The 55,709-nt window shown below is 72.5% G+C and carries 53 protein-coding genes, 3 tRNA genes and 1 pseudogene (2 of these 57 cut by a window edge); 38 read left to right on the top strand and 19 right to left on the bottom strand.

The window, feature by feature from the left end:
* On the top strand, positions 1-744 hold the 3' portion of the coding sequence (locus tag ACUY4T_RS04590) for a 1,4-dihydroxy-2-naphthoate polyprenyltransferase (RefSeq protein ID WP_446017784.1). The gene continues 249 nt to the left of window position 1, outside the view; the window shows 744 of its 993 coding nt (coding positions 250-993); the start codon falls outside the window, past its left edge; the stop codon is at positions 742-744.
* A gap of 19 nt (positions 745-763) precedes the next feature.
* Here ACUY4T_RS04590 and ACUY4T_RS04585 read toward each other — a convergent pair whose 3' ends face one another.
* On the bottom strand, positions 764-1,135 hold the full coding sequence (locus ACUY4T_RS04585; protein ID WP_446017721.1) for a DUF4229 domain-containing protein: 372 nt from the start codon (positions 1,133-1,135) through the stop codon (positions 764-766).
* 74 nt (positions 1,136-1,209) lie between these two features.
* Here ACUY4T_RS04585 and ACUY4T_RS04580 point away from each other — a divergent pair, with 74 nt between their 5' ends.
* The 3 genes from ACUY4T_RS04580 to ACUY4T_RS04570 all read left to right on the top strand — a co-directional run bounded on the left by ACUY4T_RS04580 (position 1,210) and on the right by ACUY4T_RS04570 (position 4,516).
* Positions 1,210-1,659, top strand: coding sequence for a PLD nuclease N-terminal domain-containing protein (locus tag ACUY4T_RS04580; protein WP_446017720.1), 450 nt, complete (start codon positions 1,210-1,212; stop codon positions 1,657-1,659).
* Positions 1,652-3,418 (top strand): 2-succinyl-5-enolpyruvyl-6-hydroxy-3-cyclohexene-1-carboxylic-acid synthase, encoded by a 1,767-nt coding sequence (gene menD, locus ACUY4T_RS04575; protein WP_446017719.1) that lies wholly within the window; start codon positions 1,652-1,654, stop codon positions 3,416-3,418. The genes ACUY4T_RS04580 and menD overlap by 8 nt, the downstream gene beginning before the upstream one ends.
* 273 nt (positions 3,419-3,691) lie before the next feature.
* Entirely contained in the window at positions 3,692-4,516 is an 825-nt protein-coding gene (locus ACUY4T_RS04570) for a PPK2 family polyphosphate kinase (RefSeq protein ID WP_446017783.1), read from the top strand.
* Between the two features lie 19 nt (positions 4,517-4,535).
* On the opposite strand, the gene ACUY4T_RS04565 is transcribed toward ACUY4T_RS04570, so the two are convergent.
* Together ACUY4T_RS04565 and ACUY4T_RS04560 are read right to left on the bottom strand one after the other, a co-directional pair.
* Positions 4,536-5,843: an isochorismate synthase gene (locus ACUY4T_RS04565; protein ID WP_446017718.1), complete on the bottom strand. Its 1,308-nt coding sequence runs from the start codon at positions 5,841-5,843 to the stop codon at positions 4,536-4,538.
* A 31-nt stretch (positions 5,844-5,874) separates the two neighbouring features.
* A complete protein-coding gene (locus tag ACUY4T_RS04560) occupies positions 5,875-6,159 on the bottom strand; it encodes a DUF427 domain-containing protein (RefSeq protein ID WP_446017717.1) in 285 nt (94 codons plus the stop codon).
* A gap of 185 nt (positions 6,160-6,344) precedes the next feature.
* Here ACUY4T_RS04560 and ACUY4T_RS04555 point away from each other — a divergent pair, with 185 nt between their 5' ends.
* The 13 genes from ACUY4T_RS04555 to ACUY4T_RS04495 all read left to right on the top strand — a co-directional run bounded on the left by ACUY4T_RS04555 (position 6,345) and on the right by ACUY4T_RS04495 (position 18,938).
* Positions 6,345-7,064 (top strand): demethylmenaquinone methyltransferase, encoded by a 720-nt coding sequence (locus tag ACUY4T_RS04555; RefSeq protein WP_446017716.1) that lies wholly within the window; start codon positions 6,345-6,347, stop codon positions 7,062-7,064.
* A 61-nt stretch (positions 7,065-7,125) separates the two neighbouring features.
* Positions 7,126-8,250 carry a polyprenyl synthetase family protein gene (locus ACUY4T_RS04550; RefSeq protein ID WP_446017715.1) on the top strand — a complete coding sequence of 375 codons (1,125 nt, stop codon included), beginning with the start codon at positions 7,126-7,128 and terminating at the stop codon, positions 8,248-8,250.
* Between the two features lie 19 nt (positions 8,251-8,269).
* Positions 8,270-9,649, top strand: a complete 1,380-nt coding sequence (locus tag ACUY4T_RS04545) for an FAD-dependent oxidoreductase (protein ID WP_446017714.1) — start codon at positions 8,270-8,272, stop codon at positions 9,647-9,649.
* A gap of 24 nt (positions 9,650-9,673) precedes the next feature.
* Positions 9,674-10,339 carry a prepilin peptidase gene (locus tag ACUY4T_RS04540; RefSeq protein ID WP_446017713.1) on the top strand — a complete coding sequence of 222 codons (666 nt, stop codon included), beginning with the start codon at positions 9,674-9,676 and terminating at the stop codon, positions 10,337-10,339.
* Between the two features lie 233 nt (positions 10,340-10,572).
* A complete protein-coding gene (locus tag ACUY4T_RS04535; RefSeq protein ID WP_446017712.1) occupies positions 10,573-10,770 on the top strand; it encodes a Flp family type IVb pilin in 198 nt (65 codons plus the stop codon).
* A gap of 122 nt (positions 10,771-10,892) precedes the next feature.
* Positions 10,893-11,255, top strand: a complete 363-nt coding sequence (locus ACUY4T_RS04530) for a TadE/TadG family type IV pilus assembly protein (protein WP_446017711.1) — start codon at positions 10,893-10,895, stop codon at positions 11,253-11,255.
* Positions 11,252-12,259: a pilus assembly protein TadG-related protein gene (locus tag ACUY4T_RS04525; RefSeq protein WP_446017710.1), complete on the top strand. Its 1,008-nt coding sequence runs from the start codon at positions 11,252-11,254 to the stop codon at positions 12,257-12,259. Before ACUY4T_RS04530 ends, ACUY4T_RS04525 begins: the two co-directional genes overlap by 4 nt.
* Before the next feature lie 34 nt (positions 12,260-12,293).
* On the top strand, positions 12,294-13,043 hold the full coding sequence (cpaB, locus tag ACUY4T_RS04520) for a Flp pilus assembly protein CpaB (RefSeq protein ID WP_446017709.1): 750 nt from the start codon (positions 12,294-12,296) through the stop codon (positions 13,041-13,043).
* A 2-nt stretch (positions 13,044-13,045) separates the two neighbouring features.
* Positions 13,046-14,473, top strand: coding sequence for a CpaE/TadZ family protein (locus tag ACUY4T_RS04515; RefSeq protein WP_446017708.1), 1,428 nt, complete (start codon positions 13,046-13,048; stop codon positions 14,471-14,473).
* On the top strand, positions 14,460-15,977 hold the full coding sequence (locus ACUY4T_RS04510; RefSeq protein WP_446017707.1) for a TadA family conjugal transfer-associated ATPase: 1,518 nt from the start codon (positions 14,460-14,462) through the stop codon (positions 15,975-15,977). Before ACUY4T_RS04515 ends, ACUY4T_RS04510 begins: the two co-directional genes overlap by 14 nt.
* On the top strand, positions 15,974-16,930 hold the full coding sequence (locus ACUY4T_RS04505) for a type II secretion system F family protein (RefSeq protein ID WP_446017706.1): 957 nt from the start codon (positions 15,974-15,976) through the stop codon (positions 16,928-16,930). Before ACUY4T_RS04510 ends, ACUY4T_RS04505 begins: the two co-directional genes overlap by 4 nt.
* Positions 16,930-17,793 carry a type II secretion system F family protein gene (locus ACUY4T_RS04500; protein WP_446017705.1) on the top strand — a complete coding sequence of 288 codons (864 nt, stop codon included), beginning with the start codon at positions 16,930-16,932 and terminating at the stop codon, positions 17,791-17,793. The genes ACUY4T_RS04505 and ACUY4T_RS04500 overlap by 1 nt, the downstream gene beginning before the upstream one ends.
* A 47-nt stretch (positions 17,794-17,840) precedes the next feature.
* Complete coding sequence (locus tag ACUY4T_RS04495) at positions 17,841-18,938, top strand: alpha/beta hydrolase (RefSeq protein ID WP_446017704.1); 1,098 nt, start codon at positions 17,841-17,843, stop codon at positions 18,936-18,938.
* Positions 18,939-19,078: 140 nt separating this feature from the next.
* On the opposite strand, the gene ACUY4T_RS04490 is transcribed toward ACUY4T_RS04495, so the two are convergent.
* Positions 19,079-19,477 carry a nuclear transport factor 2 family protein gene (locus ACUY4T_RS04490; protein WP_446017703.1) on the bottom strand — a complete coding sequence of 133 codons (399 nt, stop codon included), beginning with the start codon at positions 19,475-19,477 and terminating at the stop codon, positions 19,079-19,081.
* 68 nt (positions 19,478-19,545) lie between these two features.
* Positions 19,546-20,034 (bottom strand): YajQ family cyclic di-GMP-binding protein, encoded by a 489-nt coding sequence (locus ACUY4T_RS04485; protein ID WP_446017702.1) that lies wholly within the window; start codon positions 20,032-20,034, stop codon positions 19,546-19,548.
* 287 nt (positions 20,035-20,321) lie between these two features.
* Here ACUY4T_RS04485 and ACUY4T_RS04480 point away from each other — a divergent pair, with 287 nt between their 5' ends.
* A complete protein-coding gene (locus tag ACUY4T_RS04480; RefSeq protein WP_446017701.1) occupies positions 20,322-21,311 on the top strand; it encodes a type IV toxin-antitoxin system AbiEi family antitoxin domain-containing protein in 990 nt (329 codons plus the stop codon).
* 165 nt (positions 21,312-21,476) lie between these two features.
* On the opposite strand, the pseudogene ACUY4T_RS04475 reads toward ACUY4T_RS04480, so the two are convergent.
* Positions 21,477-21,797 (bottom strand): annotated as a pseudogene (locus ACUY4T_RS04475) (carbohydrate ABC transporter permease); the annotation flags it as partial.
* Here ACUY4T_RS04475 and ACUY4T_RS04470 point away from each other — a divergent pair.
* Positions 21,798-21,992 carry a hypothetical protein gene (locus ACUY4T_RS04470; RefSeq protein ID WP_446017789.1) on the top strand — a complete coding sequence of 65 codons (195 nt, stop codon included), beginning with the start codon at positions 21,798-21,800 and terminating at the stop codon, positions 21,990-21,992. It begins immediately after the preceding pseudogene.
* A 183-nt stretch (positions 21,993-22,175) separates the two neighbouring features.
* On the opposite strand, the gene ACUY4T_RS04465 is transcribed toward ACUY4T_RS04470, so the two are convergent.
* Entirely contained in the window at positions 22,176-23,198 is a 1,023-nt protein-coding gene (locus tag ACUY4T_RS04465; protein WP_446017699.1) for a LacI family DNA-binding transcriptional regulator, read from the bottom strand.
* Between the two features lie 173 nt (positions 23,199-23,371).
* Between ACUY4T_RS04465 and ACUY4T_RS04460 the strand changes: the two genes are divergently transcribed.
* From ACUY4T_RS04460 to ACUY4T_RS04440, 5 genes are all read left to right on the top strand, one after another.
* Positions 23,372-23,539 carry a hypothetical protein gene (locus ACUY4T_RS04460; protein ID WP_446017698.1) on the top strand — a complete coding sequence of 56 codons (168 nt, stop codon included), beginning with the start codon at positions 23,372-23,374 and terminating at the stop codon, positions 23,537-23,539.
* A gap of 19 nt (positions 23,540-23,558) precedes the next feature.
* Positions 23,559-24,206, top strand: coding sequence for a PH domain-containing protein (locus tag ACUY4T_RS04455; RefSeq protein WP_446017696.1), 648 nt, complete (start codon positions 23,559-23,561; stop codon positions 24,204-24,206).
* A 150-nt stretch (positions 24,207-24,356) separates the two neighbouring features.
* Positions 24,357-24,438 (top strand) — tRNA-Tyr (locus ACUY4T_RS04450).
* A gap of 58 nt (positions 24,439-24,496) precedes the next feature.
* Positions 24,497-25,327: an inositol monophosphatase family protein gene (locus ACUY4T_RS04445; RefSeq protein ID WP_446017695.1), complete on the top strand. Its 831-nt coding sequence runs from the start codon at positions 24,497-24,499 to the stop codon at positions 25,325-25,327.
* Between the two features lie 696 nt (positions 25,328-26,023).
* Positions 26,024-27,634, top strand: a complete 1,611-nt coding sequence (locus ACUY4T_RS04440; protein WP_446017694.1) for a M23 family metallopeptidase — start codon at positions 26,024-26,026, stop codon at positions 27,632-27,634.
* A gap of 365 nt (positions 27,635-27,999) precedes the next feature.
* Here the strand turns inward: ACUY4T_RS04440 and ACUY4T_RS04435 are convergent, their stop codons facing one another.
* Positions 28,000-29,682 carry a glycoside hydrolase family 13 protein gene (locus tag ACUY4T_RS04435; RefSeq protein ID WP_446017693.1) on the bottom strand — a complete coding sequence of 561 codons (1,683 nt, stop codon included), beginning with the start codon at positions 29,680-29,682 and terminating at the stop codon, positions 28,000-28,002.
* A 248-nt stretch (positions 29,683-29,930) separates the two neighbouring features.
* Here ACUY4T_RS04435 and ACUY4T_RS04430 point away from each other — a divergent pair, with 248 nt between their 5' ends.
* From ACUY4T_RS04430 to ACUY4T_RS04395, 8 genes are all read left to right on the top strand, one after another.
* Positions 29,931-31,172: a sugar ABC transporter substrate-binding protein gene (locus ACUY4T_RS04430; RefSeq protein WP_446017692.1), complete on the top strand. Its 1,242-nt coding sequence runs from the start codon at positions 29,931-29,933 to the stop codon at positions 31,170-31,172.
* Positions 31,173-31,258: 86 nt separating this feature from the next.
* Positions 31,259-32,875 carry an ABC transporter permease subunit gene (locus ACUY4T_RS04425; protein WP_446017691.1) on the top strand — a complete coding sequence of 539 codons (1,617 nt, stop codon included), beginning with the start codon at positions 31,259-31,261 and terminating at the stop codon, positions 32,873-32,875.
* On the top strand, positions 32,875-33,858 hold the full coding sequence (locus ACUY4T_RS04420; RefSeq protein ID WP_446017690.1) for a sugar ABC transporter permease: 984 nt from the start codon (positions 32,875-32,877) through the stop codon (positions 33,856-33,858). Before ACUY4T_RS04425 ends, ACUY4T_RS04420 begins: the two co-directional genes overlap by 1 nt.
* A 117-nt stretch (positions 33,859-33,975) precedes the next feature.
* The gene (locus ACUY4T_RS04415; RefSeq protein WP_446017689.1) at positions 33,976-34,422 is read left to right on the top strand and encodes a DUF4190 domain-containing protein; all 447 of its coding nucleotides are present in this window, start codon (positions 33,976-33,978) and stop codon (positions 34,420-34,422) included.
* Between the two features lie 63 nt (positions 34,423-34,485).
* A tRNA-Thr gene (locus tag ACUY4T_RS04410) sits at positions 34,486-34,557 on the top strand.
* Between the two features lie 33 nt (positions 34,558-34,590).
* Positions 34,591-34,664, top strand: a tRNA-Met gene (locus ACUY4T_RS04405).
* Positions 34,665-34,887: 223 nt separating this feature from the next.
* Positions 34,888-36,279, top strand: a complete 1,392-nt coding sequence (locus ACUY4T_RS04400; RefSeq protein ID WP_446017782.1) for an MFS transporter — start codon at positions 34,888-34,890, stop codon at positions 36,277-36,279.
* Positions 36,280-36,381: 102 nt separating this feature from the next.
* Positions 36,382-37,368 (top strand): ion transporter, encoded by a 987-nt coding sequence (locus ACUY4T_RS04395; protein ID WP_446017688.1) that lies wholly within the window; start codon positions 36,382-36,384, stop codon positions 37,366-37,368.
* A 16-nt stretch (positions 37,369-37,384) separates the two neighbouring features.
* Here ACUY4T_RS04395 and ACUY4T_RS04390 read toward each other — a convergent pair whose 3' ends face one another.
* From ACUY4T_RS04390 to ACUY4T_RS04380, 3 genes are all read right to left on the bottom strand, one after another.
* The gene (locus ACUY4T_RS04390) at positions 37,385-39,184 is read right to left on the bottom strand and encodes an acyl-CoA dehydrogenase family protein (RefSeq protein ID WP_446017687.1); all 1,800 of its coding nucleotides are present in this window, start codon (positions 39,182-39,184) and stop codon (positions 37,385-37,387) included.
* A 134-nt stretch (positions 39,185-39,318) separates the two neighbouring features.
* The gene (locus ACUY4T_RS04385; protein ID WP_446017686.1) at positions 39,319-40,098 is read right to left on the bottom strand and encodes a PspA/IM30 family protein; all 780 of its coding nucleotides are present in this window, start codon (positions 40,096-40,098) and stop codon (positions 39,319-39,321) included.
* Between the two features lie 12 nt (positions 40,099-40,110).
* A complete protein-coding gene (locus tag ACUY4T_RS04380; RefSeq protein WP_446017685.1) occupies positions 40,111-40,728 on the bottom strand; it encodes a hypothetical protein in 618 nt (205 codons plus the stop codon).
* Positions 40,729-40,852: 124 nt separating this feature from the next.
* On the opposite strand from ACUY4T_RS04380, the gene ACUY4T_RS04375 reads away from it, so the two are divergent.
* Positions 40,853-41,788 carry an aldo/keto reductase gene (locus tag ACUY4T_RS04375; protein ID WP_446017684.1) on the top strand — a complete coding sequence of 312 codons (936 nt, stop codon included), beginning with the start codon at positions 40,853-40,855 and terminating at the stop codon, positions 41,786-41,788.
* Between the two features lie 76 nt (positions 41,789-41,864).
* Here ACUY4T_RS04375 and ACUY4T_RS04370 read toward each other — a convergent pair whose 3' ends face one another.
* On the bottom strand, positions 41,865-42,152 hold the full coding sequence (locus tag ACUY4T_RS04370; protein WP_446017683.1) for an iron-sulfur cluster biosynthesis family protein: 288 nt from the start codon (positions 42,150-42,152) through the stop codon (positions 41,865-41,867).
* A 146-nt stretch (positions 42,153-42,298) separates the two neighbouring features.
* Here ACUY4T_RS04370 and ACUY4T_RS04365 point away from each other — a divergent pair, with 146 nt between their 5' ends.
* Positions 42,299-44,149, top strand: coding sequence for a DEAD/DEAH box helicase (locus ACUY4T_RS04365; RefSeq protein ID WP_446017682.1), 1,851 nt, complete (start codon positions 42,299-42,301; stop codon positions 44,147-44,149).
* Between the two features lie 27 nt (positions 44,150-44,176).
* Here the strand turns inward: ACUY4T_RS04365 and ACUY4T_RS04360 are convergent, their stop codons facing one another.
* Genes ACUY4T_RS04360 through ACUY4T_RS04350 form a run of 3 tightly spaced genes read right to left on the bottom strand, consistent with a single transcriptional unit; the run spans position 44,177 to position 47,087 of the window.
* Positions 44,177-44,746 carry a GIY-YIG nuclease family protein gene (locus ACUY4T_RS04360; protein ID WP_446017681.1) on the bottom strand — a complete coding sequence of 190 codons (570 nt, stop codon included), beginning with the start codon at positions 44,744-44,746 and terminating at the stop codon, positions 44,177-44,179.
* 38 nt (positions 44,747-44,784) lie between these two features.
* Positions 44,785-45,426, bottom strand: a complete 642-nt coding sequence (locus ACUY4T_RS04355) for a response regulator (RefSeq protein WP_446017680.1) — start codon at positions 45,424-45,426, stop codon at positions 44,785-44,787.
* Positions 45,423-47,087 carry a GAF domain-containing sensor histidine kinase gene (locus tag ACUY4T_RS04350; protein ID WP_446017679.1) on the bottom strand — a complete coding sequence of 555 codons (1,665 nt, stop codon included), beginning with the start codon at positions 47,085-47,087 and terminating at the stop codon, positions 45,423-45,425. Before ACUY4T_RS04350 ends, ACUY4T_RS04355 begins: the two co-directional genes overlap by 4 nt.
* Positions 47,088-47,272: 185 nt before the next feature.
* On the opposite strand from ACUY4T_RS04350, the gene ACUY4T_RS04345 reads away from it, so the two are divergent.
* Complete coding sequence (locus ACUY4T_RS04345) at positions 47,273-48,106, top strand: universal stress protein (protein ID WP_446017678.1); 834 nt, start codon at positions 47,273-47,275, stop codon at positions 48,104-48,106.
* Positions 48,107-48,119: 13 nt separating this feature from the next.
* Here ACUY4T_RS04345 and ACUY4T_RS04340 read toward each other — a convergent pair whose 3' ends face one another.
* Positions 48,120-49,808 (bottom strand): ABC transporter permease, encoded by a 1,689-nt coding sequence (locus ACUY4T_RS04340; protein WP_446017677.1) that lies wholly within the window; start codon positions 49,806-49,808, stop codon positions 48,120-48,122.
* Entirely contained in the window at positions 49,805-50,773 is a 969-nt protein-coding gene (locus ACUY4T_RS04335; protein ID WP_446017676.1) for an ABC transporter ATP-binding protein, read from the bottom strand. The genes ACUY4T_RS04340 and ACUY4T_RS04335 overlap by 4 nt, the downstream gene beginning before the upstream one ends.
* A gap of 174 nt (positions 50,774-50,947) precedes the next feature.
* On the opposite strand from ACUY4T_RS04335, the gene ACUY4T_RS04330 reads away from it, so the two are divergent.
* Positions 50,948-51,568, top strand: coding sequence for a hypothetical protein (locus ACUY4T_RS04330; RefSeq protein ID WP_446017675.1), 621 nt, complete (start codon positions 50,948-50,950; stop codon positions 51,566-51,568).
* Positions 51,569-51,700: 132 nt separating this feature from the next.
* Positions 51,701-52,648, top strand: coding sequence for a phosphodiesterase (locus ACUY4T_RS04325; RefSeq protein ID WP_446017674.1), 948 nt, complete (start codon positions 51,701-51,703; stop codon positions 52,646-52,648).
* Positions 52,649-52,669: 21 nt separating this feature from the next.
* On the opposite strand, the gene ACUY4T_RS04320 is transcribed toward ACUY4T_RS04325, so the two are convergent.
* Positions 52,670-54,367 (bottom strand): stealth family protein, encoded by a 1,698-nt coding sequence (locus ACUY4T_RS04320; RefSeq protein WP_446017781.1) that lies wholly within the window; start codon positions 54,365-54,367, stop codon positions 52,670-52,672.
* 215 nt (positions 54,368-54,582) lie between these two features.
* On the opposite strand from ACUY4T_RS04320, the gene ACUY4T_RS04315 reads away from it, so the two are divergent.
* Entirely contained in the window at positions 54,583-55,077 is a 495-nt protein-coding gene (locus ACUY4T_RS04315) for an FBP domain-containing protein (protein ID WP_446017673.1), read from the top strand.
* 17 nt (positions 55,078-55,094) lie between these two features.
* Here ACUY4T_RS04315 and ACUY4T_RS04310 read toward each other — a convergent pair whose 3' ends face one another.
* Positions 55,095-55,709 carry the 3' portion of an SGNH/GDSL hydrolase family protein gene (locus ACUY4T_RS04310; protein WP_446017672.1) on the bottom strand. The gene runs 156 nt beyond the window's last position, so only the last 615 of its 771 coding nucleotides appear in the window; its start codon lies off the right edge, out of view; the stop codon is at positions 55,095-55,097.

Here is a 55,709-nt window from a genome sequence, read left to right as displayed (position 1 = left end):
CTAGCGCTCGTGGTGGCGCTCGGCCTCCAGGTCGGCGTGAACTACGCCAACGACTACTCCGACGGCATCCGGGGCACCGACGCCCACCGGGTCGGCCCCGCGCGCCTGACGGGTTCCGGGCTGGTGCCGCCCAAGCGCGTGCTCGCCGTCGCGCTGGTGTTCTTCGGCATCGCCGCGGTCGCCGGGCTCGTGCTCGTCGTGCTCACCGCCCAGTGGTGGCTGCTCGCGGTCGGCGCGGCGGCGATCGTCGCCGCGTGGTTCTACACCGGCGGCAGGCGGCCCTACGGCTACGCCGGTCTCGGCGAGGTGTTCGTGTTCGTGTTCTTCGGGCTCGTGGCCACGGCCGGGTCGGCGTTCGTGCAGGCGCTCACCGTCAACCTCGAGGCGTGGACCGGCGGCGCCGGCGTGGGCCTCATCGCGTGCGCGGTGCTCATGGCGAACAACCTGCGCGACCTCGAGCAGGACCGCGCCGCCGGCAAGCGCACCCTCGCGGTGCGGGTCGGCCCGCTGGCCTCGCGCATCCTGTTCGGGGTGTTCCTGCTGCTGCCGTTCGGCGCGGTCGTGTTCTGGTCGTTCATCTACCCGACGGCACTGCTCGTGCTGTTCGCCCTGCTCGCGGCCATCCCGGCGGCGGTCATCGTCGGCTGGGGGCGCACCCCGCGCGAGTTCGTCACGGCGCTGCAGCTCGCGAGCTTCACGGCGCTCGCGTACGGCGTCGGGCTCGGCCTGGTCTTCGCGCTCTGACCCGACGCGGCGGATGCCGCTACTCGGCCGTGCGTCGGGCGCCCGGGCCGGTCGACGGCTCGGCGTCGGCGTCCCCGGCGTCGTCCGCCTCGTCGGCGGCCGAAGTCGCCCCGGGCGCGCCGGCGGCCCCCGCGGCGTCGATCGCGGCGTCCTCCGCCTCGTCGTCGTCGCGCCCGACCGCCGTCTCGCGGTGGCGGGCGGCGTACAGGTCGCTCGCGAGCTGCTCGCGGTCGCGGCGCAGGAAGATGAGCGACGCGCTGAAGCCGAACAGCGCCGCGACGAGCACCGCGATCCACGGGGTCACCCCGGCGATCAGGAGGACGGCGAGCGGGGCCGCGAACAGCAGCACGCGCAGCAGCGTGTACCGGAGCCAGACGGGGAGGGCCTTCACGCGATCAGTGTAGAAGGGCGAATCTGGGTGCGCGCTCCCAGCCGACCGTGACCCGTCGCGCCTAGAATCGGGGAATGGTCCGCTTCTGGGTGATCGCGATCGTGGCCGTGGTGGTGTTCACGATCTACGCGATGGTGGACTGCGCCCTGTTCGACCGGTCCCGCATCCGAGGGCTCCCGCGCGGATGGTGGATCGTCGTCATCCTGCTCGTGCCGATCATCGGCGGCCTGCTCTGGTTCCTGGTGGGCCGTGGCCGCCCGCTGCGCTTCGGTCGGAGCGGCGGCGGACGACGCACCAACGCCCCCGACGACGACCCGGAGTTCCTGCGCCGGCTGCGCGACGACGCCGAGCACGAGGAGCGCATCCGTCGCCTCGAGCAGGAGCTCGCGGAGCTCGACTCGGACGCCCCCGCCGACGGCGGGCGCGGCGACGACACGCTCGGCACCGACCGCCGCCGTCCCGACGGCACCGAGAACCCCGGCAGCCCCGGCGAGCCGGGTGGGTCGGGCCGCCCGAATGCGTGAGGCCCGCGCCGTCGCCTCCCCGGCGACGGCGTCGGCGCTCGCGCTGCTCTCGGAACTGGTGCGCCTCGGCGTGACCGACGTGGTCGTCGCGCCGGGGTCGCGGTCGCAGGCCCTCGCGCTCGTCGCCGCCGAGCTCGAACGGGTCGGCGCGATCCGCCTGCACGTGCGCATCGACGAGCGCGGCGCCGGATTCCTCGCGGTGGGGCTCGCGGTCGAGACCGGGCGCCCCGCGGTCGTCGTCACGACGTCGGGCACGGCCGTGGCGAACCTGCATCCGGCGGTGCTCGAGGCCCACCACGCCGGGGTGCCGCTGATCGTCGCGACGGCCGATCGACCGGCCGAGCTGCGCGGCATCCGCTCGAACCAGACCACGATGCAGCCCGGCATCTTCGCCGGGGCGATGCGGCTCGAACGCGACGTCGACGCGCCCGACGGGCGACCCGGCGAGTCGGATGCCGCTGCGGCCCTCGCTCGCGAGTCGTACCGCGCCGCGCTGGGCCTCGACGCCGACGGCGTGCTCGTGCCGAAGCCCGGGCCCGGCCCGGTGCACCTGAACCTGCAACTTCGCGAGCCGCTGTCCACGGCGATCGAACTCGGCGACGCCGAGGTCCCGAGGGCGGATGCCGCGGCATCCGCCCTCGCGCCGCCTGGCGCGGCGCACCCGCACGTCGCCACGCTGGCGCACGGCCCCCGCACCGTCGTGATCGCGGGCGCCGGATCGGGGCCCGCGGCCGAGGAGCTCGCCCGGGCGGGCGGCTGGCCGCTGCTCGCCGAGGTCACGAGCGGAGCGCGGTTCGGCCCGAACCTCGTCGTGGCGTACCGGGAGCTGCTGCGCGAGCCCGGCTTCGGCGACGAGGTCGAGCGCGCGATCGTGTTCGGCCACCCGACGCTGTCGCGGGAGGTCCCGGCGCTGGTGCAGCGCGAGGGCGTCGAGACGGTGGCGGTCGCGCCGTGGGGGATCGAGTGGTTCGATCCCGGTCACGCGGTCGATCGCTTCGAGCGGGCGGTCGCCGTCGAACCCCGCGAGCCGACCGCCGAGGAGCGCGCGTGGACCGGCCGGTGGGTGCGCGCGAGCCGCATGCTCGTCGATGAGGCGAGCGCCGCCGCGGCGCACGGCGGGATGCGCGACGGCGTCGACGAGACGGGGCACGTGCGCGACTTCGCCGCGCAGCGCGCGTACCTCCGCGACCAGCTCGCGCGGATCCGGCAGCCCGTCGACCGGCGCATGCTCGTCGAGTCGCTCTGGGCGGCGACGTGGCCGCACGACCGGCTGGTGTTCGGCGCGTCGCGGCTGATCCGCGACGCCGACCGCGCCGTGCCCGGCCGGCGGATCCGGGCGCACGCCAACCGCGGCCTCGCCGGCATCGACGGAACGGTCGCGACCACGATCGGCATCGCCGTCGCCAGCCAGGCCGGCGAGCACGCGTACGGCACGACCCGCGCCCTCATCGGCGACCTCACCCTGCTGCACGACGTGGGCTCGCTGCTGCTCGGCGACGGCGAGGTGCGCCCGCGCGTGCTGGTGATCGTCGGCAACGACGGCGGGGGCACGATCTTCGACGCCCTCGAGGTGGCCGGCTCGGCGCCGGCGGCCGCGTTCGACCGGGTGCAGTACACGCCGCAGCACGTCGACCTGGCGCAGCTCGCGGCGGCCTACGGCTGGGAGTACCGCCGGGCGACGACGCGCGGGGAGCTCGACGAGGCGCTCGGCACGGCGGTCACCGGCCCGACCCTGCTCGAGGTGCCGCTGCCGCGCTGAGCGTGGCCCGGTCGCCGCGCCGCGGCATCCGCCCTGCTCTGCCGTTCGAACCTGCCGGTGGTTCACACCCGCGGATATACGATCCGGCGCGCCGTGCCGCTCAGGCACAAGGCGGCGCGCCGGATCGTATATCCGCTGGAGTGGTCGGGGCGCGGCGTCGCGCCACCCCCTTGCCGCGGCATCCGTCGCCCCCCGATGATGGGGAGGCGCCGCGGCGGACGCGGCCGTGAGAGGAGCATCGTGGGGCTGGAGAAGTACTGGGCGAGCGATCCGATGGACGTCCTCCGCGTGCGGCAGGACTTCCTGCTGGCCGACGTCGACCCGCACGGCAAGCCCGGGTTCGAGGGCGGCAAGAAGGAGGGGAAGAAGTCGCTCGAGATCGGCGCCGAGATCCTCGCCGACCTGCAGGAGCAGCTGTTCGCGGGCAACCAGATGGGCGACGACCCCCGACGGGTGCTCCTCGTCCTCCAGGCGATGGACACCGCCGGCAAGGGCGGCATCGTCAAGCACGTCATGAGCGCGGTCGACCCGCAGGGCGTGCAGCTCGCGACGTTCAAGAAGCCCACGGAGGAGGAGCTCGAGCACGACTTCCTCTGGCGCATCCGCAAGCGGGTTCCGGAGGCGGGCATGATCGGCGTGTTCGACCGCTCCCACTACGAGGATGTCCTCATCGCGCGCGTGCGCGAACTCGCGTCTCCGGAGGAGATCGAGCGACGCTACGACGCGATCAACGAGTTCGAGGCCGAGCTCGCGGCATCCGGCACCACCATCGTCAAGGTGATGCTGCACATCTCGATGGACGAGCAGCGGGAGCGCCTGCTGAAGCGCCTTCGCCGGCGCGACAAGCACTGGAAGTTCAACCCCGGCGACATCGACGAGCGGATGCTGGCGCCGAAGTACCGCGAGTCCTACCAGCTCGTCTTCGAGCAGACGACCACGCCGCACGCGCCGTGGTACGTGATCCCGGCCGACCGGAAGTGGTACGCGCGCCTCGCCGTGCAGCACCTGCTCATCGACGCGCTCGAGGGGATGAAGCTCGACTGGCCGCTCGCCGACTACGACATCGAGGAGCAGCGGGCCCGGCTCTCGGTCGGCTGAGCGCCGCCGCGCCTCGGCGTCACGGGACGGGCGGCGAGGGCGGCGGGCCCCCGAAGGCCTCCACGATGGGGCGGAACTTCATCGCGGTCTCGGCGAGCTCGTCGCCAGGCACCGAGTCGTGCACGATGCCGCACCCGGCATACGCCTCGACCCGCCCGTCGGGGTGCACCTGGGCGCAGCGCAGCGCGATCGCCCACTCGCCGTCGCCGTCGCCGTCGATCCAGCCGACCGGCCCGGCGTACCGGCCGCGGTCGAAGCCCTCGAGTTCGGCGATCGTCGCGAGCGCGACCTCGCGCGGCGTGCCGGCCACGGCCGCGGTGGGGTGCATGGCGCGCACGAGGTCGAGCGAGCTCGATCCGTCGCCGAGCGTGCCCTTGAGGTCGGTGGCGAGGTGCCACAGGTTCGGCAGCTGGAGCGTGAACGGCTCCGGGCTCGCGTCGAGCCGCGCGGTGTGCGGTGCGAGCGTCGCGACGGCGCTCTCGACGGCGAGCGCGTGCTCGGCGAGGTCCTTGTGCGAGGCGGCGAGGCGTGCGGCTCGGTCGCGGTCGGATGCCGCATCGGCGCCTCGCGACGCGGTGCCGGCGAGCACGCGGGCCGAGACGGTGCCGTGGTCGACGCGGACGAGGGTCTCGGGGCTCGCCCCGATGAGGCCGTCGACGGCGAAGACCCACGTGTCGGGGTAGTCGTCTGCGAGCTTCGCGAGCGCGGCGCGGAGCCCGGCGCCCTCGTGCAGCTCGCCGACCAGCTGGCGGGCGAGCACGACCTTCTCGAACCGGGCGTCGTCGATGCGACGCACGGCCTCGTCGACGGCGGCGGTGTACGCCTCCGGCGGCAGGGCGCCGGGGGAGAAGCGCACGCGCGGCACCTGGCGCTTGGGTGCCGGCTCCGGGAGTTCGACCGGGGGAGCGGGGCCGGCGGATGCCGCGTCGAGCACCTCGATGCGGGTGACCCACGCGCGGCCCTCGCGCCGGCCGAGCACGATCTCGGGCACGACCAGCACGCTCGTGGCCGCGGACTCGTCGGCGAACGCGATCGCGCCGAACGCGACCAGCCCGGAGCCCGGCAGCCCGACCCGGTCGTCGAGGTCGGCCGCGTCGGCGAGTCGTCGCCAGGCGCGCGCGGCCTCCTCGATGCGGTCGGGGCCGCGGGTCTCGATCCGCAGCGCCTCGCCGAGGCCGATGATGCCCTCGCCGCGCCGCATCCAGAGCAACGGATGACGCGGGTCGAGCCGGGGCACGAGGGGCGCGGTCTCGTCGACCGCGACGGTGCGGACGCGCAGCCTCGTGTCGGTGGCGGCGGGGCGCGCCGCGGCATCCGTTCGCGTCACCGGACCAGCCTACGCCGCGCCCCGGGGCCGGCTACGCCGGGACGACGTCGACACCGCGCCAGAACGCCACGTGGTCGCGGATCCCGGCGGCGGCGGTGGAGGGCTCGGGGTAGTACCAGGCGGCGTCCGGGTTGCGGCGGCCGTCGACCTCGAGGTGGAAGTACTTCGCGGTGCCCTTCCAGTGGCAGACGCTGCGGTTGTCGCTGTCGCTGAAGTACTCGGGACGGATCGCCTCCCGGGGGAAGTAGTGGTTGCCGTCGACCACGACCGTGTCGTCGGACTCCGCGATGACCGTGCCGTTCCAGATGGCCTTCATGGGTGCTCCTCCTTCGTGCGGCGGCAGGGTGCGCCGCAACCGTCGTTCGGAGCCAACGCCGCTCGCGGACGGATCCATCCCATTGCATGGGAATGCCCAGCATTCTCCAGCGGACTCGCAGGATCGGCCGGCCCCGGGCGACCGCTCACCGCCGCCGCCCAGCCCGCGAAACGTAGACTCGCAGCATGACGCGCCCCGACCTCGGCAAGGACCCCCGTGACGTCTCGGCGATGTTCGACCGCGTCGCCGCGCGCTACGACCGCACCAACACCGTGCTCTCCGTCGGCAACGCCGCGCTCTGGCGGGTCGCCACCACCCGCGCGGTCGCGCCGCAGCCGGGCGAGCGGATCCTCGACGTCGCGGCCGGCACCGGGACCTCGAGCGCGAGCCTGGCGAAGTCCGGCGCGAGCATCGTCGCCGCCGACTTCTCGCCGGGCATGATCGAGGTCGGCCGACGCCGCCAGGCGCACGTGCCGAACCTCGTGTTCGTCGAGGCGGATGCCATGCGGCTGCCCTTCGACGACGACGAGTTCGATGCGGTGACGATCTCGTTCGGCTTGCGGAACGTGAAGGAGCCGAAGGTCGCGCTCGCCGAGTTCCTGCGAGTCACCAGGCCCGGCGGCCGCCTCGTGGTGTGCGAGTTCTCGCACCCGCCGGCCCCGGTCGTGCGGGCCGGGTACGACTTCTACCAGCGCGTGGTGATGCCCCCGCTCGTGAAGCTGTCGAGCTCGAACGACGACGCCTACGAGTACCTGAACGAGTCGATCAACGCCTGGCCCGACCAGCCGACGCTCGCCGGCTGGATCCGCGAGGCAGGCTGGGGCGAGGTCGCGTGGCGGAACCTCACGGCCGGCATCGTCGCGCTGCACCGGGCGCGCAAGCCGCTGGACGCCGCGGCGACCTGAGCGGCGGGCGTTCGACAAGCTCGCAGCATCCGTTCGGCTGCCTCTCGGTAGGCTTGGCTCCGTGAATCCGAGCCATCCGGTCGTCCGTCGCGGGTCGAAGCTCGCGGCCAACCTCGGCCTCAGCGAGCGCGTGTTCGCGTCGTCGGCCGACCGGGCCATGGCGCGGGCGATCGACGACGGCCTCGACCGCGTCGAGGCGGGCCTCGTCGAGGAGGTCCGCTTCGCCGACACGCTGGCCGACGTCTCCGGACGCTACCTGCTCGAGGCCGGCGGCAAGCGGGTGCGTCCGATGCTCACCCTGCTCACCTCGCAGCTCGGCGACGGGGTCGTCGACGACGTCGTGACGGCCGCCATGGCGATCGAGATCACCCACCTCGGCTCGCTGTACCACGACGACGTGATGGACGAGTCCGACCGCCGCCGCGGCGTCCCGACGGCGCAGAACGTGTGGGGCAACTCGGTGGCCATCCTCACGGGCGACCTGCTGTTCGCGCGGGCCAGCCAGCTCATGGCGAAGCTGGGGGAGCGCGCCATCCGCATGCAGGCCGACACGTTCGAGCGGCTCGTGCTCGGCCAGCTCAACGAGACCGTCGGGCCCGACGCCGACGAGGACCCGATCGAGCACTACATCCAGGTGCTCGCCGACAAGACCGGCTCGCTCATCGCCGCGGCCGCGCAGTCGGGCATCATCTTCGGCAACGCCGACCCCGCCCTCGAGGCGCCGATCGTCGAGTTCGGCGAGCGGATCGGCGTCGCGTTCCAGCTCATCGACGACGTGATCGACCTGTCGCCGCAGCCGGAGGAGACCGGCAAGGTGCCGGGCACCGACCTGCGCGCCGGCGTCGTCACCCTGCCGCTGCTCCGGCTCGAAGAGCTGGCCAAGACGGACGCCGGGGCCGCCGACCTGCTCGAGCGCATCCGCCGCGACGTGCTGCCGCCCGACGCGGCATCCGTTCGCCCCGACCCGCTCGACACGAACACGGGCGCCTCGCGCGTGGTGCCTTCGCGCGCGACGATCGACGCCCTCGTCGACGAGCTGCGCGAGCACGACGCGACGCGCGCTACGCTCGCTGAGGCCCACCGGTGGGCCCGCGACGCGGTCGCGGCGCTCGCACCGCTGCCCGAGGGCAGCGTGAAGAAGGCGCTGACGCGCTTCGCCGACACGATCGTGGAGCGCACGAGTTGACTACTGGAGGAACGACCTGGTGACGAGGAACAAGCTGCGCCTGGCGATCATCGGCGCAGGCCCCGCCGGCATCTACGCCGCCGACATCCTGTTGAAGTCGGAGCGGAACTTCGACGTCTCCATCGACCTGTTCGATCACCTGCCCGCGCCCTACGGGCTGGTGCGCTACGGCGTCGCGCCCGACCACCCGCGCATCAAGGGCATCATCACCGCCCTTCGCGAGGTGCTCGACCGCGGCGACATCCGCATCTTCGGCAACGTGCGCTTCGGCGACGACCTCACCCTCGAAGACCTGAAGAAGCACTACAACGCGGTGATCTTCGCGACCGGCGCGGTGCGCGACGCGTCGCTGAACGTCCCGGGCATCGACCTCGAGGGCTCCTACGGCGCGGCCGACTTCGTCAGCTGGTACGACGGGCACCCCGACTACCCCCGCGAGTGGCCGCTCGAGGCGCAGTCGGTCGGCGTCATCGGCAACGGCAACGTCGCGCTCGACGTGGCCCGCATGCTCGCGAAGCACCCGGAAGACCTGCTGCCCACCGAGGTGCCCGCCAACGTGTACGAGGGCCTGAAGGCGTCGCCCGTGACCGACGTGCACGTGTTCGGCCGCCGCGGCCCGACGTCGGTCAAGTTCACGCCGCTCGAGCTGCGCGAGCTGGGCGAGCTGCGCGACGTCGACATGATCGTGCACGACGAGGACTTCGACTACGACGACGCGGCGCGCGCGGCGGTGGCCGGCAACAAGCAGGTCTTCGTGATCGACAAGGTGCTGCAGCAGTGGCGCAAGCGCGAGACCGGGCAGGCCTCGCGGCGACTGCACCTGCACTTCTTCGCCAAGCCGCTCGAGGTCGTCGGCGACGAGTCGGGCCACGTGGCGGCGCTGCGGTACGAGCGCACGGCGCCCGACGGCGAGGGCGGGGTCGTCGGCACCGGTGAGATCCGCGAGGTCCCGATGCAGGCGCTCTACCGCGCGGTCGGCTACTTCGGCTCGCCCCTGCCCGGGATCCCCTTCGACAAGAAGTTCGGCGTCATCCCGAACCACGAGGGCCAGGTGCTGATCCGCGACAAGGAGTCGGGCCAGTCGCGCCAGATGTACGGCGTCTACGCGACCGGGTGGATCAAGCGCGGCCCCGTGGGGCTCATCGGGCACACGAAGTCCGACGCGATGGAGACCATCAAGCACCTCATCAACGACCTCGGCAACTGGTGGCGGCCCGAGTCGCCGTCGGAGGAGTCGGTCGTCGAGCTGCTCGAGTCCCGCGGCATCCGCTGGACCGACCTCGACGGATGGCACCGCCTCGACGAGCACGAGCAGGCGCTCGGCGCCGCCGAGGAGCGCGCCCGCATCAAGGTCGTGCCGCGCGACGAGATGGTCGGCATCTCGCGGGGCGAGGTCTGACGCCCCTCCGCTACGCTGCACTCCATGCCGTCCGACGCCGCCGCGATCCTGTTGGTCGCGGCGGCGTCGCTCGTCGGCGGGGTGCTGGGCTGGCTCCCGCTCGCCGCCTGGGCCGATCGGTCGATCCACCTTCCGGCCGATGAGCGGATGCCGCTGCGCCGGCTCCGCGTCTGGTCGGCGCTCGCGACCGCGGTCTCGTTCGGCCTGCTCGCCTGGCGGTTCGGGCTCGACCCGGTCCTCCCGGCGCTGCTCGCGCTCGCCGCGACCGGGGTGGTGCTCTCGATCGTCGACCTCACGGAGCGCCGGCTGCCCAACGCGGTGCTGCTGCCGACCCTGGTCGTGCTGGCGGTGCTGCTCGTGCTCGCCTCGGCGCTCTCGGGGCAGTGGCTGCCGCTGCTGTGGGCGCTCGCCGGATGCGCCGGCATGTTCGCCCTCTACCTCCTGCTCGCCCTGATCTCGCCGTCGGCGATGGGGATGGGCGACGTGAAGTTCGCCGCGCCGCTCGGCTTGGTGCTGGGGTGGTTCGGCTGGTGGGTGTGGATCTGGGGCGTCTTCGCCGGCTTCGCGGTCGGCGGCGTGGTCTCGCTCGTGGCCCTCGCGCTGCGGCGGGTGTCGCTGCGCGGGGCGTTGCCGTTCGGGCCGTCGATGCTCGCCGGAGCGCTCGTCGCCGTGATGGTGCTGGGTCGCTGAAACGCGGTGTTCCGCCTGATCATCGGCCGGATCCGGACCGGCTCATCCGAAACCGGGCGAAAAGGTTAGCAGCGCGGCGGTAACGGCCCGATCACGAAGCGAGCATGTGTCACCCCCAAAGAGGGGGTGCCCCGAAATGGGGCGTATGCCGCAGGCTGGGCACGCCGCTACGTTCGGGACACCGCTTGCGAGCAGGCGGTCCCTGTATTTGCCGACCCGAAGGGTGCACCACCATGAACAAGCTGATCGCCAAGGCCCAGACCCGCCTCATCAAGCGCCTCGAGACGCTGCAGGAGAAGGAGGACGGCGTCACGTCGGTCGAGTACGCGCTCATCCTCGGGCTCGTCTCGCTGCTCATCATCGCCGCGCTCGTGCTGCTCGTTCAGCCCATCACCGACTTCATCAACAACGACATCATCGCGAAGCTGTAGAGCTGCGATCAGTTCGTCCCGGCCGGGTCCGTCGAGGGCGCGGCCGGGACAGCCGTCGTTGTGGAGAGGTGTGTCTGGGCGTGAGGATTCGAGGTGGCGTCGTGCGAACGGATGAGCGTGGGGTGGCAGCGGTCGAGTTCGCGCTCGTGCTCCCGCTCCTGCTCCTGATCCTCTTCGCGATCCTCGACCTCGGCTGGGTGTTCAACCAGCAGCTCACGCTCACCCAGGCGGCCCGCGAGGGTGCGCGGCACATCGCCATCCACGCGAACGACCCGGGAGAGGTCGCGACGGCGGAGGCCCGGGTGACGTCGATCGCCGGCGCCGGCGTGACGATCACCTATCCGTCCACCTGCAGCGAGGACGTGAGCGACGACGAGGTCACCGTCCTCGTCGAGGCGCCGATGAACGACCTCACCGGATGGCTCACCGCCATCACCGGCGGGGTCACCATGAGCGGAGTTGGGAGCATGCGATGCGGCGGATGAGGCGCGGCGAGGGCGAGCGCGGGGCGGTCGCGGTCTGGGTGGCGTTCGCCATCCTGCCGCTCATCGTCTTCGTGGCCGTGGTGGCTGACGTCGGTCTCCTCTATTGGGAGAAGGGTCAGCTCCAGAACGGCGCGGATGCCGCCGCGCTCGCGGTCGCGCAGGAGTGCGCGACCGATCCGACCAACTGCACGGGCGTCGCAAACGGGATCGCCACCGGCATGTCGGGCGACAACGCAAACGACACGCAGGCGAACGCCGCGATCCTGAACCTCCAGGTCAACGCCAGCAGCGGATCGGTCACCGTCGAATCGTCGACGCTCAACGACGAGGGCGTCACGGTGCGCCATCCGTTCGCCTCGCTGTTCGTCCCGAGCGAGACGACCGTCACGGCCGAGGCGACGGCGGAGTGGGGCGCGCCCATCGCCGGGTCGACCTTCCCGCTGACGATCGCCGACTGCGAGTTCGACGACATGCCGGCGCAGCCGGCCGACACGGTGAATCCGGATGTCGTCGAGCTGCTGATCAACAACGGCACGAGCAATACGAACGGCAACCAGGTGCCGGTGAACCAGTGCGACAACGGGTACCCCGGCGGGTTCGGCTGGCTCGACTCCGAGGACTGCGTCGCCACCATCCAGGCGGGCGGCGTCGTCGACGGCATCACGGGCATCCAGCCCAACGTCAACAAGACGGGCTGCACGAACGATGACTGGCTTGCGATCCTCTGCAAGACCCACCTCATTCCGCTGTACACCTCGACGACCGATCAGGGAGCCGGCGGCACCTACACGATCTCGCGCTTCGCGGCCTTCGTCGTGACCGCCTACAAGACCAGCGGTGGGCCCGCCACGTACTGCGGCAACTACTCGAACCTCCCCGCCTTCAGCCAGCAGAACGCGAAGGGCATCCAGGGGTTCTTCGTCGAATACGTCGAGCTCGGCGAGGAGTTCGAGCTCGGACCGGCCCCCGACGCGGGGCTCATGATCGTCCGCCTCTCTGGCTGAGACCCGTCCCTACCTCCGGAGGAACAACCACCGTATGAAGACCCGAATCATCGGCGCGATCCTGGCGCTGGTCCTGGCCGTCGTCGGCGCCTTCGTCCTCGTGACCTACGTCCGCGGAGCGGACGTGCGAGCCGCCGAGGGAGCCGAGCTCGAGGATGTGTTCATCGTCGACGAGGAGATCCCCCAGGGCACCTCCGGCGACCAGGTCCAGGAGTTCGTCCGCGTCGACCAGGTCCCGGCGAGGAACCTCAACGAGGACCGCGTCACCGAGCTCGCCGACCTCGAGGGGCTCGTCGCGCTCGCGCCGGTCCTCCCGGGGGAGCAGTTGCTGAACTCCCGGTTCGCCGACCCGGCCGTGCTCGCGGCGCAGGGCGAGGTGCCGGTGCCCGAGGGGCTGCAGGAGGTCACGATCGCGCTGCCCGTCGAGCGGGTGGTCGGCGGCATCGTCACACCGGGCTCGACCGTCGGCGTCGTGTACACCACCGGGACGAATCGCATCCAGCCGAACTCGGGCATCGCCGTCACGCAGTTCATGTTCCGCCAGATGCTCGTGACGCGCGTGACCCCCGGCACCACGGTGTCGACGGGCGAGGCCGAGACCTCCGGATCGGTCAACACCATCATGGTCACCTTCGCCGCCACGACCCCGCAGGTCGAGAAGCTCGTCTACGGCGCCGAGCAGCAGCAGGACGGCAACGGCGGGATCTGGCTCACGCTCGAATCCGACACGACCGACCTGAACGGATCGGCACCTCGATTCGGCGACAACATCTTCACGGGGTAGCCATGGCTGCGTACGTGCTGGTCAGCCGATCGTCCGAGTACGAGACGAGGCTCCTGTCGCTGCTCGGGCCCCGACTCGAGACGGTCGCGGGCGAGTTCCTCACCTTCGGCGCCGACGCGGCGCTCGATCGCCTCAGCGGGACGCCGCGCATCGCCCTCCTCGGACCGGTGCTCAACTTCGAGGAGACGCGCGACCTCGTTCGCGGGCTCCGCGAGCGCAACCCGGGCGTCGGGCTGATCGTGGTCCGCGAGCAGCGTTCCGATCTCGAGGACTGGGTCGACGAGATGTCGGTCCACGCCGTGCTGAGCCCGCTCGCGAGCGACGAGACCACGGCCAACCTGCTCGACCGGCTCGCCGACTGGCTCGTCACGCACGGTCGTGCGGAGCGCTCCGACTTCGACGCCCCGCCCGTCGAGATCGAGCCGGAGCCGGAGGAGACGGCGCCGGACGACGAGGACGAATCGGGCGCGGCCGACGTCGACGCCGAGGAGGACGAGGACGACGGCACGGACGCCGACGCTGAGGAGGACGCCGACGGGGACGCGGACGCCGACGCCGACGCGGACGCGGAGCCGCCCGCCGCCGAGGAAGAGGAGGAGCCCGAGCCCGAGGGGCCCGAGTGGCTCTTCCCGCCCCTCGACCCCAGCGTGCGGAGCGAGGCCCTCGCCGTCGTCGCCCCGAAGGGCGGCCAGGGCAAGTCGACCGTGTCGATCAACCTGGCCGCCGGCCTCGCCGAGATCGCCCCGAACTCGGTCGTCCTCGTCGACGGCGACCTCCAGTTCGGCGACATCACGGTGGCCCTCGGCCTCGAGCCGTCGCGCACGATCGTCGAAGCCGTGGCACCCGAGTCCGTCGCGGACGAGCTCGTCCTGAAAACGACGCTCACGCACCATCCCGCCGGCTTCTTCGTCGTCGCGAGCGCACCCTCGCCCGAACTCGGCGACGGCATCGAGCCGCACGCCCTCGGGGCGTTGATCGAGCGCCTGCGCGGCATCTTCCGGTACGTCGTCGTCGACACCACCCCGGGGCTCGGCGAGCACACGCTCAACGTCCTCGAGCACGTGACCGACGCGGTGTTCGTCTCGAACATGGCCGTCGCGAGCCTCCGCGCGGTGCGCGCCGAGCTCACCCTGCTCACCACGCTCGGGCTCCTGCCGGCGAACCGGCACATGGTCCTGAACTTCACCGACCGGATGGCCGGACTGACCGCGAAGGACGCGGCGAGCATCATCGGCACCCCGATCGACGTCGAGGTGCCGAGGTCGACCGCCGTCGTCCTCGCGAGCAACCGGGGCAAGCCGCTGCTCCACGACAATCCCCGCGACCCGGCGTCGAAGGCGATCCAGGAGCTCGTCGCCCGCGTCGCCCGCGAGGACGCCCCGAAACGAAGCCGAATCACCCGAAGGAGGCGGATCCTTGAGCCTCAATGATCGTCTGAAGGCGCTGCGGACGCCGACCGCAGCGGAACTCGACACCGCGATCGCGCCGGTGCCCGTGGAGACCACGGAGCTGCCCGCGCCCGCGCCCACGTCTGCGCCCGCGCCCGACCCGGAGTCGGCCACGCCCGGCCGGGGGGCGGAGGCTCCCCAGGCGCCGTCGCCGATCCTCCAGCCCCCGCGGCAGGAGCCCGTGTCGGCATTCGACCCGCTCGCCGCGGTCAAGGAGAAGGCCGCCCAGGAGCTGTTCGGCCGCATCGGGACGCGCCTGAACGACCCGACGATGACCGAGGAGCAGCTGCACGAGCTCGCCCGGCGCGAACTCGGCGAGATCGTCGCCGGCGAGCAGCTCGCGCTCACGACCTCGGAGCGGAACCGCCTGATCGACGAGATCGGTGCCGACGTGCTCGGGTACGGGCCCCTCGAATCCCTCCTCGCCGACCACGCCGTCACCGAGATCATGGTCAACCGCCACGACCAGATCTACATCGAGCGCCACGGACGCCTGTTCGAGTCGTCGCTGCGCTTCACCGGCGAGCCGCAGCTCCGCCGCGTGATCGAGCGCATCGTCTCCCGCGTCGGACGTCGCATCGACGAGGCGTCCCCGCTGGTCGATGCGCGCCTCGAGGACGGCTCGCGCGTGAACGCCATCATCCCGCCGCTCGCGGTCAACGGCGCGTCGCTGACCATCCGCAAGTTCGCCGCGACGCCGTACACCTTCGAGGACCTCATCTCGTTCGGCACCCTCACCCGCGAATCGGCGACCGTGCTCGACGCGGCGGTCCGGGCGAAGCTGAACATCCTGGTGTCGGGCGGAACCGGTACCGGTAAGACCACGATGCTCAACGTGCTCTCCGCCTTCATCCCCGGCGACGAGCGCATCATCACCATCGAGGACGCCGTCGAGCTGCAGCTGCAGCAGAACCACGTGGTGCGGCTCGAGTCGCGGCCGCCCAACATCGAGGGGCGCGGCGAGATCACCATCCGCGAACTGGTCCGCAACTCGCTGCGCATGCGCCCCGACCGCATCGTCGTCGGCGAGGTCCGCGGCGCGGAGAGCCTCGACATGCTGCAGGCGATGAACACCGGCCACGAGGGATCGCTCTCGACGATCCACGCGAACTCGCCGCGAGACGCGGTCTCCCGCATGGAAACCCTCGTGCTCATGGCGGGCATGGACCTGCCGCTCCGCGCCATCCGCGAGCAGATCGCGTCGGCCATCGACCTCATCGTGCAGATCAGCCGCCACAAGGACGGCGTCCGCCGCATCACGCACATCACCGAGGTCCACGGCATGGAAGGCGAGGTCGTCACGCTCCAGGACGCCTTCGTGTTCGACTACGGCCGCGGCTTCGACTCGGAGGGTCGCCTCCGCGGTCGGCTCGAGCCGACCGGGGTGCGTCCGCGCTTCGCGGAGCGGATCGCGGACCACGGCATCCAGCTGCCGATGTCGCTGTTCCACGTCCAGCACGACGACGTCCTTGGAGAGATCCGGTGAACCCCGTCGTGATGATCGCCGGGATCGTCCTGAGCCTCCTGGCGGTCCTCGCGCTGCTCTTCCTCGTGATCGCCCCGCCGCCGCCGCGCATCTCCGCCGACCGGAGGACCGCGCCGGGCGTCGAGCGGTCCACGTTCCTCAGCCGTGCCTCCACCAAGGCGACGGGCGCGGTCGACGAGGCGCTCTCGCGCGGGCGACGACGCCTGTTCGGCGAGCTCGAGCTCGAGCTCGCCGGCGTGAAGGCCACGCCGTCGCAGTTCTCGATCTACGTCATCTCGGCGGCGAGCTTCCTCGCGCTGATCGGCGCCATCCTCGGGCTGCTGAACGGCACGTCGATCTTCCTCGCGCTGTTCTTCGCCATCCTGGCCCCGGTCATCGCGAAGGTCGTGCTGATCTTCCGGACCAGCTCCCGGCAGGCGAAGTTCGCCGACCAGGTCGACGACGTGGTCCAGCTCATCGCCGGCGGCCTGCGCGCGGGGCACGGCCTCTCGCGCACGGTCGCCTCGATCGCCGCCGACGCCGACGCGCCGATGGGCGAGGAGCTCGCACGCGTCGTGAACGAGGCGCGACTGGGCCGGCCGCTCCCGCAGGCGCTGGCGATCGCCGCGCAGCGGATGAAGAGCAACGACTTCGAATGGGTCGCCCAGGCCGTGGCCATCAACGCCGAGACCGGCGGCAACCTCGCCGAGGTGCTCGACCAGGTCGGCCGCACCATCCGGGAGCGGAACCAGATCAGGCGGCACGTGCGGGCGTTGAGCGCCGAGGGGCGTCTCTCGGGGATCATCCTCGTCGCGCTGCCGATCGTGATGTTCTTCGTCTTCGGCTTCGTCCAGCCGAACTTCTACCCGACGTTCTTCGGCACCATCCTCGGACTGGTCGCGCTCGTCGTGGCCATCATCCTCCTGATCATCGGGACGATCTGGATCTCGGCCGTCGTGAAGGTGAAGTTCTGATGGAGTTCGGCATCGTCGCGTACATCGGCATCTTCAGCGTCGCGATCGGCATCGCCGTCTTCGTGTTCCTCCTGTTCCCCGGGCGAGCGCCCGTCAGCGACGAGACCGGCACCGACGGCGGCCCGCTCGTGCAGCAGTCGTCGATCGGCCGGCGGCTCGTCACCGCGGCGCCCGAGGGGTACATCGGCTGGTTCGAGAAGCAGATCGCCTACGCCGGCCGGCCGGTGGGCCTGACCGCCGCGAAGATCCTGCGGACGAAGATCATCCTCGGCATCGTGGGGATCGTCGTCGGGCTGCTGATCATGATGACTGGCTTCCACCCGCTGAAGCTCCTGCTCGCCATCGCCCTCACGCTGATCCTGTTCTTCTTCCCCGACGTGCGCATCTACGGCCGCGCGCACGAACGGCAGGAGCAGATCCGCCGCACCCTGCCCGACACGCTCGACCAGATGACCATCGCCGTCGAGGCCGGGCTCGGCTTCGACGCCGCGATGGGCAAGGCCGCGCGAGGCGGCAGTGGGCCGCTGGCCGAGGAGATGATCCGCGTGCTCCAGGACATGAGCCTCGGGCGCACGCGGCGCGACTCGTTCCACCAGCTCGAGTTCCGGACCAACGTCGAGGAGCTCCGTCGGTTCGTCCGGGCCGTCGTGCAGGCCGACATCTACGGCATCGCCCTCGGCGACGTGCTCCGAGTGCAGGCCGGCGAGATGCGGCTCAAGCGGCGCCAGCGCGCGGAGGAGCAGGCGCAGAAGGTCGGCATCAAGATCCTGTTCCCGCTCGTGTTCTGCCTGCTGCCCGTGCTGCTGATCGTGATCCTCACGCCGGCGATCCGGCAGATGCTCGACACCTTCAGCGGCGGCTGACGGTCGAGCGCGGAACCGCCCGCGGCATCCGCGCCTAGGCTGGCGGCATGGAGGGGGAACGCGCGATCGAGGCAACGGCGGCCGCCGCGGCGGCCGCCCCGAGCCCCGGCGCAACCGGCGCGATCGGCTGGACACCCGACATCCTCGGCCCCGACTTCGAGCAGCTCGTCCTGCCGCTCGGCGACGACGAGGAGGGCGAGGTCGTCGCGACGCTCGTGCGGCACCTCCCGGCACCGCGCGAGCCGCGGCGCGAACCGCGGTGGCGTTGGCCGTGGGCGTCGGCTCCGATGCCCGGGGCCCCGCCCGCGGCATCCGGCGCCGACGTGCTCTACGTGCACGGCTGGAGCGACTACTTCTTCAACCCCGAGATCGCCCGGTACTGGGCCGACGCGGGCGCCCGCTTCTTCGCGCTCGACCTGCGCAAGTACGGCCGCAGCCTGCGCGAAGGGCAGACCCCGGGGTACGTCAGCGACCTCGCGACGTACGACGCCGACCTCGAGGCCGCGCTCGCGGTCATGGACTCGGGGGACCGTCCGCTCATCATCATGGCGCACTCGACGGGCGGACTGACCGTCAGCCTCTGGGCGGCACGCAACCCCGGCCGGCTCGCCGCCCTCGTGCTGAACAGCCCGTGGCTCGAGTTCCAGCTCAGCTCGCTCGCGCGGCAGGCGATCTCGCCCGTGCTCGGCTTCCACGCCCGGGTCGCGCCGTCCACGCCGCTGCCGAACATCGATCGCGGCTTCTACGCGCGCTCGATCGCCCGCGACCTCGACGGCGAATGGGAGTACGACCGCGTGATGCGCCCCGACCGGGGGTTCCGACTGCAGCCGGCCTGGCTGACCGCCATCCTCGCCGGGCACGCGACCGTCAAGGCCGGCATCGACGTGGGCGCCCCCGTGCTGACGCTCCTCTCGAAGCGGTCGACCTTCCAGGCGCGGTGGGATGACGCGATGCTCGCGTCCGACACCGTGCTGGTGGTGGACGACATCGCCGAGCGCGCGCTGCGCCTCGGGCCGGAGGTCACCGTCGCGCGGATCGAGGGGGCGCTGCACGATGTCTTCCTCTCGCGCGAGCCGGCGCGGGCGGAGGCGTACGCGGCGATCACGCGCTGGCTGCGCGGATACGCGCCGAGCGCGCGGCCGTGAGTGGGGACCAAGCTGCGCCGGTTCGCCGCTCGGGCGCGGGCGAGAGCGCCGGCCGTGAGCGGCGGCCGGGCGGGCGGTGACGGTCGGCCGCTCGGGTGCGTGCGCGCCGAGGCCCCTGCTGCGGGTCGCGACCGCGACGCCTACTCGGCCGCCGTGTCGCCGTGCCGGTGCGCGACGCGCCATCCGCCCGCCTCGCGCCGGTACACCTGCGTGACCCGGAGCGTGTACGAGCGCGGGACCCCGTCGACCGAGACCGCGGTGTGCTCGAACGCGACCGTATGGGCGGCGTCGCCGTTCACGTCGAAGGCGAGGACCTCGATCTCGAAGCGCCGGCAGTCCGACATGCTGCGGCCCAGGAAGTCGAACAGCTCGTCCGTCTCGCGGAGTCCGATCGCGTTGCGCCACGCGCCGAGCACGCTCACCGGCTCGGTGCGCGACCAGAGCGCGCGCCGGGGCTCGGGGTCGCCGTCGTGGAGCGCACGCTCGGCATCGGTGAGGGGGCCGTGGACCCAGGCGAGGAACTCCTCGTGCGCCGTCATGGCCTCATGATGGGCGGCGACGGGATCACGCGCAAGCACCGCGAGGGTCGACGCCCCCGGCGCGGTCGTCAGCGGAAGTTGACGAACTGCAGGTCGACGTCGAGGTCGGCGGCCTTCAGCAGGCGGATGGTCTCCTGCAGGTCGTCGCGGCTTTTCGACGACACGCGCAGTTCGTCGCCCTGGATCTGCGACTTCACCGACTTCGGCGCCTCGTCGCGGATGAGCTTGCCGATCTTCTTCGCGTTCTCCTGCGAGATGCCGTCCTTCAGGGCGATCTCGATCCGGAACTCCTTGCCCGAGGGGTACGGCTCACCCGAGTCGAGCGACTTCAGCGAGATGCCGCGCTTGATGAACTTCGACTGCACCACGTCGAGCACCGCCTTGACGCGCTCGTCGGAGCTCGCCTTCAGCAGGATCTTCTCGCCCGACCACTCGACCGACGCGCCCACGCCCTTGAAGTCGTAGCGCTGCTCGACCTCCTTGCGGGCCTGGTTGACGGCGTTCTCCGCCTCCATCTTGTCGACCTTGCTCACGATGTCGAACGTCGAATCAGCCATGCGCGCCAGTCTAGCGACGGGTCGAGCGGATGCCACGGGGCGGGCTCTGCCCGATCCTTCCCTCCCTCCCTCCCTCCCTCCCTCCCTCCCTCCCTCCCTCCACGCCTCGAAGGGAGGTTTGCGCGTGCGAGCGAGGTCCGAGAGCCACCTCAGGCGCGGAAACCTCACTTGGAGGCGGGCGGTTCGCGCCCGCGACCGGTCCTCCACCGGTGGCAGCGCGGTACGTCTCACCACACCGGGGCGGGAGCACCCGCCGGGCGGGGCGGGTCGAGTCCCATGATCGAGGGGTGACCGATCCGCTCCCCAGCACTGAACACGGCCTCGTCCTCGCCCGCGACCTGCGCGCCGCCGGGCGGGACGCCGAGCTCTACGCGGCCGTCCGGGCCGGCTCGCTCGAGCGCGTTCGTCGCGGGGCCTACCGCGTGCCCGACCCCTCCGAGTCATCCATGCCCGCATCGAAGGTCGCCGCACTCCGGTATCGGGCGTCGGTCCACGCTGCCGCCGAGGCGCTGCACCGCCCGACCTTCACAGGCCATTCCGCGGCGGCCCTCGCAGGACTCCCCATCGTCGGGCCGTGGCCGTCGCACGTCGTGGTGTTGTCCCGCGACGGCCTCGGGAGCCGGCGACCCGGCGTCGTGTCCGTCGGACGTCCTGCCGAGCTCGATGTCGGAGCGACCGATGGTTGCGCGACGACCGCCATCGAGTTCACCCTGATCCAACTGGCGAAGCAGGCGCCGCTGGCGGCCGCGCTCGTCGCGACGGATGCCGCGCTCCACGTCCCGCGTGGCGCCCAGGCCGGCGCGCCCCTCACCACCCTCGACGCGCTCCGCGCCGAGCACGAGCGGCTCGGGCGGTATCCGGGGTGCCGCCGCGTCGACGCGGTGCTCGCCCGGGCCGTGACCGACGCCGAGTCGCCGCTCGAGACCATGAGCCGTCTGGTCATCGAGGAGTTCGGCTTCCCGATCCCGGTGCTCCAGCATCGGGTTCAGCTGCCGGATCTCGGGCGGCACGCCGACCTCGACTTCTACTGGCCCCGGCACGACGTCGCGGCGGAGGCGGACGGCGACGGCAAGTACCTCGGCGCGGGCGATGTCGCGGCCACGGCGAGGAGCGTCATCCGTGAGAAGCAGCGAGAGGACGCGATCCGGCGCGCGGTTCGCGGGTTCGCGCGCTGGGACTGGAAGGACATGTGGTCGAGGGAACCGCTCCGCGCGCGGCTGGTCGCGGCCGGCCTTCCCGTGGTCCGCGCTCCCGTCCGCCTGATCACGCTGAGGTGAGCACGCGCCGCTCGAAGCGAGGGTTCTGCGCCTGAGCGAAAGTTCCGTGTCGCACTCAGACGCGGAAACCTCGCTTGGAACCAGCGGCACCCGTGGGGCGGCACGGTCGAGCGGATGCCGCGGGGCGGCGGTGTGCGCGACGCGCCCGCCCCGCGGCATCCGGCCCTACTTGATCGAGCCCCGCGTCACGCCGGAGATGACCCACCGCTGGCTGAAGATGTAGATGATCAGCAGCGGCGCCATCGCCATGAGGTACGACGCGAACGCGACGGTGTAGTCGACGTTGAACTGGCCCTGGAACACGTACTGCACGAGCGGCAGCGTGCGCCAGGCCGGGTCGGTCAGCACGACGAGGGGCATGATGAAGTCGTTCCACGCCCACACGCACGTGAGGATGCCGACCGTCGCGTTCATCGGCATGAGCAGCGGGAAGATGATCTGCCAGAACACGCGCCAGGTGCCTGCGCCGTCCACCCGAGCCGCCTCGTGCTGTCGGGCGAGGGGGTGCGCCTGTGGGAGGTCGCGGGCGGCACGGCGCTCGCCGCGCTCGCCGCCGACCGCGACCCCGAGGCGACCCCGGTCACGGTGCACGTCGACGACGCCGGATTCGGCTCGTGGGCACGCGTGGCGGCGGCCGTCGCCATCCAGGGCGCGCTCGCGCGCCTGCGCCTGCCCGCCTGACGCGCGCCGCGCGCCGCGCGTCCCCTTCCGCCGCCCCTTTCGCTCGCACTCCTGCGGTTCGAAGTGAGGTTTCTGCGTGTGAGTGAGGTACGAGAGCTGCCTCGACCGCAGAAACCTCACTTCGAGGCGGAAGGAGGGAGGAAGACCGGGAAAAGGAGGAGGAAGAGAGGCGGGAGGCGGGCGTCAGGCCTCGGGAGGGGTCGCGGTGGACGAGCGCACGCGCAGCTCGAAGGGCAGTTGCGTGGTCGAGGCGCCGGGCGCGGCATCCGGACCGGGCTCGAGCTGCTCCATCAGGATCTCGACCGCCATCTCGCCCTGCCCGCGCGGGAACTGCGCCACCGTCGACAGTCCGAAGAAGTCGGAGAGGTCGTAGTCGTCGATGCCGACGATCGACACGTCGCGCGGGACCACGAGGCCGAGGTCGCGCGCGGCGAGGATCGACCCGATCGCCATCTCGTCGGATGCCGCGAAGATGGCCGTCGGCCGGTCGTGCGGGCGCCCGAGCAGCTGCTTGGCCGCGTGGTACCCGCCGGCGATCGTGAAGTCGGCCGGAGCGAAGAGCGACGGGTCGGGCTCGACCCCGACGTCGCGGAGCGCCGCCTCGTAGCCGAGGCGACGGTTGGTGGGGAGGTGGAAGTCGAGGTCGAACTCGAGGTCGCCGCCGATGTGCGCGATGCGCCGGTGCCCGAGCGCGATGAGGTGCTCGGTCGCGAGTCGTGCCACCGCGACGTCGTCGATCGTCAGCGTGCGCACGCCCGGGATGGGCCCGCCGACCCCGACGAGGGGCTTGCCGAGGTCGTGCAGGCGCTGGACCTCGTGCTCGGTGAGCTCGAGCGAGACGGCGATCACCGCGTCCACCCGCTGCCGCAGCAGGAAGTGCTCGAAGACACTCGACCGCTCGCGGCCGTCGCCCGAGAGGTTGTAGAGGGTGAGGTCGTAGCCCCGGCGCAGCAGCGCCTGCTGGGCTCCCTCGAGCACCGATGAGAAGAACCACCGGTTGAGGAACGGGATCACCACGCCGATGTTGCGCGTGCGCCCCGACGCGAGGCTCGACGCGTTCGACGAGACGACGTAGCCGAGGAGCGCCGCCGCCTCCTCGACCTTCGCCTTCGAGGCGGGGGAGACGTGGCCGCGCCCGCTCAGGGCACGCGAGACCGTCGCGGTGGAGACCCCCGCGAGCTTCGCCACTTCCTCGATGCCGGCCATCGCTCCTCGCCCGCCGCGGACTGCCCGGGATGCAGGCCGGCGGCACCCGATCCTATCGCCGCCCGGAGTGGCGCATTGCCGTGCCCCGCGTACTGGGGTAGGAAAGCAGGGTTCAGGGCTGGTCCGGTCGGGGGAGCAGGCTCGCCCACCGACGCAATGGAAGGGAAGACCGCGTGAAGTGGGTCAAGCGCATCCTCGTGGGGCTCGCCATCGTGTTCGCCCTCTTCTACATGGTCACACGCCCGGAGGACGCGGCCGACGCCGTGCAGGGGGCGGTCGAAGCCGTGTGGAACGGCGTCGAGGCGGTGGGACGCTTCTTCACGACGCTCGCGGCGGCGTGACGGCGAACGGATGCCGCCGGTGACGCCGCACGCACGGAGCCTCTTCGACCCGCGGGTCGAGCGGTTCCTCATCGCCGACGAGGGCGAGGTGATCGTCGACGAGGTCGCCAAGCACTGGGCGGCGATCGTGAAGCCGGTGATGCTCCTCGTCGCGGCGATCCCGGTGCTGCTCATCGCGTTCTTCGTCCCACCCCAGGCCTGGTGGCTGCCGGCGCTCGCCGCCCTGGTGCTCGCCGGCTGGGGCATGTGGCGCATCCTGCAGGCGCAGATGGATCGCTTCGTCATCACCAACATGCGCGTGTTCCGCGTGCACGGCATCCTCACCCAGAACATCGCGACGATGCCGCTCGCGCGCATCCTCGACATCTCGGTGCACCGGCCGGTGCTCGGCCGCGTGTTCGGCTTCGGGCACTTCGTGTTCGAGTCGGCGGCCCAGACGCAGGGGCTGAAGGAGATCCGGTACGTCGGCGCGCCCAACGAACGCGACCTCACCATCCAGCGCGTGATCGCCCGCGCGGGCCTGCGCGGGCCCGTCCGCAACGCCACCCAGCCCCAGCCGGCCGTCGCCCCCGGCGCGTTCCGGCCCCCGGTCCGGTACCCCGACCAGGTCCGCGACGAACGCCGCGACGAGCTCGGCCCGAACGACACGATGCCGATCCACCTGTGAGCGGATGCCGCGCTGCGGGCTGCCGCGACGCGGCGACCGGACGCCCGGGCGCGGGCCCTGCGCCATCCGCTCGCCTCGATTTCTCGACACGCCGTCGCTTGGGTATCCTTGTGTGGCCCCCGGTCGTGTGAACAACGTGGCCGGGTGTACGGCGAGTTACCCAAGCGGCCAAAGGGATCTGACTGTAAATCAGCTGTCTACGACTTCGGGGGTTCGAATCCCTCACTCGCCACATCGCGAAGCCCCGGTCCGCCGGGGCTTCCGTCGTCTGCGGGGCGTAGCGTGGGGGCATGACGCCTGACGCCGGCCACGCGGCATCCGCCGACCTGCTCTCGATCGCGCGACGCATCGCCCTCTCGGTCGCCGAGACCGCCCTGGAGGAGCGACGGCGGGGCATCGAGGTCACGGCGACGAAGTCGACCCCGACCGACGTGGTGACCGCGGTCGACCGCGACACCGAGGAGCGGATCCGGTCGATGATCCTCGATGCGCGACCCGACGACGGCATCTTCGGCGAGGAGGACGACACCCATGTCGGCACGAGCGGCCTGAACTGGGTCGTCGATCCGATCGACGGCACCGTGAACCTGCTCTACGACATCCCGGCGTGGTCGGTGAGCATCGGCGTCGTCGACGGGCCGCCCGATCCGGCGCACTGGAACGCGCTCGCCGGGGTCGTCGTGAACCCGGTCTCCGGTGAGGTGTTCTCCGCGGCATCCGGGGGAGGGGCCCACTTGGGCGACCGCGCGTTGCGGGTCAACGACGACGTGGCGTTGTCGCACGCGCTCGTCGCGACCGGCTTCGGCTACTCGGTCGAGCGGCGTCGCAGCCAGGCGGCGGCGCTGCTGCACGTGCTGCCGCGCATCCGCGACATCCGCCGCATCGGCTCGGCCGCGCTCGATCTCTCCGCAGTCGCGGCGGGCCGGCTCGACGCGTTCTACGAGCAGGGCCTGAACCCGTGGGACCACGCCGCCGGAGCGCTCATCGTGCGCGAGGCCGGCGGCCGCGTGGGCGGGCCGGACGGCGGCCGTGAGAGCGAACGACTGGTGCTCGCGGCGGCGCCGTCGCTGTACGACGCGCTCGACGCGCTGCTGCGCGACGCGGGCGTGCCGGCCGACTGAGCGGCGGCCCGGCCGGCAATGCGATCTGCGCCCGGACCGGGCCGGACGTGGCGAACCGGCCATGGACCGGTTACGCTTTACCGATCCGTGACCTCGGCCGGCGGCCGGGACTCATGGCCAACTCGTCCCCCGAAACCCGAGCCGAAAGCCCCCAACGTGCCCGAGTTCCCCCTCGTGCCCGACGAATCCACGCCAGGCACCCAGGCCCATTCGCGGCCTGAGCGACCCCTGACGCGTCGCGAGTTGCGGGACCGCACGACTCCTCCGGCCGAGCCGGCCGGCCCCCGAGCCGGCAGCGACTCGGCCGTCGGCGTCTCCGGGACGAGGTCGTTCGAATCGTTGCTGCCGGCGCGGGGCGTGGGAGCGCCGGTGTCGCCGGTGTCGACGCCGCTGCCGCCGCGCGTGGCACCGGCACCCGCTTCGCCGACGTCGTCCTCGACCGCGCCGGTCTCACCCTCGCGAGCGGATGCCACGGGCCCGCTCCGTCCGCGCGACCGCCGGGCGCCGTCCGACTCGCACGCGATGCCCGTGCCGGGCGCCGCTTCCGCGGCGCGGCCGCCGGCCGCGTCCGCCCCGGCCTCGAACACCGGTGAGCTGACCCCCCGCCGGCTGCGCCGCGATCCGGCGCAGCAGACCGGCGGAATCGCTCCGGCGGCACCGCCCGCCGGATCGCCGCGCCCGGAGTCGGGCGGCCAGGTGCCGTCGCAACCCTCGATCCGGCCGCGCTCCGCGCCGGCGCCGCACTCGCAGGTCGGGGCCGAGCATGGCCAGCCCGCGCGGGAGTGGAACCGCGCGGCGAATCCGCCGTCGGCGCCCCATGGCCGTGCGCCCGCCTCGGAGGCGTCCCGTCCGCAGCAGCCGCAGCGCCGTGCCGAGGTTCCGTCCCCGCCCTCCGTCCAGGCGCGGCCGCTGCCGCACCAGCGTCAGCCGCTGCCGCACGAGCTGCAGCAGCAGGAGCCGCTCCAGCAGGAGCCGCTCCGCCGGCAGCCGCTGCCGCAGGACCAGCCGCAGCCGCAGCTGCGTCGGCCCACGCAGTCGCAGTCGCACCCCACGGCCGGGCAGCCCCGGCCCGAGTCCGTGCGCCGGCCCCGCGGCGCGGAGGCCCTCGATGCCGACCGGCCGCGCGACCCGCGCGCCGACTCCACCGCCGACCTCTCCGCGGTGCTCGCCGCCGCGGTCGACGCCGCACACGCCCCGGCCGGGCACGAGTACCGCGAGTTCGACGTCGAGCCGCAGCCGACCCGTGCGCCCGCACGAACCCCTCGACGCGACGCCCCTGAGGATCGCACCGCGCGCGCCGACGCGGCCGCCGGCCGCCGGCACTCGGCCCCGGAAGCGCGTCAGACCGAGCGCGATCCCCGCGCCGTCGCCGCGGATCCGGGTCCGCAGCGGCCGCAGGAGCAGCGCGCGCCCGGTCGCCGCACGCCGGCCGACGTCGCGGACCGCCCGGCCGTCGCGGACCGCCCGGCCGACCGGCCCGCATCGGCGGCTCCGGCCGCCACGCCGCCGGTCCCGCGCCGCGCGAACCCCGCGCCTGCGACTCGCCCCGCCGGGGCGGCCGCGGCCGCATCGCGCCCCGCACGGCGGCGCTCGCTCCGCCGGGCGCTCACGAGCCGCTTCGCCAGCACCGTCGCCATGGGATTCGTGGCGCTGCTCGCGGTCGCGACATCCGTGCCGTCGCTCTCGCTGCTCTCGCCCGCCGACGTCCAGGCGATGGCGCTCGGCGACACCACCGCCGTCACGATCGACGGCCAGCGCGTCGAGATCACCGGCGACAGCGCCACGGCGATGATCGGCCGGGAGGACTACCAGGCGCAGACGATCGAGGAGTACGCCCGCGCGGCCGGCATCCGGCCCGAGGCCACCTTCACGAACAACCCGCTGGGCACGATCCAGTGGCCCTTCGCGGTCGGCGTGCACATCGGCGACCGCTTCGGGTACCGGAACTGCGCGGGCTGCTCGACCAACCACCACGGCCAGGACTTCAACCCGGGCGACGGCGCCGAGATCCAGTCGATCGCCGACGGCGTCGTGTCGGTCTCCACCGACTCCGGTGGATCGCTCGGCGCCGTGGTGATGGTCGACCACGTCATCGACGGGCAGACCATCACGAGCGTGTACGCGCACATGCAGTACGGCACGCGCCGTGTCGAGGTCGGCGACGTGGTCGAGGTGGGCGACGTGCTGGGCAACACGGGCAACACGGGCATGTCGACCGGGCCGCACCTGCACTTCGAGATCCGTATCGGCGGCGTCGGCGGATACTGGGTCGACCCGCTCGAGTGGCTCTGGGCCAACACCAACTGACGGATGCCGCGGGCCCGTGCCCGCCGCCGAGCCGCGCGCCCGTGCCCACCGCCGCGCGCCCGTGCCCACCGCAGTGCGCCCGTCGCATCCAGACTCGGCGCGCCCGCGACGCTCGCCGCGCGCGATCCCGTCCCGTCCCGCCCGACGGGAGGTTTCTGCGCCCGAGTGAGGTCTGAGAGTTCCCGCGAGCGCAGAAACCTCCCGTTGGCCGGGCGAACGGGGCGAGCGGGACGGGCGGGACGGTGCGGCACAACGCGAACGGGGCGGGACGGGCGCGCGGCACGGGCGAGCGGGGCGGGACGGGGCGGCGCAACGCGAGGGGGGCGGATGCCGCAGCATGCGCCCCCCCTCGCCGTGCGCGAAGGCTACGTGCGCAGCCAGACGGTCGTGTCGCCCGGCAGTTCGCCGCCCGAGACGTCCTCGCTGGCGAGCAGGACGTCGCCCGCCGGCATCGGGATCGGGTCGGAGCCGGTGTTGCCGATCACGACGACCGACCCGTTCCGGAACGCGAGCACGTCGTCGGCGAAGCCGTCGAGCCACACGACGGCGCCGGTCGCGAGCGATTCCGTTCGGCGGATGCGGAGCGCGGCGCGGTAGAGCTCCAGCGTCGAACCGTCGACGCCGCGCTGCCGGTCGCGGGCGAGCGAGGCCCACTCCGCGGGCTGCGGCAGCCACGCGGCATCCGTCGGACCGAAGCCGTAGGACGGGGCGTCGGCCTCCCAGGGGATGGGCACGCGGCATCCGTCGCGGCCGTAGCGCTCGCCGTCCGTGCGGAACCAGGTCGGGTCCTGGCGGGCCTCGTCGGGCAGGTCGATCGCCTCGGGGAGGCCGAGCTCCTCGCCCTGGTAGATGTAGGCCGAGCCGGGCAGCGCGAGCATGACCGCGGTCGCGGCACGGGCGCGGCGGAGGCCCACGACCGGGTCGGGCAGGCCGGGGCTCTTCGGGCCGATGCCGTGGCCCTGCAGGCTGTCGGCGCGCAACGCCAGGCGCGAGGCGTGGCGGATCACGTCGTGGTTCGAGAGCACCCAGGTCGACGGGGCGCCGACCGCAGCGAAGGTCTCGATCGAGTGGTCGATGACGGCGCGGAGCGCGGCCGCCTCCCACGGCGTCTCGAGGTAGGCGAAGTTGAACGCCTGGTGCATCTCGTCGGGCCGCACCCACTTCGCGACGCGCGTGAGCGGGTCGACCCACGCCTCGGCGGCGAGGATGCGCTCGCCGTCGTACGAGTCGAGCAGCGCCCGCCAGTCGCGGTAGACCTCGTGCACGCCGTCCTGGCCCCAGTACGGTGCGCCGTCGCCCTCGTCGTGGATCTCCGGTTCGAGCGGCACGCCGGCCTCGAGGCCGTGGGCGTTGCCGCCCATCGAGCCCGCGTCGGCGGGCGGGGTGTAGTCGGGCAGGCCGTCGGCCTTGATCAGGCCGTGCGCCACGTCGACGCGGAAGCCGTCGACGCCGCGGTCGAGCCAGAACCGGAGGATTCGGCGGAACTCCTCGCGCACCTCCTCGTTGGTCCAGTCGAAGTCGGGCTGCGAGCTGTCGAAGATGTGGAGGTACCACTGGCCGGGGGTGCCGTCGGGTTCGACGACCCGCGTCCACATCGGCCCGCCGAAGACGGACTGCCAGTTGTTGGGCGGCAGTTCGCCGTGCGCGCCCCTGCCCTCGCGGAAGACGTAGCGGGCGCGCTCGGGGCTGCCGGGTGCGGCGGCGAGGGCCTGCTGGAACCACATGTGCTGGTCGGACGAGTGGTTCGGCACGAGGTCGACGATGACCTTGAGGCCGAGCCGGTGCGCCTCGGCGAGCATCTCGTCGAAGTCCGCGAGCGTGCCGAAGAGGGGGTCGACGTCGCAGTAGTCGGCGACGTCGTAGCCGCCGTCCTTCTGCGGCGAGGCGTAGAACGGCGAGAGCCAGACGGCGTCGACGCCGAGGTCGGCGAGCTCGGGAAGCCGGGAGCGGATGCCGGCGAGGTCGCCCATGCCGTCGCCGTTCGCGTCGGCGAACGACCGGGGGTAGATCTGGTAGATCGCGGCGGTGCGCCACCATTCGGAAGTCATGAGGAACGATCCTAAGTCAGCTGGGGGATTTCTGAAAGCGTTTGCAGACTGCAGCAGCCCGCGCATTCCTGTGTAAACGGTATCGAAGCGATAACGCCGAGTTGTCAATGCGACGCTGACAGGGTATACCTGAAACCGCTTGCAATCACGATGCGAGCGACATCCAACGGAAGAACGGCCTTTCGAGCACGGTGCGAGTCACCAGGCGAAGGCGCCGATCTCACGCACACTGAGAAGGGCACACACCAATGCGGGTGAACAAGAAGAGCCTGTTCGCGGCCGGCGCCGTCGCCGTCGTCGCGACCCTGGGTCTCGCGAGCTGCGCGAGCGGCGACGCCGACAACGGCGACAACGGAGCTTCGGCCGAGGGCGGCACGCTGACCGTCTGGGTCGACGCCGAGCGCGTCGACGCGGTCCAGCCGGCCGCCGACGCCTACTCCGAGGAGACCGGCGTCGAGGTCGAGATCGTCGGCAAGGACGTCGCCACGATCAAGGACGACTTCATCCAGCAGGTCCCGACCGGCGAAGGCCCCGACATCACCATGGGCGCGCACGACTGGCTGGGCGAGCTCTCGACCAACGGCGTCGTCGCGCCGCTCGAGCTCGGCGACTCCGCCGGCGACTACCTCGATGTCGCGATCAACGCCGCGACCTACGAGGGCACCGTCTACATGCTCCCCTACGCGGTCGAGAACATCGCGATCCTGCGCAACGCCGACCTCGTCCCCGAGGCCGCGGCCAACTTCGACGACATGATCGCCAAGGGCCAGGCCGCCGGCCTCGACAAGCCGTTCGTGGTCGAGCAGGGCGCCGAGGGCAACCCCTACCACCTCTACCCGTTCCAGACGGCGTTCGGCGCCCCGGTCTTCGGCACCAACGACGAGGGCTACGACCCCACCGACCTCCAGCTCGGCAGCGCGGGCGGCGTCGAGTTCGCGAACTGGCTCGGCAGCCAGGGCAAGAACGGCGCCGGCAACTTCAACACCGACATCGACGGCGACATCGCCAAGCAGTCGTTCCTCGACGGCACCGCGGCCTTCTGGCTGACCGGTCCGTGGAACCTCAGCGCTGCGACCGACGCGGGCATCAACGTCGCGATCGACACGATCCCCAGCCCGACCGGTGAGCCCGCCTCGCCGTTCGCCGGCGTCAAGGGCTTCTTCGTGAGCTCGGAGTCGGACAACAAGGTCGCCGCGAACGACTTCCTGGTGAACTACATCGGCACCGAAGAGGTCCAGCTCGACCTGTTCGAGGCCGGCAACATCCTGCCCGCGCTCTCGGCCGCTGCCGAGACCGCGTCGAGCGACCCGATCATCGAGGGCTTCGCTGCCGTCGGTGCCGAGGCCGTTCCGATGCCCGCCATCCCCGCCATGGGTTCGGTGTGGCAGTACTGGGGCATCGCCGAGGCCTCGATCATCAACGGCGAGGACCCGGCCGCGACGTGGGAGAAGCTCACGGCCGACGTCCAGGCTGCGATCGACGCCAAGTAGCGAATGAGCGCTCCGGGCCGGACGTCCACGCGACATCCGGCCCGGAGCACTCCCGTTCCACCGGAGGACCGAGCAGGATGGGCAGCATGATCGACGAGGACGTCACGGCCACCGCCGAGGCCACGAAGAAGCCGACGAAACGGCAGCGCCAGGCGGCGGGGATCGCCGACGCGGCATCCGGCAGCATGAAGGCGTTCATCGTCAAGCTCGTGCTGATGGGCCTCGTCGACGCGATCGCGGTCTACGCGGTGTTCATCCTCGCCATGCAGCGCGAGTGGCTCGTGCTCGGCGTGATTGTCGCCGTCACCGCCATCGTCAACTGGATCTACTTCTCCCGCCGGCGCCTCCCCGCCAAGTACCTCACGCCCGGCATCATCTTCCTCTCGCTCTTCCAGGTGTTCGTGCTCCTCTACACGGGGTACGTCGCCTTCACGAACTACGGCACCGGCCACAACGGCTCCAAGGAGCAGGCCGTGAGCTCTCTCATGGCCGCATCGCTCGAGCGCGTGCCCGACTCGCCGACCTACAAGGTCACCGTGGTCGACCAGCTCGGCACCCTCGGCCTCCTGGTCACCGATCCCGACGGCGACGTGCAGCTCGGCACGATGGAGCAGCCCCTCGCCGAGGTCGACGCCGAGATGGACGGCGGCAAGGCCGTCGCCACCGAGGGGTGGACGACGCTGAGCTTCGGCGAGGTCATCCAGCGCACCGACGAGATCACCGAGCTCGCGGTGCCCGCCTCCGACGATCCCAACGACGGCGCCCTCCGCACCCCGGACGGCTCCAACGGCTACCTGTACACCTCGAACCTCGAGTACGACGAGGCGGCCGGCACCATGACCGACCTCTCCACCGGCACGGTCTACTCCGACATCGGCACCGGCGCGTTCGTCGCCGAGGACGGCGACGAGCTGCGGCCCGGCTGGCAGATCGTCGTCGGGTTCGACAACTTCATCCGCGCGGTCACCGACCCGCGCCTGGCCGGCCCGCTCGTGTACGTCACGCTCTGGACCTTCGCGTTCGCGCTCATCTCGGTCGCCTCGACGTTCTTCCTCGGCCTGTTCCTGGCCATCACCTTCAACGACATGCGGATGCGGGGCCGCAAGGCCTACCGCATCGCGATGATCCTCCCGTACGCCATCCCGTCGTTCCTGTCGGCGCTGGTGTGGGCGGGCATGATGAACGAGAGCTTCGGGTTCATCAACCAGGTGCTCCTGGGCGGGGCCTCGGTGCCCTGGCTCACCGACCCGTTCGTCGCGAAGATCTCGGTGCTCATCGTGAACCTGTGGCTCGGGTTCCCCTACATGTTCCTCGTCTGCCTCGGCGCGCTGCAGTCGATCCCCGACGACGTGCAGGAGGCCGCCACGGTCGACGGCGCGAGCTCGTGGAACGTGTTCCGCCTGATCAAGCTGCCGCTGCTCCTCGTGAGCGTCGCACCGCTGCTGATCGCGTCGTTCGCGTTCAACTTCAACAACTTCAACGTCATCTACATGTTGACCAACGGCGGCCCGCGCGACACCGGCGCCCCGATCCCGGTCGGCTTCACCGACATCCTGATCTCGATGGTCTACAAGGTGGCGTTCACCGGCCAGACCCGCGACTACGGGCTCGCGTCGGCGTACTCGATCATCATCTTCATCGTGGTCGCGGTGATCTCGATCATCGCCTTCCGTCGCACCAAGTCGCTCGAGGAGATCAACTGATGACCGACCAGCGTCCCGTCCCCGGCACCGAGACCGGCCTCCTCGAGGGCGAGATCGTCGAGGAGCGCGCCGCCGTCAAGGCCGGCGGCGACCCCGAGCTCGAGCGCACCGTCACGCCCAAGCGTCCCTTCAACCTCGCGCGCTGGTTCAAGGCCACCGGATGGCGCCACCTGGTCGGGCTCGTCATGGTCGCGTTCGCGCTCTTCCCGATCGTGTTCGTCATCTCGTCGTCGCTCAATCCGACCGGCACGCTGACGGGCTCGAACGCCCTCTTCTCGCAGATCGGCTTCGACGCCTACGCACGGATCCTGACCAACCCGCAGGTGCCGTTCACGACGTGGTTCGCGAACACGATCATCATCGCGGGCGTCACGGCGATCCTGACGGTCTTCCTCGGCGCGCTGGCCGCCTACTCGTTCTCGCGCATGCGGTTCACCGGCCGCCGGTTCGGGCTCATCTCGATCGTCGTGATCCAGATGTTCCCGCAGATGCTCGCCGTGGTCGCCATCTTCCTGGTGATGACGGCGATCAGCGACTGGTTCCCAGCGATCGGCCTGAACACGCACATCGGCCTCATCATGGTCTACCTCGGCGGCGCGCTCGGCGTGAACACGTACCTCATGTACGGCTTCTTCAACACGATCCCGTCGTCGATCGACGAGGCGGCGAAGATCGACGGCGCCGGCCACGCGCGCATCTTCTTCACGATCATCCTGCGCCTGGTCGCACCGATCCTCGCCGTCGTCGCCCTCCTGTCGTTCATCTTCTCGGTGAACGAGTACGTGGTCGCGTCGGTCATCCTCATCGACACCGAGAAGCAGACCCTCGCGGTGGGCCTCGTGAAGCTCGTCTCCAACCCGCGCTACGCGGACTGGGCGGCGTTCTCGGCCGGCGCGGTCATCGCGGCGCTGCCGGTGGTGCTGCTCTTCCTCTACCTGCAGAAGTACATCGTCGGCGGCCTCACCGCCGGCGCCGTGAAGTAGCCACCGGTTCCGGCGAACGGATGCCGCGCGCGGGTCGCCCGCGACGCGGCATCCGTCGTCTCGGGCGCTAGCATGTCGCTCGCCCCCGCGTTCCCGTCCCCACCCCTCGGAGCCCCCATGGACACCCCTGCACCCGTTCCGCCCGCCCCGTCGCCGACGCTCCCGCTGCCGCTCGGCGCGACCCGGCCCGACGGATCGCCCGACTCCGTCGCCACGCAGGTCGCCGCGTACGGACCGGGCGTCCCGTCGCCCTACGCCGTGGCCCCTGCCTGGGCTCCGCCCGCGCCCCCGCACAACGTGCTCGCGTGGGTCTCGTTCGGACTCGCGATCGGCGGCGTCCTCTTCGGGCTGCTCGCGACGATCCCCGCGATCGTCTGCGGTCACCTCGCCCGGCGGCAGATCGCCGAGCGCGGCGAGGCCGGCGGTCCCGCAGCGCTCGCCGGGCTCATCATCGGCTACGCGCTGACCGCGTTGATCGTGCTCGGAATCGGGCTCTACGTGCTCCTGCTGGTCTTCATGATCACCGCCGCGGGCGCCTCGTCGGGCGTGGGATCGGGCATCTGACGCACGATTTCTTGCACGCGCCCGGCGGTGATATCCTCGTGTGGTTGCCGCGAGAGCGGCACTGCCCCGATAGCTCAGTGGTAGAGCACTTCCATGGTAAGGAAGGGGTCGTCAGTTCAATCCTGACTCGGGGCTCTGGTTCCTCCGGCTCGGCCGGGGAAGCCTCGCGGCGGGGTAGCTCAGGTGGTTAGAGCACACGGCTCATAATCGTGGTGTCGCGGGTTCGAGTCCCGCCCTCGCTACACATCTCCGGCTCGGATCCGACGCGGATCCGAGCCGTTCCGCGTCTTCGGGGCATTCCCGCCCCGGGTCGACGCCGCCGGCCCGGTCGGGAATGCCGGCGCCGCGGACGCGTTGGCCTCAGGCAGGGGCACGCTCGCCGGCCGGCCCCGGCGAGGAGGACACGTGACCGAGCAGACCGCCGTCGGGCTGCGCTCCGAGCGCGGACCCGTGCTGGCCGCGCTCATGCTGTGCACGGGTCTCGTCGCCATCGAGGCGACGATCCTCGCGACGGCCGTGCCCTCGATCGTGGCCGACATCGGCGGATTCGCGCAGTTCCCCTGGCTGTTCTCGATCTACCTGCTCGCCCAGGCGGTCTCGGTCCCCGTGTACTCGAAGCTCGCGGACACCGTCGGGCGCAAGCCGATCATGCTCGTGGGCATCGGCGCCTTCCTCGTCGGCTCGATCCTCGCCGGCTTCGCCTGGGACATGACCTCCCTCATCGTGTTCCGCGCGATCCAGGGCCTCGGCGCGGGCGCCGTGCTGCCGGTCTCGATCACGATCACCGGCGACATCTACACGGTGCGCGAGCGCGCGCGGGTGCAGGGCTACATCGCGAGCGTCTGGGCGGCGTCATCCGTCATCGGACCCTCGCTCGGCGGCCTGTTCGCCGAGTACCTGACGTGGCGGTGGATCTTCTTCGTCAACATCCCGCTCAGCCTCATCGCGGCGTGGATGCTGGTCCGCAACTACCACGAGACCGTCGAACGGCGCAGGCACCGCATCGACCTCGCGGGCGCCGCCGTGCTCACGGTCGGGCTCACGCTGCTGATCCTCGCCATCCTCGAGGGCGGCCAGGCGTGGGCGTGGACCTCCTGGCAGAGCCTGGGCGCGTTCTCCGTCGCGGCGCTCCTCCTCGCGGTGTTCGTGATGATCGAGCGTCGGGCGGCCGAGCCGGTGCTGCCGCTCTGGCTCTTCTCGAGACGGCTCATCATCACCACGTCGCTCGTCTCGCTCGGCGTCGGTGCGGTGCTGATCGGCCTCACGTCCTACGTGCCGACCTTCCTCGAGGTGTCGGCGGGCACGTCGCCGCTGGTGTCCGGGCTCGCGGTCGCCGCCCTCACGCTGGGCTGGCCGATCTCCGCGTCGCAGTCCGGGCGGCTCTACCTGCGCATCGGGTTCCGGAACACGGCGTTCGTCGGGCTGGCCGTCGCGGTGCTCGGAGCGGCGGGGCTGATCGCCGCCACGATCGTCCCGAATCCGCTGACGACCGCGCTCGCGTGCTTCGTCGTGGGGCTCGGGCTCGGGCTCGTCGCCTCGCCGACGCTCATCGCCGCGCAGTCGTCGGTGCCGTGGTCCGAGCGGGGGGTCGTGACCGGCGCGAACATGTTCCTGCGATCGATGGGCAGCGCCGTCGGCGTCGCGGTCTTCGGCGCCGTCGCGAACGACGTGATCGCCCGGTCCGGGCTCGGGCCGCACTCGGCCGCCGCGATCCAGGATGCCTCCGCCGCGGTCTTCACCGGGGTGGCGATCGCCGCCGTCGCGACGATCGGCGGCGCGATCGCGATGCCGCGCGCCCGGGTGGACGACATCGAGCACCGGCCCGCGGAGCAGGCGGAGCCCGCCGCCGGCGCCTGAGCGAGCGCGGTTCGACCCGGCGCTAGCGGATGGAGCGCCCCGCGTCGACCACCTGCGACCGACCCGTCGCCCGACCTACCGTGGTGGGGGAGGTGCGCTCGGATGGACGTGCAGAAGGACCTCGACCGCCCGCCGGCGACGGGTGGACGTGCGACGGATGCGCCGGAGGCACCCCGCTCGGAGGGGGCGGCCGCGGCAGTCCGCACGCCGGCGCCCGCCCCGACCCGCCGGGAGGCGCGCGCGGCCGCCGACGCGCGCCAGCGCCCCGAGGCGGAGCGCATGAACGCCGCGGAGCAGCTCGCCGAACGCCTCGACAAGCCGATGGGGATCCTCGGCATCGTCTTCCTGTTCGTCGTGCTCGGGCAGGTGCTGGCGCAGGATCCGACGCTCGTGACCGTGTTCTCGGTCCTGGGCTGGATCTTCTGGGCGATCTTCGTGGCGGAGTTCGCGCTGCGCGCCTGGGTCGCCCGGTCGGTCGCGTTCTGGCGGCGCAACTGGTGGCAGCTGCTGTTCCTCGCGGTGCCGTTCCTCCGCTTCTTCCGCGTGCTCACGTTCTTCCGGGTCGCGCCGATCGCGCGGCTGGGCGGCGTGCTCTCCGCCGGCGTCCGGGGTTCACGGTCGGCCGGACGGCTGCTGTCGGACCGCATCTCGTGGCTCGCCGCCGTCACCGCGGTCGTCATCCTCGCGGCCAGCCAATTGCACTACCTGACCGGCGACGGCATCAGCTACGGCGAGGCCCTGTACCAGACCGCGCTCGCGACCGTGACCGGGGCGCCGCTCGAGGGCGACTCGCCGCTCACCCGGATCCTGCACGTGGCGCTCTCGGTCTACTCGGTCGTCGTCTTCGCGACGCTCGCGGGCTCGCTCGGCGCCTACTTCCTCGAGAAGCCGGTGCAGCGGCGGCGCGAGGCCGCCGAGTCGTCGCACGGCGCCGGCGACGCCCCACCGGTCGATCCGGCCGCGTCCGATCCGGCCGCGTCCGATCCGGCCGGCGACGTCGCGGCGGTCGCCGCCGACACCCGATCCGTCACCGTCGCCCCCGGCGCCGACGAGACCGGGGGCCGCGCCGATCGGCGCGACCCCCGGTGACCTCCGTCCCGCGGCGTCAGACGCGGGCCGGACGACGCACCGCGTCGCCGAGCGCCTCCGCGTCGAGCGCGTACAGGTCGCGCGACCCGGCCGTCGCGGCGGCGGCCAGACCCGAGACGGCCGGCAGCAGCTGCTCGGCGTAGAACCGCGCGAGGGGCAGCTGCGTCTCGCCGATGGGGTCGCCGTCGAGGTCGCGAGCCGCGAGCGCCGACTTCGCGAGCAGCCAGCCGCCGACCACGAGCCCCCAGATGCGCAGGTACGGCGTGGAGCCCGCGAGGACCGAGTTCGGGTCCCCGCCGGCGCCCGTGCGCAGCATCCAGCCCGTCGCCTGCTCGAGCACGTCGAGACCCGCAGCCAGCTGCGTGCGGACGGACGCGAAGTCGTCGCCGGCGCCCGCGAGCTCGCCGTCCAGCTCGCGCATCTCGGCGATGAACTCGAGGAACGACGCCCCGTTCCGGACGCCCAGCTTGCGGCCGACGAGGTCGGCGGCCTGGATGCCGTTCGTGCCCTCGTAGATCGCGGCGATGCGCACGTCGCGGTAGTGCTGGGCGGCGCCGGTCTCCTCGATGAAGCCCATGCCGCCGTGGATCTGCAGCGCGAGCGACGTCAGCTCGTTGCCGAGGTCGGTGCCGAAGGACTTGCAGATGGGGGTGAGCAGCCCGACGATCTCGTCCGCGCGGGCGCGCGTCGCGGCATCCGGGTGGTGGGTCGAGACGTCGACCTGCACGGCGTTCAGCAGCATCATGCGGCGGAGCGCCGCGATGTACGCCTTCTGCGTCATGAGCATGCGGCGCACGTCGGGGAAGTCGATGATCGGCGAATCCTGCGTGGCGCCGATCGCGCGGCCCTGGATGCGCTCCTTCGCGTAGTCGAGCGACTGCTGGTACGCGCGCTCGGCCACGGCGAGGCCCTGCGTTCCCACCGAGAGGCGGGCGCTGTTCATCATCACGAACATGATGCGCATGCCGAGGTTCTCGTCGCCGATGAGGTAGCCCGTCGCATCCTCGTACTGCAGCACGCAGGTGGGCGACCCGTGGATGCCCATCTTGTGCTCGACGCCGATCGTCTGCACGCCGTTGCGCTCGCCGAGCGAGCCGTCCTCGTTCACGAGGAACTTCGGCACGATGAAGCACGAGATGCCCCTGGTGCCCGCGGGCGCGTCGGGCGTGCGAGCCAGCACGAGGTGCACGATCTGCTCGCTCAGGTCGTGGTCGCCGAACGTGATGTAGATCTTCTGGCCGGTGATGCCGTAGGTGCCGTCGGGCCGCTTCACGGCCTTCGTGGTGAGGGCGCCCACGTCGGAGCCGGCGTGCGGCTCGGTGAGGTTCATGGTGCCGGCCCACTCGCCGCTGACCATCTTGGGCAGCCACGCGTGCTTCTGCTCGTCGCTGCCGTAGTGCAGGAGGGCCTCGATCGCGCCCTGCGTGAGCAGCGGCGCGAGCGAGAAGGCCATGTTGGCCTCCATCATCAGCTCCTGGATGGCGAGGCCGATCGTGCGGGGGAACGCGCCGCCGCCGAACTCCTCGGGCAGGGGCACCGAGCCCCAGCCGGCGTCGACGTACGCGGCGTACGCGCGCTGGAAGCCGGTGGGCGTGGTCACGGTGCCGTCGGCGTTGAGCCGGGCGCCCTCGACGTCGCCGGCGCGGTTGGTGGGGGCGACGACCTCGGCCATGAAGCCGCCGACCTCCTCGAGGATCTCGGTGACGGTGTCGTAGTCGGCGTGTTCGAAGCCGGGGAGCTCTGCGATTCGCTCATACCCCACGACATGCTTCAGTGCATACGCGAGGTCGGCGACGGGCGGACGAAAATCAGTCATGGTCGGAGGCTAACCCGCGTGCGCGAGGGTGCGTCGACATTCGTCGCGATCGACGACGACGCTCCGCCGAAGCCGCGTCGCGCTTGTGGCATCCGGCAACCGGGTGCCGGACGGCGCCGCCCCGGGGGCGACCCTCACGGCGTCGAGGGGCCCCGCCCGATGCTCAGCCACTCGCCGGCGTCGTCCGCGCCGGCGGATCCGCCGCGAGCGCCGGACGATCCGTCGGCGCCCTTCATCGCGTCGAGCTGCCGGTCGATCTCGGCCTTGGCCGACATCGAGGCGAGCTGCCGTTCGATGTCGGCGTCGGGCCGGGCGGTGAGGTCGGTGAGCGCGCCGCTCGCGAGCAGTTCGTCGGTGGCCGCGGCGCGGGCCTGCATCTGGGCGACCCGGTCGCGGGCGCGGTCGAGGCTGGTGCCCACGTCGTCGATCGACGCGCCGATGCCGGCGACCGCCTCGTTGGCGCGCACCTGCGCCTGCGAGGCCGTGTAGGTCGCCTTGATCGTCTCCTTCTCGATGCGGAACGCGGCGATCTGCTCCGAGAGGTGCCGCTCGCGCTCCTCCAGCTGGTCGGTCTGCTTCTGCATGCCGGCGTACTGCTGCTGCAGTGCCGCAACCTGGCGCTCGATGAGCGCGCGGCGCTCGAGCGCGGCACGGGCGAGGTCCTCGCGGCCGCCGTGCAGCGCCTCCTGCGCCTGCGATCCGAGCTTCGCGTAGCGCGCGCCGAGCTCCTGCCCCTGCAGGTCGATCCGCTTCTTCGCGGTGGCGACCTCGGCGAGCGCCTGGCGCACCTGCTGCAGCAGCTTGACCTGCTGGTCGTAGCTGTCGTCGAGCATCTCGCGGGGGTCCTCGATCCGGTCGAGGGCCCGCGAGGTCTTGCTCCGGAAGATGTCTCGCATGCGCGACGAGTTGCTCATGTCGTGTTCCCCTTATCGTGAGCGGTCGAGTCGTGCGTCGGGCGCCCGCATCGGCTGCGGATGCCGCGCACCGGGCGCGTCCCGCCCGTTGAGGGTCCGCAGTCGGTCCACGCCGGCGTGGAGTGCGGCGACCTCGTGGTCGACCTCGCTGCGGAGCGCCGCGAGCGAGTCGTCGGTCAGGTCGGCGAGGCCGGAGGCGACGGCCGACCGCAGGCTCCGCACCATGCGGACCACCTGCTCGACGCGCTGCTCGGCCGAGTGGAGCTCGTCGGCGACGACCGCGGCGTCCACCTCGCTCTCCATGAGCTTGAGCTGACGGTCGAGCGCCTCGCCCTCGCGCCGGATCCGGCCGTAGAGCCGGTCGAGTTCGCCTCGGGGCCCATCTCCGGTGCGGGCGACCTCGACCGCCGACGCCCCGCTCGACAGGGCGTCCGCCAGCCGGACGCGCAGGCCGAGCACACGGCCGCGGGGCCCGGGCGTGACCCGCGCCCGTGCGCGGAGGACGCGACCGCCGAGCGCTCGGCTGCGGCGGATGCGGCGGCAGACGGCGCGGATGACGAGCACGACGGTGACCACGGTGAGCACGGCGATGACGAGCAGGACGGCGAAGATCCAGAGCAGGACTTCCATGGGCATACCTCCACGCCAACTCGCGATATAACGCAATCTACGCCCGATCACGCGAATGGGGGAGGGGTCCGGGGAAACTCACATGGTCGGCCCGCCGAGCCGACCCGCGGCTACGCTGGGGCGGGTGACGGATGGCACGCCCCTCGCGCCGCTCGGACTCGGCCTGGCCGCGCTCGGCCGTCCGGCCTACATCACGGCGGGGCGCGCGACCGACCTCGGCGACGACCGCAGCGTCGAGGCGATGCGCGCACGCACGCACGCGATGCTCGACGCCGCGTGGGCCCGCGGCATCCGCTTCATCGACGCGGCCCGATCGTACGGGCGCGCCGAGGAGTTCCTCGGCTCATGGCTCGCCGCGCATCCCGGGCGGCGGCCCGCGCTCACGATCGAGTCGAAGTGGGGCTACGAGTACGTGGGCGGATGGCGGATGGCCGCCGACCCGCACGAGCGCAAGGAGCACTCGACCGCGATGCTCGAACGGCAGTGGCCGGAGACCCTCGCGGCGCTCGGCGGGGCACCCGACCTGTACCTCGTGCACTCGGTGACGCCTGGCAGCGCCGCGCTCGCCGACCCGCTGCTCGTCGACCGGCTCCGCGCCCTCGCCGGATCGGGCGTGCGCGTGGGGATCTCGACGAGCGGCCCGCAGCAGGGCGAGGTGCTCGACGCCGCGCGGGAACTGCCGGACTCGCCGTACACGGCGGTGCAGTCGACCTGGAACCTGCTCGAGCCGTCGGCCGGGCCCGCGCTCGGGCGCGCCCAGGAAGCGGGGTGGTTCGTCGTGGTCAAGGAGGCGCTCGCGAACGGGCGGCTCACGCCGGCCGGCGGCGAGGCGACCGCCGAGGGCGTCGCCTCGGTGCACGGCCGGGCGATCGATTCGCTGGCCCTCGGCGCGGCACGCGCCCGGCCCTGGGCCGCGGTGGTCCTGTCCGGCGCGGTCACGCCGGCCCAACTCGACCGGAACCTCGCGTCGGAGGCGCCGACGGGCACCGAGCCGCTGGGCGCGCTCGCCGAGGATCCGGCCGCGTACTGGTCGGCGCGAAGCGCACGCGACTGGACCTGATCCGGCGCGACGGCGGAAAGGCCACCCGGACGCGGCGAACGCCCCGTGCCGGAGCCGGGGCGTTCGCCGTCGATGCTCAGATCGACTGCGGGAGGATGTCGAACGCGACGCGTCCGTCCTCGTCCACGTGCGCGTCGAGCGTCTTGTCGCCGAGGGCCTCGGCGGCCTTCTCGCCGACGTACACGCGCGCGCCCCCTTGCTCGATGACCGCGTCGTGCTCCTCGGGCGCCGGCGCGATGGCGACGCCGAATTCGCTCCCCGTCGCGTCCTCGCTGTCGATGCGGAGGCCGGCCCCTGCCGGGGCACCACTGCGGTCGACGATCTCCTTCACGACGGTGCTCGCCGTATCGGTGAGAGTCAGCATGTCGTTCCTCCTTCACTCGTCACGAGCCCTCCACCTTTCACGAGCCCGCCGATCGCGGCGACCCCTTGCAGGACCACGGCGGATGCCGCAGACTGGGCGCCCCGCGGCATCCGGGCTTCGCACAGGCGCGCGGACTACCCTGAAGCGTGACTTCCGTGGATTCCCCCGTCGAGGCCGCGGCTCCCGAGGAGCCCGCCGCGATCACCTTCTCCGACCTCGGGCTCGAGGGCGCGGTGCTGAAGGCCCTCGACGACGTCGGCTACGAGACGCCCTCCGCCATCCAGGCGGCGACCATCCCGACCCTGCTCTCCGGGCGCGACGTCGTCGGCCTCGCGCAGACCGGCACGGGCAAGACGGCCGCGTTCGCGCTGCCGATCCTCGCCCGGCTCGACGTCTCGCAGAAGACCCCCCAGGCGCTCGTGCTCGCCCCCACCCGCGAGCTCGCGCTGCAGGTGTGCGAGGCGTTCGAGCGGTACGCGGCCCACCTGCGCGGCGTGCACATCCTGCCCGTCTACGGCGGCCAGGGGTACGGGGTGCAGCTGTCTGCGCTCCGCCGCGGCGTGCACATCGTCGTCGGCACGCCCGGGCGCATCATGGACCACCTCGACAAGGGCACGCTCGACCTCTCCGAGCTCAAGTACCTCGTGCTCGACGAGGCCGACGAGATGCTGAAGATGGGCTTCGCCGAGGACGTCGAGACGATCCTCGCCGACACCCCCGACGAGAAGCAGGTGGCGCTGTTCTCGGCCACCATGCCCGCCACGATCCGCCGGATGTCGCAGCAGTACCTGCACGACCCGGAGGAGATCACGGTCAAGTCGAAGACCCAGACCTCCGCGAACATCACCCAGCGGTACCTCGTGGTCTCGTACGCGCAGAAGGTCGACGCGCTCACGCGGATCCTCGAGGTCGAGAACTTCGAGGGCATGATCGTGTTCGTCCGCACCAAGAACGAGACCGAGACGCTCGCCGAGAAGCTCCGCGCCCGCGGCTACGAGGCCGCCGCGATCAACGGCGACGTCGCGCAGGCGCAGCGCGAGCGCACGGTCAACCAGCTGAAGTCGGGCAAGCTCGACATCCTCGTGGCGACGGATGTCGCGGCCCGCGGCCTCGACGTCGAGCGCATCAGCCACGTCGTCAACTTCGACATCCCCACCGACAGCGAGCCGTACGTGCACCGCATCGGCCGCACGGGCCGCGCGGGCCGCACCGGCGACGCGATCAGCTTCGTCACGCCCCGCGAGCGCGGCCTGCTCGCGCGCATCGAGAAGGCGACGAAGCAGCCCATCGAGCAGATGCAGCTGCCGAGCGTCGACGAGGTCAACGTGACCCGGCTCACCCGGTTCGACGACCGCATCACCGCGGCGCTGGGGCAGGCCGAGCGCATCGACGGCTTCCGCGACATCATCGCCCACTACGTCCGTCACCACGACGTGCCCGAGGCGGATGTCGCGGCGGCGCTCGCCGTCGTGGCGCAGGGCGACTCGCCGCTGCTGCTCGAGCCCGAGCCGGAGCGGCCGCAGCGCGACCGGTTCGACCGCGACCGCGACCGAGGCGGACGCGACCGGTTCGATCGCGACGACCGCCGCGACCGGGGCGATCGGGGCGACCGCCCGGAGCGCCGTCCGCGGCCGGGCGGCCGTCCGATGACCACCTACCGCATCGCGGTCGGCCGGCGCCAGCGGGTCGAGCCGAGGCAGATCGTCGGGGCGCTCGCGAACGAGGGCGGGCTGCAGCGCGACGACTTCGGCGCGATCCAGATCCGGCCGGACTTCTCGCTCGTCGAGCTCCCCGCCGACCTGCCCGGCGAGGTCTTCGACCGGCTCTCGGGCACGCGCATCTCGGGCAGGCTCATCGAGCTGCGCCCCGACACCGGCCCGAAGCGCCGTCCGCGCGACGGCGACCGGCCGTACCGCCGCCCCCGCGACGACGAGCGCGGCGACGAGGGCTTCCGCGACGACCGGCCCGCCCGCAAGCCGCGGCACTCCAAGCGCTGACGGACGGCGCCGCGGCCCGGCGGGGTCTCACGTGCGCCGGGCGAGCTCCTCGCTGCGCCACCGCTCGTAGCGCTCCCACGGGTCGTCGGCGCCCGCAGCCACCTCGGCGACGTGGGCGAGAAGCGGCGGGTCGGGCCGGAACCACTCCGTCCCGGGCCAGCGCGAGGCCGCGAACTGCTCGTGCCGCCGCCGCTCGAGGAGGCGCCCGCCGCGCTCGAACGCGAGCACCTCGTCGTGCGGGATCACCGCGAGTCTGCGGCGCGGGTTCGACGACGTGCCGACCTTGACCCGATCGCGCCAGCGCACGTAGTAGACGACGTCGACCCGAGGAGGCACGACCTCGAGGTCGGGCACCTCGCCCACCCGCCATTCGCACACCGCGCACACCCAGCCCGAGGGGTAACGCACCCCGACGCGCGAACCGCAGACCAGGCACGTGCCGGGTAGGACGTCGGAGACCCCCTCGGCACGGGTCACCCAGTCGTGCGCGGCGAGCAGGTGCCGAGTGCACAGCGACAGCGGTGCGCCCGGTTCGACGGGCGCCCCGCAACGGCCGTGGTCGTCGACGGCGGTGCACGTCGCGGCATCCGTTCGCATGCGCGCACGCTACCGTGGCCCGCCGACGCCGCCGGGCGTCACTGGTCGTGGGCGCGCCGCTCCATCTGGTAGACCGCGGCCTGCGTGCGTCGCTCGAAGCCGAGCTTCGACAGCAGCCCCGAGACGTAGTTCTTCACGGTCTTCTCGGCGAGACCGAGCTCCTCGCCGATCTGCCGGTTGGTCAGGCCGTCGGCGATGAGCGCGAGCACCTGGCGCTCGCGGAGGTTCAGCGCGCTGTATCGCGGGTCGTCGTGGTCGTCCTCGCTCCTGGCGCGCTGCGAGACGCGACCGGCGAGCTTCGGATCGATGAGCGAGCGACCGGCGGCCACCGCCCGGACGTCCTCCACGATGGTCGACCCGCGCACGTTCTTCAGCACGTACCCGGCGGCCCCGGCCAGCACGGCCGACATCGACGCCGCGTCGTCGTCGTACGCGGTGAGGATCAGGCAGGCGATCCCGGGATGCCGCGACCGCACCTCGCGGCACAGGTCGATCCCGTCGCCGTCGGGCAGCCGCATGTCGAGCAGGGCGACATCGGGCACGGTCGCCTCGATGCGGGCGAGGGCCTGCGCGACGCTGCCGGCCTCCCCGACGATCTCGAGGTCGGGCTCGCGTTCGAGCAGTTCGGCGACGCCGCGACGCACGATCTCGTGGTCGTCGACGAGGAAGACTCGGGTCACGGTGTTCCCTCCTGCCGCGTGGGGCCCGGAAGGTCGGCGGGCACGGACCACCGCGCTCGCGTGCCCTCCGGGCCGGTGTCGAGGTCGAACGCGCCGCCGAGCCGCTCGGCGCGCGTGCGCAGGTTGTCGAGGCCGCTGCGCCGATCCGGCGTGCCGATGCCGCGACCGTCGTCGACGACCTCGGCGACCAGCACGTCGTCCGCGGCGACGACGGTGACCCGGACCGAGTGGGCGCCCGAGTGCTTCACCGCGTTCGAGAGCAGCTCGCGGACGGTGGCCGTGAGCTCGTCGGCGAGCGTGCCCTCCGCCACCACGTCGACGGGGCCGGTGAAGGAGACCGAGACCGGCTGCGGAAGATGCCGCGACGCCGCGCCGGCGAGGTCGATCACCCGGTGGCGCAGCGTCGGGGCGCCGGGCCGCGGGGTGAGCGCGAACACGATCGTCCGGAGCCGCGCGATCACCTCGTCGAGCATCCCGACGGCCGTCTCGATGCGCTCAGCCGCCGGAGCGGGACTGAGCGACGCCACCGCCTGGAGGTCGAGCCCGGCGCCGTAGAGCTGCTGCACGACCTGGTCGTGCAGGTCGCGCGCGATGCGCGCGCGGTCCTCGAGCAGCATCGATCGCTGCCGTGCCTCGCGCGCCTCGGCGAGCTCGTGCGCGAGCGAGACGCGGGCGGTCAGGTCCTCCGCGATGCGCATCTCGGCCGGGGTGAAGTGCGGCCAGCCCGGCTTGCGGGCCGCGGCGACGACCGCGTTCTGCCCGGCGGACCGGCGCAGTGCGACGAAGAGCACGGGTCCGGAGTACCCGTCGTCGTGCAGCGCCAGTGCGTCGCCCGCCTCACCGAACCGGCCGCCCGGTGTCGCACGGGTCTCGCCGCCCTCGAGCGTCGCCGCGGCGAGGGTCGATCCGGCCGGCAGCGTCGCACCCTCGATCGCGTCGGCGTCGACCCCACGGGCGTCGAGCACCCGCAGCGCGCCGGGCTCGTCGGCCTCGACGATGACGGCCACGCGGTCGGCGGCGCCCCGGGCCGCGAGTTCGTCGACGATGAGCCCGGCGACGACATCGGCCTCGTCGCCGCTCGTGAGCAGGGTGGAGGCGACCTGCGCGGATGCCGCCGCCCACGCCTCGCGCGTCCGTGCCTCGGCGAACCGGCGCGCGTTGTCGATCGCGACGCCGGCGGCCGCGGCGAGCGCGGAGATCAACTCCTGGTCCTCCTCGGAGAAGTCGCCGTCGGCGCTGTTGGTGAGGTACAGGTTGCCGAAGACCTCGTCGCGCACCCGCACGGGGACGCCGAGGAAGCTGTGCATGGCCGGGTGGCCGTCCGGGAACCCGACCGAGCGGTGGTCGTCGGCGATCTCGTGCAGGCGGATCGGCGCGGGGTGGTCGATGAGCGCGCCGAGCAGGCCCCGGCCCTCGGGGAGGTGGCCGATGCGCGCCGCGCTCTCCTCGGACACCCCGACGTGGATGAACTCCTCGAGGCCGCCCTGCGGGGCGAGCACGCCGAGTGCGCCGTACTCGGCGTCGACGAGGTCGACCGCGGCCTCGACGATGCGGCGGAGCACCTCCGACAGCTCGATCTGCTCGACGACGGCGTGGGTGGCGGTGAGCAGCGCCCGGAGGCGGCCCTGCGTTCGCATCACCTCGTCGGCGCGATCGATCATCTCCCTGAGCGTCCGATCGAGCTCGACCCGCGGACCGTCAGGGAACGACACTGGCGACGATTCCGACGTTCCCACCCCCAACTCCGGCGGTTTGGCGCCACTGTAGCATCCGTGCTCATCCGAGCAGGGACGATTCGGGACCAAAGACTCGTGCCCGCGCGAGTCGAGCGGCGGATGCTGTTGGCATGACGATCGTGGTCGGTTCCGACGGGAGCGTGGCCGGTCGTGCCGCGCTGAGTTGGGCGCTGGACCGAGCCCGGCGCACCGGCGACGACCTCCTGCTCGCGACCGTGGTCGACGACGGCTGGGGCACGATCGGCGGGTCCGCGCTCGCCGAGCTCACCGGGGCCGCAGAGCGGGGCACCGAGCGCGAGCTCGACTTCGTGCGCGGGCTCGCGCCGACGGTGACGACGACGGCCACGATCGCCGTGGGCAGCCCGATGCTGCGACTCGCCGACATCGCCCGCGACGCCGAGCTGATCGCCGTGGGCACGCACAAGGTGGGCTACTTCCACGGGCACGCCCTCGGCTCGCGGAGCCTGCAGCTCGCGGCGGTGTCGAGCACGCCGACCGTCGTGGTGCCGGTCACCTCCTGGCGCGGGCGCTCCGGGGTCGCGGTCGGCGCCGCGCGGGGGACCGACAGCGACGACGCCGTGCGGTTCGCCGCCGACGAGGCGCAGCTCCTCGGTGAGCCGCTGGTCATCGTGCACGCGGACGGCGACGAGGCCCGTCCTGCGGCGGGGGAGCGGGCCGCGTCGCTCGCGGCGGGGATGCACCCCGGACTGTCGATCGAGGTGCGGGGCTCGGCGGATCCCGCAGCGGCCGCGCTGATCGGCGTCTCCCGTCGGGCGATGCTCACCGTGACCGGGCGACGCGTCGCGGAGGAGGGATTCCTCCCGCTGGGCCGCACGAACTCCGACCTGCTCATGAACCTCGCGGGGCCGGTGATGGTCGTCCCGGCCCGCTCCGGATCCGTCGTCGTCGCGTCGTCCGGCACCTCCACGCCACCGGCACCCTGAGCCCGGCCGGACTTCACGGGGCGACGGTCGCGTCCGTCCTCCCTGCTCCCCTCGACCGGGCGATCAGGACGACCGCGGCCGAGGCGGCCGCCGCCCAGAGCGCCAGCACGCCCAGCGAGGCCCAGGCGAGCACCGGCCCGTCGGGCCGCCAGGCCTCGAGCAGCGCGATCCGCAGGTGCGACAGCGGGAACGCCAGCCCGATCCGGCTGAGCCAGTCGGGCCCGCCGACGAGGAACACGTCCGACGCGAAGGCGACCACGAAGAGGATCATGAGCGCCGCGGCCCCCGCCGCGCGATTGTCGGGCAGCGCCGTGGCGAGCAGGAGTCCGCACGCGGCCAGCGAGACGACGGCGAGCAGGAGCACGCCCATGCCGAGGGCGAGGCCGCCGATCGTGGTGCGGAGGCCGAACGCGAGCAGGCCCAGCAACAGCAGCGCGGCGGCGATCGCCCAGCTCACGAGCAGCGCCGCGATCCCGCGTCCGGCCCCGAGCTCGGCCGTCGACGCGGGCGTGCCGCGCAGTCGCTTGATCAGGCCGCGCTCGGCCGCACGGGACACCCAGTCCGCCGTGTTCATGAAGGCGACGACCGCGACGCCCCATGCGCACATCGCCGCCGCCGTCGAGGTGACGATCGGGATCCCGTCGCGCTCGCCGTTCTCCTGCAGGGTCACGAGCAGCCACATGAGCCCGACGGGCAGGGCCACGGCGAAGAACAGGTCGCCGGGCCGCCGCAGCGTCGAGCGGAGGGCGGCAGCGGCCAGTCCGAGCACCCGGCCGGCCGTGCCCGTCGCTCCGGCCTCGACCGGGGCGGGCAGCGTGCGCGCGGAGCCCACCGCTGCCGCGACCGGAGCGGCACGGCCGCGCCGGCCGCGCCGGTCGAACCGAGGCTCCCATCGGAACGCCAGGCCGGCCGCGACGGAACCGGCGACGCCCCACGCGCCCAGCACGGCGAGGGTGCCGAGGTTCCACGACGGGTCGTCGTACGGATCGAACAGGTCCTGCAGGCTCTCGACGAACGGCTTCAGCGGTCCGACCCAGGCGACCGTGTCGATCCAGTCCGGCAGGGTGCCGATCACGAAGATGCCGGAGATGAACGCGAGCACCACCGCCACGGCGAACGTCACCGACTCGGTCGCCCGCGCGGTCGGGAGCAGCGACCCGATCGCGATGCCGATGGCGCTGAACGAACCCAGCGCCACGAGGATCGTGATCGCGAGCGGGAGGGCGGCGCCGCCGGGGATCTCCACGCCGTACGCGGTGACGGCCACCGCGAGCACCACCCCGACCGCCGCAGCGCCGAGCGCCGACACCGCCGCCACCTGCGCCAGCACGTAGACCCACCCGGGCAGCGGCGTCCCGCGCAGGCGTTTCAGCGCGAGCGTCTCGCGATCCCCGGCCACGCCGATCGCGATCGACGGCAACGTCGCGAACAGGCATCCCATCGCGATCGCGGCCGGCGTGGCGAACTGCATCACCCGCAGGCCGGTCGTGGGATCGACGACCGCGTTGCCCGCGACGATGCCGATCAGCACGAGCCACACGAGCGGGAGCCCGAAGGTGAACACGAACGCCGTGCGAGCCCTCCAGAGCGACCGCAGCACCTGCACCGTGCGCCCGCCGACGAGGCCGATCGGATTCGGCGCCCCCGCGTCCGTCGGCGCGAGGAGGCCGGGGGAGGCCGGGCCGACGACCGGGCCGCTCACGCCGGCACCGCCGCGTCGGCCGCGGAGTGCACGGCGCGCTCGCCGACCAGCTCGAGGTACGCGTCCTCGAGCGTGGGCCGGCGCACTTCGAGCGCCCCGAGCTCCAGCCGCCGTTCGAGCGACCAGGCCGTCAGCGAGTGGAGCGTCGTGGTCGCGTCGTCGGTCGAGACGCGCCATCCCGTCCCGTCGGCCTCCAGCGTCGCGCGCGCGCCGATCGCCGCCGCGAGGCCGGCGGGGGCGCCGTCGACGCCCGGGTCCGCGGCGGCATCCGTCGTCGCGAGCCGGAAGGCGATGACCGTCCCGCGCCCGCGCGCGGCGAGTTCGGCGGGCGTGCCGAGGGCGACCAGGCGGCCGGCGACGACGACGGCCACGCGGTCGGCGAGATGCTGCGCCTCATCGAGGTAGTGGGTCGTGAGCAGCACGGTGGTGCCCGCGTCGCGCAGGTCCCGCACGATGGACCACGCGCGCCGTCTCGCCTCCGGGTCGAAGCCCACCGTCGGCTCGTCGAGGAACAGCACCTCCGGTGCGCCGACCAGTCCGAGCGCGAGGTCGAGCCGTCGGCGCTGGCCGCCGGACAGGGTCCGGACCCGCGCGGACCGCTTCCCGGTGAGCCCCACGAGCTCGATGACGGCGTCGGCGTCGAGTCGTCGCGGGTAGAGTCCGCGTTGCATCCGGACCAGCTCGAGCACCGTGGCGTCCTCGTCGAAGCCCGCCTCCTGCAGCACGATGCCGATGCGCTCCCGCAGTGCGCGCTCGCGGCGGGACGGGTCGTGCCCGAGCACGCGCACCGAGCCGGAGTCCGCAGTCCGGTGGCCCTCGATGATCTCGACGAGGGTCGTCTTGCCCGCACCGTTCGGCCCGAGCAGGGCGAACACCTCGCCGCGCGCGATCGTGAACGAGATGCCGTCCACCGCCTGCACGGAGCCGTAGGCCTTCCGCACGTCCTCGACCTCGATCGGTCGCATGGGGCACCTCCTCGCTCAGGAATCCGAGGCTAGGTGCGATCGGATGCCGCGCGCGGGTCATTGGACCCCCGGAAGTCAAGCCCCGGCGATGACCCCCGTTCGGGAGGCGATTCCCGGTCCGGCCGGGTAGGCTGCACTCCGGCAATCGCACTGAGAGACATGTTGGACGACGGAATGGAACAGCCCCGGGCAGGATCGGCGGGCGAACGGCGCGGCCGTCACGCCGCGCCCCCGTCGGGACCCCGCGGACCGCTCGACCGGGTCCTCGCCGCCGCCCTGGCGATCCTCGCCGCCGCGCGCGAGCGGGTGGTCGCGCCGGCCGCAGGGCGGGCCGCACCCCTCCGGGGGCGCGTCGCCGCCGGGACCCGGGCCGCGGTCGCCGCCGTCCGAGAAGGTCCCGTGCCGCCGTGGCTCTCGAAGCACCGCATGACGGTGCTGATCGGCGGCGCGCTCGTCGTCTCGGCCATCGCCCTCGGCGGCGCGGCGGCCATGATCGCGACGCCGACCCCCGCGGGGGTCGAGGACGAGGCGGCCGAGGCCGGCGATCGCCCGCGTCCCGGATCGAAGTTCACGATGCCGACTCCGGCGCCGTCATCGCCCGCGCCGACGCGGACCCCGGCACCGTCTCCGACCGCCACGCCCGCCCCGGACGGGACGGCGGTTCCCGACGCGACCGACGCGCCGGAGCCCACCACCGCCCCGGTCGAGCCGACCACCGAACCGGTCGACGAGTCGCCCGGCAACTCCGGCAACTCCCCGGGCGCCAGCAACCGCCCCGACAAGGACAAGGGCTGAGCGCACGCCGCCGTCCGCCGGCACCGGTGGTGTTCAGCTTGATCACACTCCGCATTCACTGATCGTTCGGGCCGGCGTGCTGCGCTAGCGTCGAACCGACCCGGACGATCGGCGAGACGAGACGGAGTCACCGTGAGCACCCCCCGCAGGGCCGAGCACCCCCGCCCGTCGCACTTCCTGCTGCACATCAGCGACACGCACCTGCTCGCCGGCGGCGGCCGCCTCTACGACCGCGTCGACTCCGATCGGCACCTCCGCGAGTTGTTCGAGCAGTTCGAGTCGTCCGGCGCGCGCCCCGACGCCATCGTGTTCACCGGCGACCTCGCCGACCGGGGCGAGCCCGAGGCCTACGACCTGCTGCGGCGCATCGTCGAACCCGCCGCCGCCCGGATCGGCTCCCGCATCCTCTGGGTCATGGGCAACCACGACGACCGCGACGCGTTCCGCCGCGGCCTGCTCGGCGACGCCGCCGGCGGTCAGCGCCCGGTCGACCGCGTCGACGACGTCGCCGGGCTCCGCATCATCACGCTCGACACCACCGTGCCCGGGCGGCACCACGGCGAGATCACGGGCGACCAGCTCGACTGGCTCGCCGAGGAGCTCTCGATCCCCGCGCCCCACGGATCGATCCTCGCGATGCACCACCCGCCGGTGCCGAGCGTGCTCGACCTCGCCGTCTCGGTCGAGCTGCGCGACCAGGCCGCGCTCGCCGAGGTCGTCGCCGGCAGCGACATCCGCTCGATCATCGCGGGCCACCTGCACTACTCGTCGACCGCGACGTTCGCCGGGGTGCCGGTCTCGGTCGCGTCGGCGAGCTGCTACACCCAGGACCTCACCGTCCCCGTCGGGGGCACCCGCGGCCGCGACGGGGCGCGCGCGTTCAACCTGGTGCACGTCTACCCCGACACGGTGCTGCACTCGATCGTGCCGGTCGGCGAGACGCCCGCGCTCGACTGGGTCGACGCCGACGAGACCCGCCGGCGCCTCGCGGCGGACGGCGTCGCGATCCCGGATGCCGCACCGCGGACGGCGCGCGAGCCGGAGGCGCCGCTCACCAGCCCGACGCCGCTGCTCGCCTAGCCTTCCGGACCGCCCGCAGGCTCAGGCGGCGGGGTCGTCGGCGCGCGGCGGCAGGGCCGGCTCGTCGACCTCGGCGGCTGCCGCGGCATCCGCGGCATCCGCCGCCGTCTTCTCCCACGGGGCCGGGAACGGGAAGTACCGCTCGAGGAAGTCGATGACCGCCTCGGTGCGCTCCTCGACCGAGATCTCGGGGAAGCTGCCGTCGTTGAGGCAGAACATGTCCATGTCGCGCCGCTTCAGCAGGCGCTTCATCGCGGGCAGGGCGCGTCGCAGCGTGGTCTCGATGTACTTGACCTTCGCGTCGGTCTGCACCACCGCGCGCCCCGTGAGCAGGGCGTAGTAGTGGTAGAGCGAGTTCGTGACCGAGATGTCGGTCGCCGAGCGGAAGCGGCTCGCGGCGGTGCTGCGGAACTCCGCGGGGAACTCCGCCTCGAGCTCGGCCATGACGCTCCGGCGCAGCGGTGCCGCGCAGTGCTCCAGGTGGCGGGTGGTCACCTTGCCGAAGCGGTCGCGGAGCAGGCGCCGGTTCACGCGCGCCGCGTTCTCGAATCCCGAGCGGCTCGGATCGGAGTCGCCGAGGCCGATGCGGGTGCCGGCCTCGACGAACTTCGTGACGCCGCCGGGGGAGAAGAACAGGTCGGGCGAGAGCGGGCGCCCGAAGAACATGTCGTCGTTCGAGTAGAGGAAGTGCTCGGCGATCCCCGGGATGCGGTGCAGCTGGCTCTCGACCGCGTGGGAGTTGTACGTCGGCAGGACCGACGTGTCGGCGAACATGTCCTCGGCCCGGACGATCGTGACCTTGGGGTGCTTGGCGAGCCACGCGGGCGGGCGCGAGTCGGTGCAGATGAAGATGCGGCGCACCCACGGCGCGAACAGGTGCACCGAGCGCAGCGCGTACTTCAGCTCGTCGATCTGGCGGTACCGCGCCTCGGAGTCGTCGCCCTCGCCGACGACGTACGTCTGCATGCGCCGGGCGCGCTCGCGGAGGAACTCGACGTCGGAGCCGTCGACCCACGAGAACACCATGTCGATCTCGAAGTCGACGTCGCTGGCGAGCGGCGCCCACATGTGCTCGAGCGTGCGCCAGTCGCGGCCGTGCAGGTGCACCGTCTCCTCCACGGCCTCGGCGCGGGGGAGCGTGCGCCGCATCAGCGCGTTCTCGACGGGGGCCTCGATGACGTCCTCGCCGAAGCGCCAGAACTCGAGCTGCACCGCGCTCTCGGCGCCGTACCGCAGCCGGCCGACGGGTTCGATCCGGGGGCGGTACAGGCGCACGGCGCCGGGCTTCCGGTGCGTCGACAGTGCGCCGTCGGCGACCAGGACGTGCGGGTCGTCGGCCCACTTCTCGGGCATCAGGGTGGCCGAGTAGAACGGTTCGTCGGCGAACGCCGCGGCGAGCGCGCGCACGACCGCCTTGCGCTCGGCGCGGTCGACGGCGATGACCGGCCGGCCGCCGTCGCGTCGCACGAGCAGGAAGTCGATCGCGGCGTCGTCGAGGGCGGATGCCACGGCGCAGAGGTCCTCGACCATCGACTCCTGCGGCGTCGCGTGCCCGTTCCGGAGGGCGTACTGGCCCTTGCGGACGACGATGTCCTCGCGGTCGAAGCGGGTGTGGGTCGCGTCGGGCGAGACGAGGACCAGCTCGGGCACGTCGCTCAGGCGCAGCCCGGGGTCCGGGTCGGGACGGCGGCGGCGGAAAGCGTCGCCGGTCTGGGGCATGCGGTCGCGGCGGGGCTCGGCGGGCTCGGTCGTCGTCACGTCGTGAGGTGCTCCTCGGTCGGGGTCGCTGCGCCGATCGACGCGGTGATGCTCTCATGGTACGTCCGCCGCGCGCACGCGCCGACGGGCTTGCATGCGCCGCCCCCGCATGCCCGGCGGCCGGGTGGCGGTACGCAGGGCCCGGCCTACACTGGTTCGGGTCGAAGGGGGTCGGGATGCGTCCGCTCAGCGAGGACGAGCTCCGGTCGTCGTTCGTGAACGCGACCGACCGCGAGCTCGAGGAGCTCGAACTGCCGCTGGAGTACCTGCTGGTCGACTGGGAGCGCGTCGACGCGCTGGCCTGGCGCGACCGCAGGGCGAGCCGCCGCGGCTACCTCGTCACGATCATCGACGAGGAGCCGGTCGGGGTGGTGCTCCGCGCGGCCGACCCGCCGTCGTCGCGGTTCCGCGCCGGCATGTGCAACCTGTGCCACACGCAGCAGCCCGCCAACCAGGTCACGATGTTCTCCGCGCGCCGGGCGGGCGAGGCGGGCCGCAACGGCGACTCGATCGGCACCTACGCGTGCAGCGACCTCTCGTGCCAGGAGAACGTGCGGCTGCACGCGCCGCTGGCGCCTGCCGAGGTGCGCTCGGGTGCGCATTCCTGGGCCCGGATCGACGGCCTCGCCCGTCGCACGCGCGCCTTCGTCGAGGGCGTGCGGGCCGGCTGAGTCCCGGAGGGCGCCGGTCAGGCGTCGAGCGCGACCGGTTCGAGCGCGGCGCGCTTGGGCACGCGCCCGTCGCCCGACGAGCGCCCGGTCAGGCGTCGGCCGATCCACGGCAGCACGTACTCGCGGTAGTACACCGCCGTGTTGCGACTGCGCGGTCCGGCCGGCCCGGCCGCCACCTCGGCGACGCCCCACTCCTCGGGCACCGGCAGCCCGAGCGCCGTGAGCACGTTCGACGCGACGCGGGCGTGGCCGAGCGAGTTGAGGTGCAGCTTGTCGGCCGACCAGTAGCGGATGTCGCGGAGCCCGCGGTCGGCGAAGTTGTCGACGAACGTGACCCCGTCGAGCGAGGCGAGGTCGTACAGCGCCGCGGTCAGGCGGGTTCCGCGCGCGTCGAACACCCGCCCGAGCGGCAGGTGGTCGGTCGGGTTCGCGCCGCTCAGCATGAGCACGTGGATGCCCTCGTCGCGGATGCGGTGCACCGCCTGCCGGAAGCGGTCGGCCACGAGCTCCTCGGGCATCCGCGGTCGCAGCATGTCGTTGCCGCCCCCGTTGAAGCTGATCACCTCGGGGCGCAGCGCGATCGCCGCCTCGAGCTGCTCGTCGACGATGGGGCCGAGCTTGCGCCCGCGGAT

The organism is Agromyces arachidis (assembly GCF_052805135.1).
Note: the sequence above shows the minus strand (reverse complement) of the source record. Positions and strands in the feature narration are given on the sequence as shown.

Excerpts from the sequence above, each read along its gene's own strand:
- ACUY4T_RS04430 (WP_446017692.1), top strand. The coding sequence starts at position 29,931 with ATGCGGGTGAACAAGAAGAGCCTGTTCGCGGCCGGCGCCGTCGCCGTC.
- ACUY4T_RS04400 (WP_446017782.1), top strand. The coding sequence starts at position 34,888 with ATGCTGTGCACGGGTCTCGTCGCCATCGAGGCGACGATCCTCGCGACG.
- ACUY4T_RS04350 (WP_446017679.1), bottom strand. The coding sequence starts at position 47,087 with ATGATCGATCGCGCCGACGAGGTGATGCGAACGCAGGGCCGCCTCCGG.
- ACUY4T_RS04570 (WP_446017783.1), top strand. The coding sequence starts at position 3,692 with ATGGACGTCCTCCGCGTGCGGCAGGACTTCCTGCTGGCCGACGTCGAC.
- ACUY4T_RS04345 (WP_446017678.1), top strand. The coding sequence starts at position 47,273 with ATGACGATCGTGGTCGGTTCCGACGGGAGCGTGGCCGGTCGTGCCGCG.
- ACUY4T_RS04540 (WP_446017713.1), top strand. The coding sequence starts at position 9,674 with ATGCCGTCCGACGCCGCCGCGATCCTGTTGGTCGCGGCGGCGTCGCTC.
- ACUY4T_RS04420 (WP_446017690.1), top strand. The coding sequence starts at position 32,875 with ATGACCGACCAGCGTCCCGTCCCCGGCACCGAGACCGGCCTCCTCGAG.
- ACUY4T_RS04485 (WP_446017702.1), bottom strand. The coding sequence starts at position 20,034 with ATGGCTGATTCGACGTTCGACATCGTGAGCAAGGTCGACAAGATGGAG.
- ACUY4T_RS04335 (WP_446017676.1), bottom strand. The coding sequence starts at position 50,773 with ATGCGACCGATCGAGGTCGAGGACGTGCGGAAGGCCTACGGCTCCGTG.
- cpaB (WP_446017709.1), top strand. The coding sequence starts at position 12,294 with ATGAAGACCCGAATCATCGGCGCGATCCTGGCGCTGGTCCTGGCCGTC.
- ACUY4T_RS04490 (WP_446017703.1), bottom strand. The coding sequence starts at position 19,477 with ATGACGGCGCACGAGGAGTTCCTCGCCTGGGTCCACGGCCCCCTCACC.
- ACUY4T_RS04500 (WP_446017705.1), top strand. The coding sequence starts at position 16,930 with ATGGAGTTCGGCATCGTCGCGTACATCGGCATCTTCAGCGTCGCGATC.
- ACUY4T_RS04445 (WP_446017695.1), top strand. The coding sequence starts at position 24,497 with ATGACGCCTGACGCCGGCCACGCGGCATCCGCCGACCTGCTCTCGATC.
- ACUY4T_RS04390 (WP_446017687.1), bottom strand. The coding sequence starts at position 39,184 with ATGACTGATTTTCGTCCGCCCGTCGCCGACCTCGCGTATGCACTGAAG.
- ACUY4T_RS04330 (WP_446017675.1), top strand. The coding sequence starts at position 50,948 with ATGGAACAGCCCCGGGCAGGATCGGCGGGCGAACGGCGCGGCCGTCAC.
- ACUY4T_RS04515 (WP_446017708.1), top strand. The coding sequence starts at position 13,046 with ATGGCTGCGTACGTGCTGGTCAGCCGATCGTCCGAGTACGAGACGAGG.
- menD (WP_446017719.1), top strand. The coding sequence starts at position 1,652 with ATGCGTGAGGCCCGCGCCGTCGCCTCCCCGGCGACGGCGTCGGCGCTC.
- ACUY4T_RS04380 (WP_446017685.1), bottom strand. The coding sequence starts at position 40,728 with ATGGAAGTCCTGCTCTGGATCTTCGCCGTCCTGCTCGTCATCGCCGTG.
- ACUY4T_RS04525 (WP_446017710.1), top strand. The coding sequence starts at position 11,252 with ATGAGGCGCGGCGAGGGCGAGCGCGGGGCGGTCGCGGTCTGGGTGGCG.
- ACUY4T_RS04535 (WP_446017712.1), top strand. The coding sequence starts at position 10,573 with ATGAACAAGCTGATCGCCAAGGCCCAGACCCGCCTCATCAAGCGCCTC.
- ACUY4T_RS04385 (WP_446017686.1), bottom strand. The coding sequence starts at position 40,098 with ATGAGCAACTCGTCGCGCATGCGAGACATCTTCCGGAGCAAGACCTCG.
- ACUY4T_RS04395 (WP_446017688.1), top strand. The coding sequence starts at position 36,382 with ATGGACGTGCAGAAGGACCTCGACCGCCCGCCGGCGACGGGTGGACGT.
- ACUY4T_RS04425 (WP_446017691.1), top strand. The coding sequence starts at position 31,259 with ATGATCGACGAGGACGTCACGGCCACCGCCGAGGCCACGAAGAAGCCG.
- ACUY4T_RS04465 (WP_446017699.1), bottom strand. The coding sequence starts at position 23,198 with ATGGCCGGCATCGAGGAAGTGGCGAAGCTCGCGGGGGTCTCCACCGCG.
- ACUY4T_RS04435 (WP_446017693.1), bottom strand. The coding sequence starts at position 29,682 with ATGACTTCCGAATGGTGGCGCACCGCCGCGATCTACCAGATCTACCCC.
- ACUY4T_RS04580 (WP_446017720.1), top strand. The coding sequence starts at position 1,210 with ATGGTCCGCTTCTGGGTGATCGCGATCGTGGCCGTGGTGGTGTTCACG.
- ACUY4T_RS04415 (WP_446017689.1), top strand. The coding sequence starts at position 33,976 with ATGGACACCCCTGCACCCGTTCCGCCCGCCCCGTCGCCGACGCTCCCG.
- ACUY4T_RS04555 (WP_446017716.1), top strand. The coding sequence starts at position 6,345 with ATGACGCGCCCCGACCTCGGCAAGGACCCCCGTGACGTCTCGGCGATG.
- ACUY4T_RS04370 (WP_446017683.1), bottom strand. The coding sequence starts at position 42,152 with ATGCTGACTCTCACCGATACGGCGAGCACCGTCGTGAAGGAGATCGTC.
- ACUY4T_RS04315 (WP_446017673.1), top strand. The coding sequence starts at position 54,583 with ATGCGTCCGCTCAGCGAGGACGAGCTCCGGTCGTCGTTCGTGAACGCG.
- ACUY4T_RS04495 (WP_446017704.1), top strand. The coding sequence starts at position 17,841 with ATGGAGGGGGAACGCGCGATCGAGGCAACGGCGGCCGCCGCGGCGGCC.
- ACUY4T_RS04320 (WP_446017781.1), bottom strand. The coding sequence starts at position 54,367 with ATGCCCCAGACCGGCGACGCTTTCCGCCGCCGCCGTCCCGACCCGGAC.
- ACUY4T_RS04360 (WP_446017681.1), bottom strand. The coding sequence starts at position 44,746 with ATGCGAACGGATGCCGCGACGTGCACCGCCGTCGACGACCACGGCCGT.
- ACUY4T_RS04560 (WP_446017717.1), bottom strand. The coding sequence starts at position 6,159 with ATGAAGGCCATCTGGAACGGCACGGTCATCGCGGAGTCCGACGACACG.